The following is a 57,470-nucleotide window of genomic DNA, read 5'->3' on the forward strand; positions in this document are numbered from 1 at the left end:
GTGATGTGCCACCCACAAGAGAAAATCAGCCGTGCATCAGGCTCTGCCAGATCCAGAACCGCCTGAGCCGTACCGGAGGCATAATTGTCGACGCCCCAAGGTGCCAAAACGGTCAGAACGCCGTCACATCCCTTAATTGCCCGTCCCACAACGTCGCGATCATCGGTCCGCCCGGGCACGACCGTGATCCGGTCAGCGAGGTGATCGAGTTTCTTGACGCTTTGCGGTCGGCAGACCCCAACGACCTCGTATCCTTGCTTCAGTGCATGCTGGGTCATGTACTGACCCAACTTGCCTGAGATGCCGATGATGCAAACCCGGTTCATGCCGTTGCCCCTTTTGGCAATGCGGGCGCTTTGGGCGCGCGGATCAACAACCAGAGGGCAAAGCCCACTTCAGAAAGGGTCACGATCGCCAGCAGACCGACGCGCAACATCCCCAGCCACGCGGCCTCAGGGAAGGCAAAAGCATAGACCGAGTCCAAAACGTACCCCATCGCACCAATCATTAACCCATAGCCAAACAGCGCCGGAAAGCGGTTTGAATGCAGCACAAGATACCCCAAGAGCACCAAGTGGACCGTGAAGAACACCTGCCAAATCCAGACCCCTGCCCGGTGCATCTCCAAAAGCAAACCTGCCACGTCAGCCCTTTGATCGGCACTGAAATGCGTCATGACCTGATCGGAGTGAGCCAAGAGGTCTGCGCCTGCATGAAAGAACAACATCGCGGACATCACGCTGACCATGCTGAGCCGGGCCATTGCTGCGGCAAAGGACAAGGTTTTTGAGACATCGCGAAACAGGAAATACAGCATCGTTACGGCCATCAATTCAAAAATCATCACGATCAGATCGGCGGCGATGCCCGCATGATAGAGACCCGTTCGGCCGACGATATTGGCGACCGTCGCACCGCCATCATCTGCGACAACAATCTGACTGGGCACATAGGCGATTGAAAAGCCGCCCGCGATTGCGATGCCCAGATAGAAAAATCCAGTCCAGCGGGCGTATGAACTGGACAAAGGGTCAGAGAAACTTTGCATATCTTGTCCTTTCGAATGCGCGCATGTCTTCAGCGACGGCAAGAGCCGTCTTTGCATACGCTGATTGCTATGGCTGCTGTTGCGCCGTTTCAGTCCAGCGCTAGCTGTGTGATAGCGCATGCGCGATCTCAACAAAATTGACCTAGATCGCAATTCTGGTATGCGTTTTAGTATGGATTGGAGTGCCGCTTCTTTTGATTGGAATCGCGCCCGCGCGTTTCTTGTAACCGCTGAAGAAGGGTCACTTTCGGCCGCCGCGCGGGCATTGGGTCTGGCGCAACCAACACTTTCGCGTCAGGTCGATGCGTTGCAGCAGGAACTTGGCGTTGTTCTTTTCGAACGGTTCGGGCGCGGATTGGAACTCACCCCGGCGGGCGCCCAGCTGTTAGAGCACGTCCGTATCATGGGCCAAGGTGCAATCGCCCTTTCGATTGCCGCACAGGGGCAGAGTGACGAGATCGCAGGCCCGGTCACAATCTCGGCCTCTGATGCTTATGCCGGGTTATGGTTGCCGCCTATCCTGAAGAAACTTCGCGCGCAGGAACCGGCGCTGAGGATCCGTGTGCTGGCAGAAAATACGGCGTCTGACTTGATGCGGCGCGAGGCCGACATTGCGATCCGCAATTTTCGCCCAAAGGAACCCGAACTTGTCGCCCGACGGATCGCGGACACATCGGCGGCGTTCTATGCGACCGACGCCTATGTCGAAAAGCAGGGGCTGATCCGATCACAGCAAGATTGGGAAAACGCAAACCTGATCATTCCCGGAGATGCGGACATGTTCCTTAAAGCGTTGCAAGGTGCAGGTATCCCGGCCACGACGGCATCTATCGCATATGAATGTAGCAGCTATCTTGCAATGTGGGAGATGATGCGCGCGGGGCTCGGCGTGGCCGCACTCGATGTCAGACTTGGCGACAGAGAGCCCGGCATAACCCGTGCATCGACCGAACCGCTGCAATTGCGCTTTCCGATCTGGCTTGTGGCGCATCGTGACATTCTGACAAATGCGCGGCTGCGGATGGTTTTTGATTTTCTCGTAACAGAGCTGCGACAAGTTCCCTGACTAACCGCCCAGCGCATCTGTGGCCGCACAGGCATGGGTTGTCGCTGACACGCGGCACCGCAAAACCGGCCAAAACGACGACGTTTTCCAAATACGCGCGCTTAGGCTCGCCCCTTTCGCAGTCCATCTGCCATTCGTGACACTTTTCCCGACAAGGGAAAGAGGTAGGCCTGCAACGCATGATAAATGTCAGGTTTGCCGGTGAAGATCGAACTGGTCGGACGGCCATCGTCATCAATTGCGGGAAACCAGCCACCGTGGGCATGGTCGATGAATGTATCGCATGCAAAGTACCAAAGCTTGCGGTACCACCCTTCATCCGATGCGCGTTGATCCAGCATGATCAGCGTTGCCACGGCATTGATCGCCTCGGTCACTGGCCACCAGAACCTTGACGCATCGGCCACGCTGCCGTCGAAATTCAACGTATAGGCCAACCCGCCTTGGGGCAGCCAAGCGTCGTGGAGCGCCTGTTCGATAAGTTTGCGCGCCCTGTCCGGCGCACCCGTCGCGGGCCGCTCGACAAGATCCCAATGTTGCAACAACAGACGCGCCAATTCAAAGGAATGGCCCGGTGTTGTCCCCGCGGGTCGGAACATATGATTGCCGACATAGATGCGGTCAATGGACCAATCGCTGGAAAAATGTTCCGGCAATCGCCAGTTTTCTGCCGGTGCCATTTTCCCGGTAAAGAAATCAAGGATACGCCCGGCCCGGGTCAGATAGACATCGCGCCCTGTCGCCTCAAAGGCTGCTAACAGGGCCTCGACCCCATGCATATTTGCGTTCATGCCGCGATAGTTTGAAAACGGCGTCCACTCTCGGGTCCATTCATCGCAGAACAGCCCCGCCTCCTCTTCCCAGAAATGTTGATCGAGTACACGACTGATGTCAGCGATCAGGGCGTCGGCATCCGGATGGCCTACCAATTTGGCACTGGATGCGGCCAGCAAGACAAAAACATGCCCATAGGCCAGCTTTGTGCCATCGGCGACCATGTCACCGTTGACCGACCAAACGTAGCCATCGTGAAGCGGGTCTTTGTGATAAGCGTTCAGATAAGCCATGCCATGATCAACGATCAATTCTGCGCCCGCATGTCCCTGTAGGCAGCCCAGCGCATAGGAATGCACCATGCGGGTTGTTGTGTGCAGCTCTTGGATGTCTGTGGGCAACGGCTGACCATCATGACTGAGCAAGGCAAAACCGGCACCCTCTTGCTTGCTCGCCTCGAAGAATGACAAGAGTGTTTGGCTTTGTGTCTTCAACCAAGCCAAATGGGCAGCGTCATGTATCCAATGGCCCGTCGTATCCAGTGGACCGGGTCGTGTCGGTTGAGCGTTCATCGCTATCTCACTTTGTTCGTCGCGCAAAAAGACCGGACTTTCGACATGTCCATGACAACACGTCAGCGCATTGCCAAGCCATCCGCATCAAACGCGTGGGTGTCTTCTTTTGCAAAGGCCAGACCTGCCTTGTCGCCGGGTTTGAACGCGGCCGTTCCATTGACACGGACAGTGATTTGCCCCGCGTCACCGCATGACATGATAACAAAGGTGTCTGCACCCAGATATTCCAGCACGTCAACGGTTCCGTCGATCTGGCCTTGGCCGGTTTCGGTCAGCCTGATGTGTTCGGGTCGTATTCCGAATGAAACCGCATCGGACGGCACATCAACATTCGCGGCGGCGGCGGTTAGAACGACGTTCATGCGCGGAGAGCCGATGAACTGAGCAACAAACAGGTTGGCCGGCCGTTCATAGAGTTCGCGAGGCGATCCAACTTGTGCAATCTTGCCGAACTCTAAGACGACGATCCGATCGGCGAGGGTCATCGCCTCAACCTGATCGTGGGTCACATAGATCATCGTGGAATTGAGCGTCTGGTGAAGCTTTGCGATCTCGTATCGCATCTCGACCCGCAGGGCGGCGTCCAGGTTTGACAGCGGTTCATCGAACAAGAACGCAGTCGGGTCGCGCACGATGGAACGCCCGATCGCCACGCGCTGACGCTGCCCGCCAGACAGGTCTTTCGGGCGTCGATCAAGATAGTCATCAAGCTTCAGCACGCGCGATGCTTCTTCAACCTTTGCGTCGATTTCTTCTTTCGGCATACCCGCCGATTTTAGCGGAAATCCGACGTTGTCGCGCACCGACATATGCGGATAGAGCGCGTAGGATTGGAAAACCATCGCCAAACCACGCTTGCTGGGCGGCTCTGCCGTTGCATCCCGATCCCCAATGATGATCTGTCCGCGCGACGTCTCCTCTAGGCCTGCGATCATGCGCAGCAATGTCGATTTGCCACAGCCCGACGGGCCGACAAAAATGACGAATTCACCTTCGTTGATCTCGAGATCGACACCCTTGATGACCTGCACGGCGCCGAACCATTTTTCGACTGCCTTGAGTGTGATCGACGACATCAGGCTGCTCCCTTATGCGTTTCGGTGTGGTTGCCCGCCCAGCCCAGCCAAACCGCGGCGGTCCAGGTGAACGTGCCCCCCCGGCGGGGGTGCCGTCCTGTGGGTTGTAATATTCGGCAAAGCCGTTCTGCTCCATCAGGCGGGTGGTGTCGGATTTGATCCGCTCGGCAAGGTCATACTGTCCCTGCTCTTCCATGCCTGACCCCACAAGATAGTTCATGATTGGCCATGTCGGTCCCCGCCAATAGCGCAATGGTTCAAATCCGTCCGCTTCGGGGTCGTAGCTGGCCAGTCCGAAGTTGACCGCTGACAGCATTCGCTGGATCTGCGGGCGCGCGCGCGCGTCGTTGATCCCTGCATACCAGCAAAGTGCGGATGCGTTGGACAGTATTCCGTTAAACTGACCGGACCGGACGTTGCGGCTGTCATAGCCACCGATATCAGGGTTCCAAAGGGTTTCTGCGCCCGTTTCCAGCACGCTGATCCATGCCGCAATATCGCTGACGTCTTCGCCAAAGCGCTGGCCCATCTTATGGAGATCGCGTTGTGCGCGCAAAAGCGTGAAGGTCATGGTCGGATCGGCCACGCGGAACGGATTAAGCGCCAGCAATTGCGCTTGATCCCAATGAACCGACACGCCTAGTTGCACCAATTTGATATAGCGATCGTAGTCAAACTTCGTCGGGCGCATCGCCGGGTCCACGTGGGATGTATCCCGGCGTGTATATTCGCCAACGTCCGATGCATCGATACCCTTCATTGCCGCGTCCCAATCAGGGGCATTGTCGCGGCCTGCCTCCCACGGGTGCGTCACACAGACCGCACCCTCGTCCAACCGCCATTGCATGAACCAGGCGTGCCACGCCTTTAGTTTGGGCCACATCGCCCGTGCGCGCGGCTCACCGGATGGATCAATCTCGAGCATCTTTGCCATGAAAGACGCAGCAACGGGAGGTTGGCTGATGCCTGATGACGGGATCGGCCCACGCCCCTGCCAAACGTCCGGCCCGGGGTAATACCCGGGGTCGGGTCGGTGAAACAGGATATGCGGCACCATCCCGTCATCCCACTGGCCTGAAAGCAGTGTTTCCAGCTCAGTCCAACCGCGATCGGGGTCAAAGGTGACAAAGCCCCAGGCCGCAAACGCACTGTCCCAATTCCATTGATATGGATAGAGCCCGTGGGTCGGCAGAGTGTACCCTCCCTTGTCATTCTGTCGGAGCGTGTTGCGCGCTTGTTGGTGCAGATCCATGCCTATCCCTTCACTGACCCAGCGGTCAGCCCTTTCGTCATGAAGCGTTCAAGTCCAAGGAACAGTGCCATGATCGGCACGGTTGCAACCACCGAGCCTGCCATCAAATGCTGCCTTGGAATTTCAGATGAGTTAAGTGACGCGATGCCCCGTGTCAGCGTGAATTTTGACGGATCATCGAGTAGCATGAAGGCCAAAAGAAACTCGTTCCAGGCGATCATGAAGACATAAAGTGAAACAGATGCGAGAGCCGGCAAAGACAGCGGCAGCGTGATCTTCCGGATCACCGCCAAGCGGGACAAACCGTCCATCAGGCCGGCCTCCTCTACTTCAGCGGGCAGTCCCCGAAAATAGCCTTGCAGCATATAGAGTGCGACGGGAATGGTCGTGACCGGATAGATCATCACGATCCCCCAGAATGAATTGCGCAGGCCCGTCATCGAGAATGCGATGTAGATCGGCAGAGCCAGCACGATCATCGGCACCATGTAGATCAGCAGGATTGATCGTGAAAATGCCGCCTGACCGCGAAAGCGCAGGCGAGCAACCGCATAGGCCCCGGGGATCGCAAAGGCCAAGGTAATGAAGACCGTAACTACCGAAATGAAGAAGGAGTTAAACAGATAGGTGCCAAAGTTGAACTGGGTGAACAGCTCATCATAGCTGCGGAACAGATCAGCACCCTTGGAAAAGTCGATCGAGAAATCGAGAGGATTTTGCATCAACTCGCCCTGATTTTTCAGGCTTGTCATAACCATCACGTAGAAGGGGATCAGGACGATGGCTGTGAAGAAAATATAGCCAAAGCCGGTCAGAAACCCGATGATCGCCTCCTCGAACTCGTGTCGTGTCAAAGCGCCGGTAGGGAGTTCGGCGCAGATCCTCCAAAATGACCAGCAAAACGATCCGGCCAGCAAAAGTGCAGCAATTGCCAGCGTCGTGATGGGTGTCTGTGCCTCGATTTGCAAAGGTCCGAATTGCGCGGCCAAGACCAGACAAACCAAAACGAGTGTTGCTGCCATCCAGACGATCTGGCTGCGCAACACTAGTATCAGACCGCCGGTCACAGCCCCCCAAAGCAGCGACAGCCAAATAGCAGGTCGAATGGCGTCTCCGGTGGCAAAGCTCATTGCGACGGCCACTGTGACAGACAGTACAACCATCCAAAGCGCGCCCAAAACCGGAGCAGTGACATAGCCAAAACGCAGCATCTTCATAGCCCCTCCTCCCGGCTGATGTATTTGAGGAAGAACAGCGAGAAGGTCAGCAGGCATCCGAAAATGACAACAGCCACAGCCGCACCGGCACCAATGTTCGACACCGCGAAAGCCTGTTCATAAACATTCACCGTCAGCGTCCGCGTGCCGGCGTTGCCGCCCGTCAGCAGGAAGATGTCGTCGAACTTGTTGAAGGTCCAGATGAACCGCAACAGGAACAGCACGCTGAGAATACCAAGCAGTTGCGGCACGCTCAGATACCAAAACTGCTGAAAAGGTGACGCGCCGTCCATATCAGCCGCTTCATACATGTCGCTGTCGATCGACTGCATGCGCGCAAGGATGAAAAGGAAAGACAGGGGGAAGTAACGCCAAATCTCGAAGATCGTGACCATGATTAGGGCCAGCGGGCGCTCTCCGAAAAAGTTGATGGCTTCGGGCGTGACCCCCATCTGCACAAGCAGTGCGTTCGCCGAGCCCGAGAATGGGTCAAACAGGATCAGCCATGCAAAGGCCACCGCGATAATCGGTGCCACGTAAGGAAAGAGGTAAAGCCCCCGTAATATCCCTTGTCCGCGGAACGACTTGTTCAGCAAGAGCGCCGCAAAGAGCCCGACCAGCAACGCACCGATGGTGCCAAATACGGTGTAGAACAGCGTGACCCACAACACTTCGACGAACTCATCACCATTAAAAATGCGCGAAAAGTTTTCAAGCGTGAAGGTGCTGTTGGTCAAAACATTTGACGCGTCACCTGTCGTTTCGGCAGGTGTGTCTTGCGGACGCAATCCATTGTCCAGATAGGCCTGTTCAACAATGACCGGGATCGTCAGGGTTTCACGTGTTCCCGGCTCCCAGTCACCTAGGTCACAAAATAGTTTCTGTTCATCCAGCGCACATCGACCATCGAGCGATGTCACAGACAGACCCAAAGGGACCACGTCGGAAAACGTCACGCCGGCAATCGGCTGATCTTGCGAGGAATTTCGCAGACGGTAGCGGATCGTCGCCTCATTGCCGGCGACCCCTGCATCGCCGCGGATGTCTTCGCGCAGCACAACTTCGGGCGCGCGCAGGTCGCCCAATTCGACAGGTTTGAATGAAATCCAGAAAATTGCCAGCAAAGGCAGCAAGACGACTAACGCAACAGCCGTGATGGTGGGAAACAGCAACCCCCACGCCAATCGCGCCTCGCGCTTGGCAAGTGGCCCTGTTCCGGTTGGTGGACTGACATCAGACATTGGCTGTCTTTCTCTTGCCGATGTTTGGATTTCTGGAGGTGTTGTTGAAGGGCGCCCCAAAAGCGACGCCCCCCGGGAGGTTACTGAACTGCTGCAATTGCAGAGTTCAATTCGGCCACTGTTGCCGCTGCATCCCGCTCACCGTCGATATATTCGCGGACCAAACGGTTTATCACCTGACTGTTGATGATCGCAGAGGCTGCGGACAGCTGTCCTTCGGCAACACCCCAACGCTGTGCCACATCCAGACCGCCAACAATCTCTTCGATCATTGACGCATCATAAAGGTCACCAAGTGGTGCGCGACGATCAACACCAACATCCAATGTTGCCCAAAGATCGGCAAACGCGGTTGGGTTCTCGGCCGTGCCGCGACGGACCGGGAACTTGCCCTCTGGCGCAATCGCCAAGGTCGCACCATAGCCTTCGGACATAGAATACTGCACGAATTCCATGGCCGCATCCGTGGACGCATCAGAGGTGATACCAAAGTAGCGGACATCGCCCCACGCCGCACCATCAGGGTTTGACGGTCCCGAAAAGTTTGTGACCACACCTGTCGCGGCCGCAAGATCGCTGCTGGTCGGATCATCGTTGATCGTTGGCGGCGCGCTATCACGCAGGCCGGCAAGTTCATCAAGAATGAATGGCGACCAGATGATCATTGCCGCATTGCCACTGAAATATAGCGTCCGTGACTGATCCCAATAGAGATCACCCGGAGGCGATGCCTCTGCAATCGCTTTATAGAATTCAAGCACCTCGATCGTGGCTGCTTCGTCAAGTGCCTGAACCCCGTCGGGACCAACCGGGGACACACCGTTGGCAAGAAAAACATGCTCAAGCACCTGGCTCATGAAGTTTTCATCGATCTTTGTTGCCGCTACAAATCCGTACATCTCTGGCGGATTATGAAGTGCTTCAACCGCGGCCAATACGTTGGCATAAGAGTTCGGTGGCTCCAGCCCTTTCTCGGCAAACAAATCGGCACGATAGACCAGCATCTGCGTCCAGCCGTCGACCGGAACCGATGCAAAGCCGCCATCAATGGCGGCCATATTCAACGCGCCTGGCGCAAATGTGTTTTGGTCCAGCATTTCGACCACATCGGTCGCAGCATCAGTATCAAGAATACCGGCCTCGGCCCAAGGTGCTGCGTATTGCAGGGTATGATAAATCACGTCCGGCAGATCACCCGCGGCAAAAGCAGCCGTTGCGCGCGTGCCAAGGTCATTCTCTGACACCGGGATCACTTCGACAGTATGACCTGTTGCAGCCGCAAAATCAGCCGCCATTGCCTCTTGTCGCGCAAGGCGCTCTGGCTGTTCTTCCGTCGTCCAAAAACGCAGGTCTTCCGCCGAAACAGCGGTCGCTGCAAGCGCAAGAACCATCGCGGCCCCACCCTTCAAGATTGTTTTTGATGTAAACTTCATCGTCTTCCTCCCATTTAGACGTTTCATTGTAGTGCGGTGTTGCTCTTGGCCGGGCCGGTTGAGCCGCGATCAAGGAAAATTGCTTCTTCCGTTTCGCGAAGCCCCGCCGGAACCTCGCCCCGGATACGCCGGATTAAAAGTGTCGCAAGCCGCTGCCCAGCAGCGTTGCTATCAACGGCAAATGTCGTCAGCGGCGGCTGCTGTCGTCCACCTTCCACAATTCCATCATAACCGGTGATTGACAGATCCTGCCCGATCGTCAGACCGCGTGTCTGGGCCGCGCGATAGACCCCCAATGCAACCTGATCCACCGCACATACAATCGCGGTTGGTGGTGTCGGCAAATCAAGGAAACAGTCGGCAGCGGCCACGCCATCATCCAGTGTTACTGCATTCTCGGCCATCAATGATGCGTCACGGGTCAGGCCATTCTCTTGCATGCCCTGCTCAAACCCCTGACGGCGCAGATCAGCATAGGTATAAATCGCACCACCATTGATGAATGCGATACGTGTGTGTCCCAACGACGCAAGATGACAGACCGCCTTGCGCATTGCATCTTCGCCGCGGATGTCAAACCACGCACAACCCGCATCGTTTTTCTGTCGTCCGTACAAGACGAAGGGCACATGCATTGCACGCAGAAACGCCACGCGCGGATCATCAATCATGGCCCTTGGAAGGATAAAGCCATCTGCTTTTCCATCCTGTTTGAGTGCGCGAAAGCTCTCAATAACGGCGGCGTCGGTGTCGGCGGAGGCCAGCGTGAGTGTGTAGCCTTCGGTGCTGGCCCCCGCCGAAACGCCCGCAAGAAATTCGGCCAGAAACGGACGGTGCGCGTCGTGGTCAGCCAGTTGCAAGACCAGCCCCAATGACCGGGTTCGCCCGGTTTTGATTGCCTGCGCATGGCTGAGCGGCTGATAGTTCATCTGGCGGGCCATGCTCTTGACGCGAAGCTGCGTCGTTTCGGCAATATCGGGGTACCCATTCAGCGCGCGTGACACGGTGGACTTGGTGAGCCCAAGCGCCTCGGCCATATCGTTGATGGTCACGCGCACCGTGGAACGACCATCCGAAATTGGCTTTATTTGCGTCAACGGTACTCCCCCTGCGAATCATGCTCGCCTCCGAAACCGGTTTCGGCAAGCCAAAAAAATGAGGACACAGAACCTTTAATAAATCAGGATGGTTGTCGGTGCTGAAGATACGTCGATAGTCACATCGGTGCATCGCGCGACTCAATATTGAATTTGACCACGTTTGTGTGACACGACACACTGCCAACAAAGTAGATGGAATCACCGGCGTGGTTCATTGCTGAAAGGTCAGACAATCAGATGAGATATGTAAAGCCAGAGAGCTTTGACGCTGCCGTGGCGCTATTGCAGGACGAAACCGGCATATCGCGCATTCTGGCCGGCGGAACAGATGTTTTGGTTCAGTTGAAAGCAGAAATGGTCGAACCTGATTTGATGCTCGACCTCAAGCACCTGCCCGGTATGCGTGATATCGCGGCCGAGGATGGTGGCTTTCGCATTGGTGCCGCGGTTTCCGGGGCTGAAATGGGCGAGCATGCCGCGTTGAAGGCGATGTGGCCCGGTGTGGTTGAGGGGGTCGAGTTGATCGGCTCTTCACAGGTCCAAAGCCGCGCGACGATGGCGGGAAACCTATGCACTGGATCACCGGCGGGCGATAGCGTGCCTGCGATGGTCACTGCTGGGGCAGTGGCCCGTGTGCAAGGACCAGATGGCATGCGCGACGTCCCCGTTGTGGATATTCCGACCGGTCCGGGAAAAAACTCACTGGCGAAAGGCGAATTCATCACCTCGATCTTTCTGCCCGCGCGGCCCGACCATGCATCGGACGCTTACCTGCGCTTCATTCCACGAACCGAGATGGACATCGCGGTGTCTTCAGCTGCGGTCAGTGTGGAATTGGACGGCGCGGGCGTTGTGACGGCGGCGCATGTAGCGCTTGGTGCCGTGGCCCCCACAGTGTTGCTGGTCAAAGACGCGGGCGATGCGCTTGTGGGATCAAAGCTGGAAGACGCCGCAATCGCTGGTCTTGTTGCCGCGGCTGAGGCTGCGTGCAATCCCATCACAGACAAACGCGGCACGATAGAGTTCCGCACCAAGACAGCGGGCGTTCTAGCGAAACGCGCCACCCATATCGCATACGCACGCGCCGGAGGTCAGGCATGAAGACGATCCCAGTCGAGACAACGATCAATGGCGACAGCACGGAATTCCTGTGCCATGCGGATGAGAGCCTACTGGATGTGCTGCGCGACCGGCTAGGCATGACAGGTTCCAAGGAAGGTTGCGGGACGGGCGACTGCGGTGCCTGTAGTGTGATGCTGAACGGGCGCGTAGTTTGTTCATGCCTTGTGCTGGGTGTGGAAACGCAAGGCGCCGAGATCGAAACCATCGAAGGCATGGCGAAGGGCGAGGAACTGCACCCATTGCAACGCGTGTTTCTTGAAGAAGCCGCCCTGCAATGCGGTGTGTGCACGCCGGGCATTCTGGTGGCGGCGAAGGCTTTGCTTGAAAAGAACCCGAACCCGACCGATACCGAGGTCCGCTATTGGTTGGCGGGCAATCTGTGCCGTTGCACCGGCTATGATAAGATCATCAAAGCAGTCCAAACCGCCGCGGCTGAAATGAGGAGCGCGTAACATGGCATTTGACGCACAAACGCATCGCGATTTCAAAGTTGTCGGCACGCGGGTGACGCGCCCTGACGGGATCGACAAAGTCACCGGCAAAGCCACTTATGGCGCAGATATCGCGGCCCCCGGGATGTTGCATGGGCGCATTCTGCGCAGCCCGCATGCCCACGCACGGATCGTGTCGATTGATACGTCGGCGGCAGAGGCATTGGCCGGTGTGAAGGCCGTCGTCACTGGCGCAGACCTCGCACAGCCAGAGGACGAAGGCTTTGCCGACGTCGCGATCAATTGCCTTGCCCGTGATAAGGTCCTTTATGATGGGCATGCGGTTGCAGCAGTGGCGGCAACGAGCAAATCCATCGCAAAACAGGCGATCCGGCTGATCAAGGTGGACTACGAGGCTCTGCCGCATGTTACTGACGTTGATGAGGCGATGAAACCGGACGCACCTGTTGTGCAGGAAGGCCGCGCACTGGAAACCGTGCCTGCGGGTATGTCGCAAAACGTCACGACCCATTGCCAATTCGGGCATGGTGATCTGGACGCCGGGTTCGCCAAGGCGGACAAGATCATCGAACGCAGCTTTAAAACTGCCGCAACCCACCAAGGCTATATCGAACCACAGGCCTGCATGGCGAGCCTTGGCAGCGATGGCCGGGGCGAGGTCTGGTGCTGTACCCAAGGTCAATACATGGTGCGCGCAAATTGCGCCGCTGTGCTGGGCGTTGAGGAAAGCCAGTTGCGCATCACATCGTCTGAGATTGGTGGAGGGTTTGGCGGTAAGACCTCGACGTTCATCGAGCCAGTTGCATTGGCCTTGTCCCGCAAATCGGGCAAACCGGTGAAGATCGTGATGACGCGCGATGAGGTGCTGAAGGCAACGGGCCCCACAATCTCATCCTCAATGGATATCAAGATCGGCATGACCAAAGACGGGCGCATCACAGCCGCCCGTGGTGAGCTGCGCTATTCCGGCGGGGCCTATCCAAATGCGACCGTCGATATGGGCGCGCAGGCGGCATTTGCGGCCTATGACCTGCCCGCCGTCGAAACCGTCGGCTGGAACGCGATGACGAACCGGCCCAAGGAAATCCCCTACCGCGCACCAGGCGCACCAACCTCGATCTACGCGGTGGAAAGCGTGGTGGATGAGCTGTGTCAGGAACTTGGCCTTGATCCGCTGGATGTGCGCCTGTTGAATGCTGCGCGCAAAGGCACGCTGTCGTCATACGGACCGACCTTCAACGAAATCGGGCTGGTCGCTACGTTGGAGGCGGCGAAAGCGCACCCACATTACACCGCCCCCTAGGGCCAAACCAAGGGCGCGGGCTGTCCTGTGGGTTCTGGTTCAACTTTGGCGGCAACACCTGTGTTTCGCTGAACATCAATGACGATGGCACCGTAGGTGTTGTCGAAGGGAACCCCGATATCGGCGGCTCGCGCGCGTCGATCTCGATGATGGCGGCAGAAGAACTGGGCGTGCCTTATGACAAGGTGCGTACAGTCATTGCCGACACCTCATCGCTGGGGTTCAACGACATCACGGACGGTAGCCGCGTCACCTTTGCGGTCGGCCTTGCCACGATTGAGGCTGCGCGGGCGGCGATCAAGGAGATGTGCCGCCGCGTTGCGAAGATCTGGGGCATCGACGAAGAGGCGGTGATCTGGGAAGACGGCTGCGCGAAACCAGCAGGGCCGAATGCGGGGACCCATCCACCGATGACACTGGCCGAGATAGCCGCCATTGCAGGCAACACTGGCGGGCCGATTGCAGGCCACCATGAGGTGAACGCAGATGGCGCGGGCGTCAGCTTTGGCGTGCATCTGTGCGATACCGAAGTTGATCCCGAAACCGGGGCCACGAAGATCCTGCGCTACACCGTGTTCCAAGACGCAGGCAAAGCCGTGCACCCCGACTACGTCGAAGGGCAGATGCAAGGCGGGGCCGTGCAAGGCATCGGCTGGGCGCTGAACGAAGAATATATTTACGGCGAGGACGGGCGTTTGCAGAACGCGGGTTTCCTGGACTATCGGGTGCCTGTGGCGTCGGACCTGCCGGACATCGAAACCGTGATCCTGGAAATTCCCAACCCCGGCCACCCTTACGGCGTGCGCGGCGTGGGCGAAACGCCGATCGTACCGCCGTTGGCTGCGATATCGAACGCAGTGTCCCGGGCAGCGGGTGTGCGGATGACGGAGCTGCCGATGTCGCCGCCACGATTGCTGAAAGCGATGACCGGGTAGGGCATGGTCCGCGTCAAACTCTGGGGATCGCTGCGCGCGCTCGCGGATGGCGAGGAATGGGTGGAGGTCGAGGCGCGCAATTTCAAAGAACTGCTGGACGCCTTGGCCGAGAAACATCCCGGGCTGGCGCCACAGATCAAACGGGGGGTGTCCCTGGCACTGGACGGGGTGATCTACCGCGAGGCGTGGTTCACGAGGATCGGGCCAGAGAATGAGGTGATTTTGATGCCTTATATGGTGGGGGGTAGCGTTGTGAATGGGCGCTTTGGGCCCAAAGTACCGGATACTGCCGAGCCAACGAGTGTCGGCTTTACTCATCGCCCTCTTGATAGAGCCTGACTTTCTCTGGTGGTCCTAGCCATTGAGGGCGATTAGCCCAATAGAGGATAAAATCAGGCAGAGGAAAGCCAGGTTCGGCAAATGTGCCTGCAGTGATCGCCACCGTATTTGGGAAGGACGCTCCGTAGCGAAAGAACCTGCCCGTACCACACTCCGGGCAAAACCCTTGAAACCGATCAGGGTTCTCAGGCCCACGGTGATGGTGGATCGTGTATTTTCCCTCAATCTTCACAGATGCGTCGGGAAACCAGGCTGAATAGCTCATAACGCTGCCGGAAGAGCGCTGGCACTGTGTACACGTGCAGGCGTGAACATGAATCGGTTCACCTCGGACAGCAAAGCGAAGCTGGCCACAATCACAACGGGCGGTTCGAGTATTCACATCGGTGTTGTCCATCGGCGGTTCCAAAAGCAAATGATGTTCCATCAACGGTCTATACACGTTCGCAAACAGTTGCACGGCAAAGCCGACATGCGCGCAGCTAACGCGAAATGATGCTTTGTCCCGCCAAGCCGACGTTCAGCGTCCACGCATAAGTTGCGGCATCGGCCACTGCTTTGCCTAATCCCAAACCTCTCCCACAAAACAATCATTACACCTCAGGCCCCATCAGCACCTGTGTGCGCGCGCCTGACGCTTGGCATGTCAGAGCAAATCGCAACAAAAAAAAGCGCGCCACGGTTTCCCGTAGCGCGCCCTCTGCCAAACCCAAAAGGGCTTCTTACTTCATCGTAATGCGCCCATCCGTATACGGCTGATAAGGTGCGTTCGCTGCAATATACTCTGCCGTCACATCCGCCAGATCGGGGCCGAAGTCGTAGGCGTTCATCGCGTCTTCGAACATCGAATACCCATCACCGCCGTTGCGCACGAAGTTGTTGGACACCACACCGTAAGTCGCAGCAGGATCAATCGGTGCATCACCGACCATGATGTCGCTAATGCGTGATCCGGGCTCTTGGCTGAGATCCACGACAAAGCTCATACCGGCAACCTGCGGAAAACGACCCGAGCCATCCTCATGCTGGCTGGCCCCATTTTCAAGTGCTGCGATCATCGCCTCGCCCGTGATCTGGAAGGTCGACAATGTGTTTTGGAAAGGCAGCACGGTCAGTACTTCGCCCTTCGTCACTTCGCCTGCATCGATAGATGCACGGATGCCACCAGAATTCTGGAACGCGATCTGAATGCCCTGATCCTTGACCCGGTCAAGCATCGCGTCGGCGATCAGGTTCCCCATCGCGCACTCCATCGCACGGCAAACGGAACGGTCACCCTCAATCGCAGCGGCGGCTTCGGCAACAACCTGATTGCGGATTTCGTCCAGCGGAACGGCAAGTTCTGCCACGCGCGCAACTGTCGCCTCATCTTCGGCAACGCTGGCATCAATCAAGAGCGCTTCACCGGCAGCTTCGGTGATCACACCTTCATCGTCGAATGTGACATTCAATTCACCAAGGAATTTACCGTAGGCATAGGCCTGAACGATCGCCGTATCACCCACCATCGTTGGGTAAGGACCTGCGGCATCCTCGTCATCGCCAAGGAAGGTGTTGGTGTGGCCACCGACGATGACATCAACACCCGTTGTGTTCGCTGCGACGTCAAGATCAACGCCGTAGCCCGAGTGCGACAGCACGATAATCTTGTTCACGCCCATCTCGGTCAACTTGTCGACCTCGGCTTGTACAGCCGCAACCGGCGCAGAGAATGTGACGTTGGGGCCCGGACTTGCCAGTTCGTCCGTGTTTTCGGGTGTCAGGCCGATCATGCCAATCTGCTCACCGCCCCGTTCGATCACCGTGGACTTCATCAAAACGCCTGCCAAAAGCGGCTCATTCGAGACATCGGCGTTGGACATCAGCACCGGGAATTCAACTGAGTCCATGAACCCCTTCAGGACCTCTGGGCCGTCGTCAAACTCATGGTTGCCGACGGTCATGCCGTCGTAACCCAGCTTGTTCATAAATTCTGCGGCCATCGCACCTTTATAATAGGTGTAGAATAATGTGCCCTGAAACTGATCACCACCATCCACCAGAATGCTATTATTTGACCGCGTACGCGCATCCGCGATGGCTGTCACCAGACGTGCGGTCCCGCCAAAGCATTCGCCGGCAGCGTTGTCTTCGGCTGAACAGCCACTGTCGAACCGGCTGATCGGTTCAAAACGCGCATGAAAATCGTTGGTGTGCAAAATAGTTAGCGAATACTCGGCCGCTGCCATGCTCGCAGTCATGGCAAACGCACAGGTTGTGGTCATTATACGTGAAATCATTGGATCTAGTCCCCCAAGGTTGGAATACGCTCAGCTTGGCGAGGCGGTTTGCGAGAGTCAAATTGAATACGTCTTGTTGGGGACGGCCCTAACGTCAACGTACAGTCTTTGGGCGCTTGACCATCTTTCTTGTAGCGGCCATCACGCCCCTATGCTGATTTACAAGATTTTCCGGGCCGATGAATGGTCCACCTTGCAAGCCGATGGTGAAACCGTTGGAGCACCGATTGATGTGGCTGACGGCTATGTTCATTTTTCAACGGCAGAAACTGTCGCCGAAACGGCGGCGAAGTATTTTGCCGGTGTTGAAGACTTGATGCTGCTTGCTGTCGAAGCAGACGGGTTGGACGCGTTGAGATGGGAACCGGCGCGCAACAATGTCCTGTTCCCACATCTTTATCGCAAACTGTGCATCACCGATGTTGTCTGGAGCAAGCCACTTGCCCTACGCGACGGCATTCATGATTTTCCTGACCTGACATGAAAATGCTTGAACAGATCGGCCTGACAGCCTTGCGCCGGATGGACCCGGAAAAAGCACATGGTCTGGCGCTGAAGGCACTGAATGCGGGATTGGGGCCGCGATCTGGACCCGTGACCTCGCAACGGCTGCAAACAACGATTGCCGGGATCGCGCTCCCCAATCCTGTTGGCCTCGCAGCGGGTTTTGACAAAAATGCGACGGCACTCGGTGCGCTCTCCAAAACCGGTTTTGGCTTTCTTGAGGTTGGTGCCGCGACACCACGCCCCCAACCTGGCAATCCCAAACCCCGCCTGTTCCGATTGCCCGTCGATCAGGCCGCGATCAATCGTTTTGGATTTAACAATGACGGCATGGATGCGATTGCCGACAGGCTTTCAGCACGCCCTGACGGGACCGTCATCGGATTGAACCTGGGTGCCAACAAAGACAGCGATGACAAAGCCAAGGATTTCGCAACTGTGCTCCAGCGTTGCGGCCCGGTCATTGATTTCGCAACGGTGAATGTGTCCTCTCCCAACACCGAAAAGCTGCGCGACCTGCAGGGCAAGGACGCGTTAGCAGCCCTGCTATCTGGCGTGATGGCGGCACGTGCGGCACTGCCGCAGCCTATTCCGGTGTTCCTTAAGATTGCGCCCGATTTGACGCCGGATGAGCTTGCAGAAGTTGCTGAAGTTGCGAACACCTCTGGCATCGATGCAATCATTGCGACAAACACAACGCTTGATCGTGACGGTCTGCACGGACAACACAAGGCTGAGATGGGTGGCTTGTCGGGGCAGCCTTTGTTTGAAAAATCTACCCGCGTTCTTGCGCAGCTCTCCGGGTTGACCACGCTTCCAATCATCGGTGTTGGTGGCGTCGGCTCTGCCGCGCAGGCCTATCAGAAGATCCGCGCCGGTGCGTCGGCGGTGCAGCTTTATACGGCTCTGGTCTATCATGGGCTGTCGCTTGTCGATGAGATTGCAAGCGGCCTTGATGAACTACTCAGACGTGATGGATTTGCGCGTATGAGCGACGCGGTGGGATCAGGTCGCAGCGACTGGACGTAGTGGTCGGTCCGCCTCTGCCTCGAGCGCCGGGTATCGCCAAGCCAAAGTCACGCCGCGGACCACAAAATTCAGCAGTAACCCGATCCAAAGGCCATGATTTCCGAACGCCGCCATCAATGGAATGATCGTAGCAAAATAGATAATTGCTGAGATCAGCATCATGTTGCGCATGTCCTGCGTGCGGGTCGCGCCGATAAAGATCCCATCCAACATCCAAGCCGCCACACCAACCACGGGTGCCGCAACCATATAGGGTAGGTAGACGCGCGCGACCTCTCGTACCTCAGGCGCGGTTGTCATGATATCAATCACCATACCGCCAAAGACCGCAAAGCAAATCGCAAGAAGCGCGCAAACGATCCCGCCCCAAAGACTGCTCAGAGCGGCGCTCCGGCGCAATGCCGCACGTGCCCGCGCGCCCAAGGCCTGTCCCACCAATGCCTCTGCCGCAAAGGCAAAGCCATCCAGTGCGTAGGCCGTGACCTGCAGGAACTGCATCAGAATTTGATTTGCGGCCAGCTGGACGTCACCAAAGTCAGCCCCAAAGAAAAGGAAGCTGACAAAGATCGCCTGCAGCAGAACCGACCGGATCAGAATGTCCGAATTCACCAACGCCATATGCTTAAGCCGTGCCAGATCAAAGACACGCGCGGCGGACAGCCAAGAGGACCGCCCGAACACACCGCGACAAAACCACAGGCCCACAACCAATCCGCCCCATTCCGCAAAAAAGGTGGCCCATGCGACACCTTCGACGCCCCACCCAAGCTCAAGCCCCAAAAAGACGCTGAGCGCAATGTTCGCACCATTCATCCCAACCTGAATGACCAGGACGGCGCGCGTCCTTTCTTGTGCGATCAACCACCCGGTGATGCCGTAAAGCGCAATGGTCGCGGGTGCTGACCATATTCTGATGGTCATATAGTCACGTGCAAGCGTCTCGACCTCGGCACTCGCAGGTGAAATCCAGAACGCGCCTTGAAAGATGGCGACCTGAGCGACGATCATCAAAAGCCCCGCCGACATTCCGATCAAGAGGACCCGGGACAGTAAGGCATCAACTTCGGCCGCGTCCCCTGCCCCGTGCGCCTGTGATGTCAGACCCGTTGTACCCATCCTCAGAAAGCCGAAGATCCAATACACCGACGACAGGATAATCGCGCCGATGCCAACCGCACCAATCGGGGCCGCTTCGCCTAATTGTCCGACCACGCCGGTATCCACGACACCAAGGATCGGCACTGTCGCATTCGAGAGCACAATCGGCAGCGCGATCGCCAGTACCCGTTTGTGGGTCAGCGTCTCAGCCATCGCGTTGCGGCATCAGGAAATGCCCAGTGGCCTGCGCAAATAGTCGGCTACGATTGTCCTGCCATGCTTCGACATGCACAGATGCATAGCGCCTGCCAGACCGATTGACCCGCGCGCGGGCATAGGCATCACGCGGCAGTCCGGAGCGGAGGTAGTCCACCGTAAAATCAATCGTTTTAGGGAGTTTGATGCGCGGTGCATCCTCATCAACCCGCCCTGCTTCCATATCTTCCCAGATCATGGCCCAGCTCAGCTCGATAATTGCTGTGACTTCCAGAAAGGCCGCCGTCACCCCACCATGAATGGCCGGGAGCATCGGGTTGCCGATCAACTTGTCCGCATAGGGCAGAATTGCGGTCAGCTCATCACCCCGCCGGTCAATTTGAATTCCCAGAAACTGAATATAGGGCACGCCCGCAACCAACTTTTGCAAAGTCGCGTCGCGGCGCTGTTTGATGACCTGGACAGGCTCGGGCTTGCGAGTCATGATTTTGCCCTTTCGATCGTAAAGGCGCCGGTGGCCGTGGCCACCGGACGATTCACATCTGTATCCACGGCTGTCGCACGCACAAAAGCGACGGAACGGGTGACATGGTAGCACTCGGCGCTGGCCGTGATGCGCTGACCGGGAGTTGCTGGACGCATGTAGTCGATGCGTAAATCCAGTGTCGCCGTCGCGACGGCCGCTGCAGGGTGCGACATCACGGCCGCCCCGGCGCATGTGTCCATCAAGGCCGACACAGCGCCACCATGAATGACGCCGGTTTCGGGATCCCCGACAAGACGTGCGTCATACTCCATTGCGATAACAGCCTTACCATCCTCAATGTCGGTCAATTCCATTCCCAGCTCTCGGGCATGCGGAATTGCTTCGATAAACTGGCGGGCCAGCAGATCACGACGGGACTTTTGTGCGTCAGACATATGCGCTCCGATCCAATGTAATCTTTGGGTAGCTGTGTTTGGCACATTTGACCACCATCAACACTTTGTTGATCCACATCCTGTGGTTGCCCCAACTCATTGTTAAGGTTACGATTACATCTAAGGAGAAGAACATGTCGGATATCCGCCTGTCATTCAAAGAGATGTGCGCAAAATTCGACGTAACGCCACGTACGTTGCGCTACTACGAATATATTGAACTTTTGCATCCTGAAAAAGAAGGCCGGTCGCGGTTCTATGGTGCCAAAGAATTGGCACGTATGACCCTGATATTGCGCGGACGACGATTTGGGTTTTCACTCGAAGACATCAGGCAGTGGCTTTTGATCTACGAACAAGAAGGCACCGAAGCGCAGATGCGCGAATGGGTTGCGCTGGCCGACCGCCAACTCGAAGAACTTGCCGAGCAAAAGCAGCAACTGGAAGAAACGATCGACGAGTTGAAGAATCTCCGCGATACCACGGCAGAGACTTTGGGCTAAAAGCGGTATTGTTTCTGTAAGTCGCTCACATTTGCGTCAAAGCGGCCGTCGTTCTTTCCGACTAATCGAGCTCCAGATCACCCTTACCTGAGAATTGGGTCACAAAAAATTCCCGAAAAAACCAATTCAAAGCGCTTTGAGGGGAAAAAATGAAAATTTTCCCAGTTTTTTAATTACCCTTAACGCAGCGTCATCTTTGCTGACCTTTCGTCAACCTGCCCGTGACGCCACGTTACGTTTACGTGCACGTCAACTTTGCTTGTATGGTGAACTCATCCTTCGCAAGTGCGTGGCATTCGAAACACGCATGAAAGGAATGAGAAGATGACGACCGAAACACTTAACATCCGCCAGATGTGTGACGCATTTGATGTGACGCCACGCACGCTTCGCTTTTACGAAGCAAAGGAATTACTGTTTCCAATCCGTGAAGGGCAAAAACGCCTGTTCACCAAGCGCGACCGCGCGCGACTGAAGCTGATCCTGCGCGGCAAGCGCTTTGGCTTCTCACTGGAAGAAATCCGCCAGCTGCTCGACCTCTACCATATGGACGACGGTCAAGAAGCGCAGCTGTCAAAAACATATGTCTTCGCCGAACGCCATCTTGCCGACATGGAAGCCCAGAAAGCCGAGTTGGAAGAAGCCATCAGCGAATTGAAGGAACAAATGGCCTGGGGCGCTGAACGGCTGTCCGAGCTGGCCAAAGAGAAAACGGTCGCGGCCTGAAAGGGCCCGACCATGACACATACGACCTGAGGAGAACACCACATGCCAATCTACAACGCACCTACCAAAGACATTCAGTTTGTACTGCATGACTTGCTCAAGGTCAGCGAGCAGAACATTCCGGGGTTTGAGGATCTTGACCGCGACTTTACCAGTGCTGTTGTCGAAGAAGCAGGCAAGGTGGCCACAGAAGTACTGCACCCGCTGAACATCGTGGGTGACGCCGAAGGCTGTGTCATGGAAAACGGCGTGGTGCGCACGCCAGCCGGATTTAAAGATGCGTTCGCGCAGATGAAAGAAGGCGGCTGGACTGCCATGGATTGCGATCCTGAATATGGCGGCCAAGGTCTGCCATATGTCATGCACACGGCCGCGCAGGAGACATTTGTATCTGCCAACATGGCGTTCCAAATGTATCAGGGTCTGACCCATGGTGCTTACTCCGCGATCTACGCGCATGGTTCTGACGAGCAAAAGCAAAAGTTTCTGCCCAAAATGGTGTCTTGCGAATGGACCGGCACGATGAACCTGACAGAGCCGCATTGCGGAACGGATCTGGGCCTGATGCGCACGAAGGCTGTACCGCAGGACAATGGGTCTTACAAAATCTCTGGTCAGAAGATTTTCATCTCGGCTGGTGAGCACGACATGGCTGACAACATCATCCATCTTGTCTTGGCGAAAATCCAAGGCGGACCTGAGGGTATCAAAGGTGTTTCTTTGTTCATCGTGCCTAAGTTTCTTGTGAACGACGATGGCACTTTGGGTGCGCGCAATGGCGCCACTTGCGGTAAGATCGAAGAGAAAATGGGTATCCACGGCAACTCAACCTGCGTGATGAACTATGACGAGGCCGAAGGTTATTTGATTGGCGAAGAACACAAAGGCATGCGCGCTATGTTCACCATGATGAACGAAGCGCGTCTGGGTGTGGGCTTGCAGGGCTATGCCCAAGCCGAAAGCGCCTATCAGAATGCTGTGGCTTACGCCAACGACCGTCTGCAAGGGCGTGACGTGACGGGTGTCAAAAACCCTGATGGCCCTGCCGATCCGTTGATCGTGCATCCCGACATTCGCCGTAACCTGATGGATCAGAAATCCTTTGTCGAAGGCGCGCGTGCTTTCACATTCTGGGGCGCTTACCTGATCGACCGGGCACATAAGAACCAAGATGCCGAAGCAGACGGCCTGATTTCGCTGATGACACCTGTCATCAAAGGCTTCCTGACCGACAAGGGTTTTGAATATGCCACTGCTGCGCAGCAGGTCTATGGCGGTCACGGCTATATCGAAGAGTGGGGCATGTCCCAATATGCGCGCGATGCCCGTATCGCGATGATCTATGAAGGGGCCAATGGCGTGCAAGCGCTGGACCTTGTGGGGCGCAAGCTGGCCCAAGATGGCGGCAAGCATGTGATGGCCTTCTTTGAGATGGTCAAAAGCTTCATCAAGGAAAACAGCGACAATGAAGCACTCGCCAAGGACTTCCTTGAGCCGCTGAAAGCCGCAAGCAAGGACCTGCAAGCCGCTGGCATGTACTTTATGCAGAACGCGACAAAGCCGAACAACGCATTGTCCGGGTCTTACGACTTCATGCATATGATGGGCCACGTCTGCCTTGGCCTAATGTGGGCGCGCATGGCCAAGGCGTCGATGGAAGCGCTGGAGGACGGTGCATCTGACACCGAATTCTACGAGACCAAGATCGCGACAGGTCGCTACTATATGGCCCGCCAATTGCCCGCCACAGCGATGCACCTTACACGCATCAACACCGGCGGCGATACAATCATGGCGCTTGAGGCTGCAAACTTCTAAGCTCTTTGAGGGCGCGTTGATTTTGACGCGCCCTTATCGGATTTTCGGACCCCGAAAGTCCTCCGCTTGGGTTGGGAGGCCTGTAAGATGACCATGAAACTACATTGCTTTGGTGAAAGCGGAAACGCTTACAAAGCAGCCCTGACCCTGACGCTGGCTGATGCAGAATGGGAGCCGGTTTTCGTTGATTTCTTTAAAGGCGCAAGCCGCAGTCCCGAATTCCGCGCGCTCAACGTCATGGGCGAAGTGCCTGTGCTGGAAGACGGCGATTTGATCCTGACGCAGTCTGGCGTGATCCAAGATTACATCAGTTCTAAGACCGGCAAGCTGGGTGGTCGTTCCGCCGCTGAACGCCGCGAAGTCTTGCGTTGGATGTTCTTTGATAACCACAAAGTGTCTGGCGTTGCGGGGCCCCTGCGGTTCAACATGAACTTCCTGCCCGAAGACAAACGCAACGCTGATGTGAACAATTTTATGGCCATGCGCCTCGCCTCTGCTTTGAAAGTGATGGAAACTCATCTGGAAGGCCGCAACTGGCTTGCCGGTGACGACATCACTATCGCGGATATCGCGTGCGCCGGTTACCTGTTTTATGAGGAAGGTTTCACCTTCGACCGTGCCGATTACCCCAATATCAACCGCTGGCTGGACGCAATCGCAGCCCAGCCCGGTTGGAAACACCCTTATGACCTGATGCCGCGCGCCCTTGGCTAGCGCGGACCCAAATACCCGGAGGATCCTATGACCGAAGCTTATATCTACGACGCCGTCCGCACCCCGCGCGGCAAAGGCCGCAAAGACGGCAGTCTGCACGAGGTGACATCCGCGCGCCTGTCAGCAGGTGTTCTGAACAACCTCAAAGAACGCAACGGTCTTGAGGGCCACGCGGTCGAGGATGTGATCTGGGGTAATGTGACGCAAGTCGCCGAACAAGGCGGGTGTCTTGCGCGGACCGCAGTCCTTGCCTCTGATCTGGACCAATCCATTCCCGGTCTGGCAATCAACCGCTTCTGCGCCTCTGGCATGGAAGCGGTGAACCTCGCTGCGAACCAAGTCAAAGGCGGCGCAGGTCAGGCCTATATCGCCGGCGGGGTAGAGATGATGGGCCGGGTCGCCATGGGTTCCGACGGGGCTGCGATTGCGGTCGATCCCTCCATCGCGATGGACACGTATTTTGTACCCCAAGGTATCTCTGCCGATATCATCGCGACCGAATATGGCTTTAGCCGCGATGATGCCGATCAGTTGGCGATGGAAAGCCAGAAGCGCGCCAAGACTGCTTGGGACGAGAAGCGGTTTGAGAAATCTATCGTGCCCGTTAAAGACGTGAACGGCCTCGCTATTCTGGATCATGATGAATACATGCGCCCCGGCACCGACATGCAGTCGCTGGGCGGTCTGAACCCCGCGTTTCAGGCGATGGGTGAGGTGATGCCCGGCTTCGACAAGGTCGCGCTGATGAAGTACCCGCACCTTGAGAAGATCAACCACATTCACCATGCGGGTAACTCTTCAGGCATCGTCGATGGGGCAGCAGGTGTCTTGATCGGCTCCAAGGAATATGGCGAGGCGATGGGGATCAAGCCCCGCGCCGTGATCCGGGCCACAGCCAAGATCGGCACCGATCCGACCATCATGTTGACCGGTCCGGTTCCTGTAACTGAAAAGATCATGAAAGACTCTGGTATGTCGATCAGCGATATCGATCTGTTCGAAGTGAACGAGGCTTTCGCATCCGTTGTACTGCGTTTTATGCAGGCCTTCGACGTCGACGACAGCAAGGTCAACGTCAACGGCGGCTCTATCGCGATGGGTCACCCGCTGGGTGCAACTGGCGCGATCATCATCGGCACATTGCTGGATGAGCTGGAGCGGACCGGCAAAGGAACGGGCCTCGCCACGCTCTGCATCGCTTCCGGAATGGGAGCGGCAACAATCATAGAGCGGGTTTGATCCGATGGGCGCGGACCCTCAAATCGCAGCAAAGGATATCGCCGAAGCGATACTAGAGATCACAGGCAATGCCTTGATGTCCGGTGACTTCGACGCCTTCGCTGCCGTTTTCCATGTGCCCCAAACCATGGCCACCATGGCCGGACCGGTTTACATGGAAACGGTTGACGATATGCGGCGGGCTTTCGACAGCATGCATGAACATTTCATGGCAATTGGCGTGACAGAGATGTTTCGCACCTGCGTGGCGGCCGATTTCAAATCCCCGACCCGCATCGAATCCACCCATGTCAGTGAATTGCTACACGATGGAAAGCGCCTGAATGAACCCTATCCGGTGTTCTCGGTCATCGAAAAAATCGACGGCAACTGGAAAGTATCAGCTGGGGAATACGCGCTTGAGCCCTCAAACGGCCAAGCCCTTGCACTGACACGCGCGGACGTCTCGCACCGTCCGACAACACCGACCTAAATCCATTGGCCGGGTCGCCAATAACCGGTGCACCCAGAGCCCCTGACAACAGGAATGAAAGAAATGACTGACTTTACAATGAGCACGGACGCAGACGGCGTTGCAACAATCGTTTGGGATACCGTTGGCAAGTCCATGAATGTGATGAACCAGCAAGGGTTCCTTGATCTGGACGCATTGATTGATCAGGCCTTGGCCGATGACGCCATCAAGGGCGTGATCATCACGTCCGGCAAGGAAGGGTCCTTTGCTGGCGGGATGGACCTGAACATCATCGCCAAGATGAAGGAAAGCGCAGGCGATGATCCGGCGCGCGGGTTGTTCGAAGGTGTGATGGATATGCATGCCGTGCTGCGCAAGATCGAACGCGCGGGCATGGACCCCAAGACGAACAAAGGCGGCAAACCGATTGCTTGCGCCCTGCCCGGCACAGCGCTTGGCATCGGTTTGGAAATCCCACTGGCCTGTCACCGCATCTTTGCGGCTGACAACCCCAAAGCCAAAATCGGCCTGCCAGAGATCCTTGTCGGTATCTTCCCCGGTGCTGGCGGCACGACACGTCTGTCGCGCAAACTGGGTGCGATGGGTGCCTCCCCGCTGTTACTGGAAGGCAAGTTGAACGATCCCAAGAAGGCGAAAGCGGCTGGTGTTGTGGATGAGGTTGTGCCAGCGGATGAATTGCTGTCAGCAGCCAAAGCTTGGGTTCTGTCCGAGCCTGCAATCGTCAAACCATGGGACGAAAAAGGTTACAAAATGCCCGGCGGCGCGCCCTACCACCCTGCCGGTTTCATGACCTTCGTCGGAGCATCGGCTATGGTCAACGGCAAGACCCAAGGTGTTTATCCCGCCGCCAAGGCGCTGCTGTCGGCTGTCTATGAAGGTGCGTTGGTCCCCTTCGACACTGCGATCAAGATTGAGGCACGCTGGTTCACCAATGTTCTGATGAACCCGTCATCCTCTGCCATGATCCGCAGCTTGTTCATCAACAAGGAAGCCTTGGAAAAGGGGGCCAACCGCCCCGAGGCCCCCGACCAGAAGGTCAAAAAGGTCGGCGTCATCGGCGCAGGCATGATGGGCGCGGGTATCTCTCTGGTTTCTGCACTGGCCGGCATCGAGGTTGTCCTGATCGACAGCACGCAGGAAGCGGCTGACAAGGGTAAATCCTACACCACGGCGCATCTGGACAAGGGCATGGCCCGCAAGAAAGTCACGCAGGAAAAGAAAGACGCCGTCCTTGGTCTGATCAACGCGACCACGGATTATGACGCGCTGAAAGGCTGCGACCTGATCGTTGAGGCCGTGTTTGAGGATGTGGGTGTCAAGGCCGACGTCACCGCCAAGGTGCAGGCCGTCACCGGCCCCGACTGCATCTTTGCGACCAACACTTCGACCCTGCCGATCACGGAACTGGCGAAAGCTTCTGTCGATGCTGAGAAATTCATCGGCATCCACTTCTTCAGCCCTGTCGACAAGATGTTGCTGGTGGAAATCATCAAAGGCAAGGAAACCGGCGATGTGGCCGTGGCCAAAGCGCTCGACTACGTGCGCCAGATCAAGAAGACACCGATCGTCGTCAACGACGAACGCTTTTTCTACGCCAACCGCTGCATCATTCCCTACATTAACGAAGGCATTCGGATGGTGAAGGAAGGCGTGGAACCTGCGCTGATCGAAAACGCTGCGAAACTGGTCGGCATGCCACTGGGCCCACTGCAATTGGTTGATGAAACCTCGGTCGATCTGGGCGTGAAGATCGCCAAGGCGACCAAGGCTGCGATGGGCGACGCCTATCCTGATGGCGAGGTGGACGAGGTTCTGTTCTGGATGTTTGACCAAGAACGCCTTGGCCGCAAATCCAACGCGGGCTTCTACAGCTACGACGAAAAAGGTAAGCGCGGTGGTCTTTGGGATGGGCTCGCCGCCCAATACCCGGTGGCCGACGAACAGCCCGACCTGACAACCGTCCAACACCGTTTGCTGTTCGCACAAACGCTCGAAGCTGTCCGCGCGCTGGAAGAAGGCGTGCTGGAAGACATCCGCGAAGGCGATGTCGGTGCGATCCTTGGCTGGGGCTTTGCGCCTTGGTCAGGTGGCCCGTTCAGCTGGCTCGACATCATCGGCGCACCTTACGCGGCAGAACGCTGTGACCAGTTAACGGCAGAATTTGGCGAACGATTCAAAACGCCTGATCTGCTGCGCGAAATGGCAGACAAAGGTCAGGACTTTTACAAGCGTTTCGGTGCTGCCGCAAAAGCGGCCTAAACCATTCGGCGCATCCCCATGCGGGGGTGCGCCACACTACAGCGTTGTCTGATATCCGAAACGTGCGATATCATCAGCTGCTATTTTCTGCACAATTTCAAAGCTTTCTGCATCATAATATATGTGCCACTCCGCGTCGCGCTCGGATGTATTCACATGCGGAATACTTAGCTGAAAGCCTAAGTGTTTCCATAGTGGTTCTAGGTCTGCGGGATACTCTAACCGGGCAAACAAATCGCACCGCTCCCGCCCTGACCCATCGATCAGATATGATGTATAACTATGCTGGCGCAACGTCGCCTGCATCGACCGATCGCGCAAGAAACCTGCAAAGCTATGCGCCTTTGCGACCGTGACAGCAGGATGATCAAACGCTTGCACGCGCAGCCAATGGTAATAGCTGACGATCCGATCCCACGGGTTGCGCACGAGCGTAAAGATAAAGGCGTCCGCTGGGTAAAGGCCCGCCACATCAGCCAATGTGCTGTGCTTCCACAAACGGCCCGGCGCTTGCAGCGCCTTCTGGCGCTTGCGCCGCCGTTTGGCTTTGGGTGTGTCGCCGATCAGAATATCATCTGCCGCCGCACGCTCTTCTAACGCCAAGGCCATGCTGGTCCCACCCGTTTTTGGGATATGCACAAAAACAAAGGATCGTTTGTGGGAAATGATCATGGCGTTCCGCGCAGGGCGATGACCGCACCTGACGCCACGATCAAAGCCATGCCGAACAGCGCCAATGGGGTGATCGCCTGATCCCACAGGTACCACGCCCAGCCGCTTGCAAAGATCAGCAAAGAAAACTCAAACACCGCAACAGCACTTGCCTCGCCAATCTGATAGCCCCGGAACAAACACATGATCCCGATTAGCGTACCGATGGCCTGCAATGCGATCCAAAAGACAATACTGGCGCCCAGAGGCATCCAACCGCGGCTGGCAAACCCATCCGCACCGGCCCCGACACCGGGAAAGACCAGACAGCCGACCGCGCCCATCAATGCCAGCACGACAAAGAACCCAGCGGTCAGTGAAAGCGTGCCCTCGCCTTCACACCATGCCCGCGTGGCGACCGCACCAATGGCATAGCACAGGCCCGCGGCGATGGGCAGAAAGGCCACCAAATCCAGATTGGCAGGGTCGGGCCGGATGACGATAAGCGCCCCTGCGAACCCCAGAAGGATCGCAAAGGTATGCAACGGCGTGATCCGCTTGCCTTGGAACACGGCCGCAATCAAAGCCACGAAAAGCGGCGCGGTAAAGAACCCTGCCACAACCAGCCCCACTGGCAGAATGGCCAAACAGCCAAAATAGATCAGCATGGAGATCCCCTGAATGGCACTGCGCGCAGCGACAGCGCCGAACCGCTTAGGCCGGATCACCCCCAGCCCCAGCGCCGCAACCGCGCCAATGATCCCCAAGGCCACGATGCTATGCAGCAGGTGAAACTGCCAAAGCGAACTGGCGTCGGTGATGTAGAGGATAAAATTATCGCTTAAACCCAGCACGGCCATACCTGCCAAAATCGTCAGGGCAGCACGGGTGGGGGTAACGGTTTGGGTCATGGAAACATCCACCTTCTTAATTCTGACTTCCAAAAACGACCAACATGGCGCAATACTCAACCCTCAAAGCGACAGGTGCTGCGGGAGGGCGACATGGGTTGGATGCGTGATGAAACGGGACTGGGCAAAAGAGCGGCCAATTACGTGCCGCTCACGCCATTGTCCCACTTGCAACGGGCAGCCCTGATTTTTGCGGATCGCGAGGCCGTTGTCTATGGCAAAACCCGGCTCACTTATGCCAAATACTATCGACGCGTGTCGCGGCTGGCCTCTGCGCTGACCAAGGTTGGGATCAAACCGGGCGATGTGGTGGCGACGATCCTGCCAAACGTGCCCGCGCAGTCAGAGGCCGCCTTTGGCGTGCCCGCCTGTGGTGCGGTTCTGAACACCATCAACACACGGCTGGATGTCGATACGATTGCCTATATTTTTGATCATGGCGAGGCCAAGATCGCCTTGGTCGATAGCCAATTCCTGCCCATGGCCATGGCCGCCGTCGATTTGATGGAAGGCCCCGCCCCCCTGATCATCGAAGTGCCCGACGATCAGGCTGGCGTGCATGCGATGGCCGAACAGCAAAACTACGAAGATTTTTTGGCCACCGGCGATCCCGACTTCGCCTGGGTACTGCCAGAGGACGAATGGGAAAGCCTTGCGCTGAACTATACCTCTGGCACCACAGGGCGGCCCAAAGGCGTGGTCTACCACCACCGGGGCGCTTACCTGATGACGATGGGCACACCCATCAGCTGGGAACTGCCGCTGTTCATGCGGTATCTGCAAATCGTCCCGCTGTTCCACTGCAACGGCTGGAACCACACATGGATGATGCCGGCCTTGGGCGGGACTGTCATTTGCTGTCGCGACGTATCAGCCAAAGCGGTCTATGACGCGATTGGCGATGAAGAGGTCACGCATTTCGGCGGCGCACCCATCGTGTTAAACCTGATCGTGAACGCAAAAGAGGAAGAGCGGCGCGCCTTTGACCATACGGTCGAGGTGTTCACGGCAGGCGCACCCCCTGCCCCGGCGACACTGGCCGCCATTGGCAAGCTGGGGTTCAATATCAAACAGGTTTACGGGCTGACCGAAACCTATGGGCATGTGACCGAATGCATCTGGGATGACGCATGGGATGCGCTGCCCGAAGATGAACAGGCCGCCATCAAAGCCCACCAAGGCGTGGCCTTCCCGATGATGGAAGACGTCACTGTTGTGGATGACACCATGGGACAAGTGCCGCGCGACGGAGCGACGCAGGGCGAGATCGTTATGCGCGGCAATGCGGTGATGAAAGGCTACCTCAAGAACGCCGAGGCGACTGAGAAAGCCTTTGCAGGAGGGTATTTTCATTCCGAGGACTTGGCTATCCAGCACCCCGGCGGGGCGATCCAAATCTCGGACCGGGCCAAGGACATCATCATCTCTGGCGGCGAAAACATCAGTTCGGTCGAGGTGGAAGGCGCGTTGATGCACCATCCGGCAGTGAACCTTTGCGCGGTCGTGGCGAAACCGGACGACAAATGGGGCGAAGTGCCTTGCGCCTTTGTTGAGCTGAAGGACGGCGCCGGCGCGGATGAGGCCGAGATAATCGCCTTTACGCGCGAACGGCTCGCCGGTTTCAAATGCCCCAAGAAGATCGTGTTTCAGGAGTTGCCGAAGACATCGACCGGGAAGATCCAAAAGTTTGAACTCAGAACGCTGGCCAAAGCACTTTGAGCATAGGACAGGATGCCTCCGGCGGAAGTTTGATTGGACATAGAAAGATATGGGTGCGCGCTGGTGTGTTGCCCGCTACAGGCTGACCGGGTCAGGTCTGCACCAGCGCGACTTTCCACGTCACGGTCATCAACGCTTCCGCCTGTACCGCGCCTGAGACCGTACGAAGGCTTGGTTAATGAACTCTTGATTTTCTTCGTCCAATCAAACTTCCCCCGGAGGGTCAGGTCTTTCCATCAGCGCCACGGCCACATGTGCGTTTCCAACATGACATTCTGTCCCACCCACGTTACCCTTTGGCAAAAAGGGCAATGAGCAGATGACGGCACTTGACCGATACGTCCGGTTGGAAAGCGACGCGTTGTGGCGCGCAGCACCCGATGAGCAACGGCGCGACGTGACCATCTCTTTTGGCGATGCGACTCTGGTGATCGCCGATGCAACAGGGCGACCATTGGCGCATTGGTCACTGCCCGCCCTGATCCGCCAAAACCCCGAAGACACGCCCGCGATTTATGCCCCCGATGATGATGCCAGTGAAATCCTCGAGATCACCGACAACACAATGATCGAGGCGATTGAAGAAGTGCGCAAGGCGCTTGCCAAATCCCGTCCGCATCCGGGCAAACTGCGCCATTGGCTGACGGGTGGATTGATCGTTATCACTTTGGCACTTGCGGTTTTTTGGTTGCCCGGCGCGCTCACCCGGCAAACGCTTGCTGTCGTTCCGACCCCGAAACGCATGGAAATCGGGACCGAGATGCTGGCCTACATGCAAAGTGAAACGGGCGCGATGTGCCAATCAGAACGCGCCACTGGTGCCGCGACACGCTTTCTCCAGCGCCTTTTTGGGCCTGATACATCTGCACGCCTTGTCGTTGTTCCCAAGCTTCAACAAGCGGCTGTCGCTCTGCCGGGCGGGTTAATCCTGCTGGACTATGGTGTGCTCCAACTTTCGGATGATCCTGCCGTAGCGGCGGGCTTTGTTCTTGCCAGTCAGGCCGCGGTCGCCGATGCAGATCCACTGGAAAGCCTGCTGAAGCAGGAAGGGCTTGGCACCACGTTTCGCCTTTTGACAACCGGTGAAATTCCCAGCGATATCTTACGTCGCAACGCTATGGCCATGGTGCGGGGCGAACCTGCGGGACCAGATCCCGACCTGTTGCGCATGATCCTTGCCACCGCACAGATACCACAAGCCCCGTATCTTGCCGCCGTGGATGCCCGCACTGGCACCATGCCAGAACTGGACGCTGATCCACTTCTTGAGCGGAGCATTCCTTTGATTCTGACGGATAGCGACTGGGTCAGTCTTCAGAACATCTGCAATATTTGAGGTCTATTTCGTCCCGAACATCCGGTCACCGGCGTCGCCAAGACCCGGCACGATATAGCCTTTTTCATTCAGATGGCTGTCAATCGCGGCAGTCACGATTGGCACGTCGGGATGGGCCTGCTGCATGCGTGCGATACCTTCTGGTGCAGCGAGCAGACATAGAAACCTGATATTCGTGGCACCCGCCTCTTTCAGCAAATCTATGGCTGCAACAGAAGAGTTTCCCGTCGCCAACATCGGATCGACTGCGATGACCAAACGGTCTTCCAGTTCGGTTGGCACCTTGAAGTAATATTGGACGGGCTTGAGTGTTTCCTCATCGCGGTAAAGTCCGACAAACCCAACACGCGCTGATGGGATCAGTTCGAGCACACCGTCCAGCAGACCGTTGCCCGCACGCAGGATCGACACAAGCGCCAGCTTTTTGCCATCAATGACCGGCGCATCCATCGGCTCTAGCGGGGTATCAATCCGCTTGGTTGTCATGGGCAGGCCGCGCGTCACCTCATAGGCCAGCAGTTGACTGATCTCGCGCAGCAATTGCCGGAAGACAGCCGTCGATGTGTCCTGCTGACGCATGAGCGTCAGCTTGTGTTGCACAAGCGGATGCGTGACGTGGGTGACATGATCGGTCATTGGGCAGGCTCCAGTTTTTTGGCCACGCGGGCCTTCGTGTCATCATCACAAAAGGCCGCCGCGAGGGCGGTTTTGTTCAAGGCTCGAAAATCATCTGCGCCCCAGTCAAACGTGCGGTGAAGCATGTCATATTCGGCTGTCATTGTCGTATGGAAGAAAGGCGGATCATCAGTTGACACGGTCACTTTGACGCCCGCGTCCCGCAATTTGGCAATCGGGTGGTCGTGCCAGCCACTCACGGCCTTCAGCACGACGTTTGACCCCGGGCAGACCTCTAGTGTGATACCCCGGTCTGCGATCTCTTCGACAAGTGCCGGATCTTCGATGGCCCCAATTCCATGTCCGATCCGCGAGACCCGCAAATCGCGGATCGTCTCGGCGACCATTGATGCGCCGCCCCATTCGCCCGCATGGCAGGTCAGCGGCATTCCGGCCTCGCGGGCCATATCAAAACTGTAGGCATAGTCACCCGGGCGTCCCACCATTTCACCCCCGGCCATACCGTATCCGGTGATAAAATCCCCGAACGTCTCTGCCGCACACAAGGCTGCCGGTTTGCACGCCTCTGGTCCAAAATGGCGGATGCCCGTCACGATCCCTTTCAACGTGATGCCAAGCTTTTCTTCCGCCTCGGCAGCCGCGTCTTGCATCGCTGCCAGATAATCTTTCCATGCTGCCAAATCACCCCCGCCGCAAAAATCAGGTGACACGAATGTCTCCATATAAACCACACCATGCGCTGCGGTTTCTTCGAGCACGGCCATCGTCAAGCGGCGAAAATCTTCGGGGCTTTGCAAGGTTGTGCATGCCGCCTCATAAACCTGTAAGAAGTGGTCGAAATCACGGAATGCATAGCCGCCATCTGGCGCAAATATCCCGCTGATATCAATCTTCTTTTCAGCGGCAAGCCCTTTGATGAAAGCAGGCGGTGCGCAGCCTTCAAGATGGGTATGGAGTTCGACCTTTGGTATCGCTTGAAAGTTCATAGAAAACTCTTTCCTTCGCCCTCATAAGCCACATCCAAATGGGCGGCGATCGTGGCGGCAACATCGGTAAATGCCAGATGATCCAAGGACCGCGCGCCAACCCCATGCACCAGAACCGGGACCCGTTCGCGGGTGTGATCCGTGCCGGCCCATGTCGGGTCATTGCCATGATCAGCGGTGACGATCAACAGGTCGTCGTCGCGCAACTGCGCAAGCAAAGTGCGAAGTTCCCCGTCAAACCACATAAGATGCTGAGCATAGCCGACGGGATCGCGCCGATGCCCGTATTCACTGTCAAATTCGACCAGATTGGCAAAAACGAATGACCCAGCGGTGGCCTGCTCTGCCAGATCATGCACATGTTGCATCAAGGCGGCATCTCGTCCTTTGCGTAGGTCATCAATCCCCCGCATGGAAAAGATATCGCCAATTTTTCCCACCGCATGCACCGTGCGCCCGGCATCATGCACATAGTCACAGATCGTGGGTGCCGGCGGGGCGATGGCAAAGTCTTTGCGGTTGGCGGTCCGGTCGAAATTCCCCACCCTGCCCAAAAATGGCCGGGCGATGACCCGTCCGACCTTCATCTGATGCAGCGTGGGCGCAAGGTCTTTGCAAAGCTGCATCAACCGCTCAAGCCCAAACGCCTCTTCATGGGCCGCGATTTGCAGCACGCTGTCTGCTGAGGTGTAGCAGATCGGCCAGCCGGTCTTGAGATGTGCCGCGCCCTCTTGCTCGATCACCTGCGTCCCCGAGGCGTGACGGTTTCCCAAAATACCCGCCGCGCCCGCCTTTTCACAAATCAACGCGGTTAGATCGGCCGGAAAGGCGGGATCTGCATTCGGGAAAACGTGCCAGTCCCACGGCACAGGGACACCTGCAAGTTCCCAATGGCCTGAGGGGGTATCTTTGCCGCGCGACACTTCGGTGGCGGCACCCCACGCACCGGTCGGTTCGGCGTCCAGGCCGATGGCACGTTCACCAGATGCCAAATGCACTGCGGCACCAAGACCCAGGGCATCAAGGGTCGGCACGCGCAACGCTGTCTTGCGCGCGATATGTGCGACCGTGTTGGCACCGGTGTCGGGTAGGTCACCATTGAAGAACTGCCCCGCATCCGGCGCGCCGCCAATCCCAACGCTATCAATCACAATCAAAAAGGCGCGTGGCATCAGGTGATCCCTTCCAAAATGAGCGGCCCCGGCACGGCCGCATCACCGATCGTAATCGCCGCCTGCACCGCAATTGCCGCTGCGACCGCGTCATCCTCGGTGGCGGCATGCAAAACGCACAGTGGATCACCGCGGGTCACGGCATCACCCAGTCCCACCATCTCGGTCAGGCCGACACTGGGATCCACACGATCCGTTTCGACGCGACGTCCGCCACCCAGCCCCACGACGACAAGGCCCAGCGCTTCGCCATCAATGGCAGCAATATGGCCCGACCGAGGGGCTGTGACTTCGCCAACGATAGGGGCTTTGGGAAGATGTGTATGCCAATCATGCGCCATGTCGGGCGGCCCACCCAACGCGGCAATCATCTGGGCAAACCGTTCCATCGCGGCACCAGAGCTGATTGCAGTTGTCACACGATCAGTTGCCGACGCAGGCTCTTGCCCTTGCATGATCAAGAGTTGGGCGCACAAGGCGACGGTCAAGTCGTAAAGACGGGGTGCAGCGGCCTTGTTTCCTGCCAGCACCTCCATGCACACTGCAACTTCGACCGCATTTCCCAGCGCAGGGGCAAGCGGTTCATTCATATCGGTGATCAATGCAGCTGTTTTGCAGCCTGCGCCATTGGCGGCATCAACCAAGGCGCGCGCCAGCGCGCGGGCGTCTTCTTGGGTCTTCATAAATGCGCCCGACCCGCATTTGACGTCAAGGATCAGACTTTGCAGTCCCGCCGCCAGTTTTTTGGACAGGATCGACGCGGTGATCAAATCTATACTTTCGACGGTCGCGGTGACATCGCGTATTGCGTACAAACGACGGTCTGCAGGGGCGATCTGGCCGGTCGCACTGACAATTGCGCACCCGACCTCGCGGGTGATCAGACGAAACTGCTTTTCGGTCACGTTGATGTTCAGCCCGGGAATAGCCTCCAGCTTGTCCAACGTCCCGCCCGTATGCCCCAAGCCCCGTCCGGAAATCATCGGCACATAGGCACCACACGCAGCAAGAGTTGGCGCAAGCACAAGCGACACACAGTCGCCGATACCTCCTGTAGAATGCTTGTCCACCACCGGACCGGGCAAGTCCCAGGCCATCACATCGCCGCTGTCGCGCATGCCTTGGGTCAATGCGATACGGCCCTCATCACTTAAACCATTCAGCACAACCGCCATTGCAAAGGCTCCGGCCTGCGCATCGCTGACTTCGCCCGAGGCCAGACCTTGGGCAAACCACGTCAGCTGTTCTTGCGTTGGTGTTGTCTTGCCGCGAACGGCAGCAATGATCGCGCGGGCGTCCATCCGTTAGACGCGGCTCATATAGTCAGCATCAAAGCTGCCGGGCAAAAGCGCTGCGACCGTTGTTTCATGTATCACACCATCAGTGGTGGCGAGCGTGACTTTCACCTCACCTTGCGCAAATTCTGCGATTTTCTGACGGCAGCCACCACACGGGCTGACAGGTTTTGGACTGTCGGCAATGACCGCAATTTCGGCAATTGCGATATCCCCGGCGGCGACCATCGCCGCAATTGCGCCGGCCTCTGCACAGGTCCCTTCGGGATAGGCCACGTTTTCGACGTTGCACCCGACATAGACGGCCCCTGATGTCGCCTTCAGCGCGGCGCCCACTTTGAACTTCGAATAGGGTGCATGCGCGTTTTCACGCGCGATGCGCGCGCTTTCGATCAAAGACATGTTGGCCTCCAATTTCACTTCCGCTCAGAGTGTGACGGGAAGCAGGCGGATGCAAGAGCCTTAGGTGACCGTAAACCCGCCCGGCAAGGCGACTTCGAGCAATTCCAAATCATCGGAAGGGGCAAAATAACGGGTCTGCATACCCGGTGGAATGACGAAGGCATCACCGGGAGATAATGCAAACGGCTCTTTCCCCTCTCCCTCTAACGTCATTGTCCCTTCCATCACAAAGGTGAAGTGGATGTCTGCGTCATGGCTCGTCCAAACCGGTTCACCCTGCCCTTTGCGCAGCACATTCACGCCCGCGACACCGCTTGTATTTGCAGCAATGGTCGTATCGCGCGCTATGAAGCCCGGTAAATGTGCCGAGTGCCACTGCGCCTTATGCGCCTCGTTAAAGACAAACCGCTGCCCGTGCCATTCCCGGTCAGGACGCAGATGCGGGGTCGGCAATGTCATATCATGGTCAATTTCGGTGATATGTTCGGCGGGTACTCCGATTTCAATCACTTCGATCCCATCGGATGCTTGCAGCACCCGGTGCCGGATTTCCGGCGGCTGGATAAAGCAATCGCCAGCGGTCAGACGCATCGGCGGACCTTGGTCTTCGTACACCACGTCAACCCACCCACGGTAACAAAAGATCAACTGAAACCCGACTTTGTGAAAATGCACCATGTCGGGAACCGGGCCACCATCGGGGATGCGAATGTGACTGGCAATGACGGACCCACCAAGACGGCTTGGGATCAGGTCCCGGTATTGCATGCCCGCGCGGCCAATCACCCAAGGAGCCTGATCCGCCAGTCTGCGGACAACAAAGGCATGATCCGTTTGTGGCAATTCCAATGGTGGATTGAGCGGAAGAATCTTGACGACTGTGCCACCGGGCGAGATCAGGTCTTTTGCACCGTGTGCAAAATCGGGATTGTCCGTCAAAATTCGCAGTCCGGGGTTCACGCCGGCGCTTTGATCCAAACGTACCCGCAGGCCATGGCCAGAATACACAGCAACCGACGGATCATCCGCCGGATAGATCATATCCAGCCGCATCCCAAGCGTTTCGCCGAAAAACCCCAGATCCGCACGAAGATCAGTGGTGCTCAGGTTTACTTCGGCCTTTATGTCATGTTCATCGTTCATGCTCTGCACCCTGTCGCCGGGCCAAATTATTTGCAAGAGTAGCGCATCAAGATTGACCACAACCACGGCTTTCCCTAAGGAAAGGAAAATGGTTTAACGTTAAACCATATTGGAGGACGGAATGGCAGACGACGCAAAAGATGGTCTAAGGCAGGCAGCACTTGACTATCATCAGTTCCCCAAGCCCGGAAAACTGGAAATCCGCGCAACCAAACCAATGGCTAACGGGCGCGACCTTGCGCGCGCCTATTCACCCGGTGTGGCCGAGGCCTGCATTGAAATCAAAGCAGAGCCTGACGCGGCCCGAGACTATACATCGCGTGGTAATCTTGTAGCTGTTGTCACGAACGGATCGGCCGTTTTGGGCCTTGGGAATATCGGTGCGCTTGCATCCAAACCAGTCATGGAAGGCAAAGCGGTTCTCTTCAAGAAATTCGCAAACATCGACTGTTTCGACATTGAGTTGAATGAACCCGACCCGGAAAAACTCGCCGATATCGTCTGTGCGTTGGAGCCGACCTTCGGTGCAATCAACCTCGAAGATATCAAGGCGCCCGACTGCTTTATCGTTGAAAAGCTGTGCAACGAGCGGATGAACATTCCCGTCTTTCATGACGACCAACACGGCACGGCCATCGTCGTCGGGGCGGCGGCGACCAATGCGCTACGTATCGCGGGTAAGAAATTCGAAGATATCAAGATCGTTAGCACGGGCGGCGGTGCCGCTGGTATTGCTTGCCTCAACATGCTGCTGAAACTCGGGGTGAAACGCGAAAACGTTTATTTGTGCGACATAGAAGGCCTTGTTTATCAGGGCCGTGAAAAGGACATGACCCCTCAAAAGGCCGAGTATGCGCAAGGCACGATCCCTGCAACGCTGACTGATGTCATAAATGGCGCTGACCTCTTTTTGGGCCTTTCCGGCCCCGGTGTCCTGACGCCCGAGATGGTCAAGAAGATGGCTGATCGCCCGATCATCTTTGCGCTCGCCAACCCGAACCCAGAGATCAACCCCGATGATGCCCGCGCCGCCAACCCTGACGCAATCATCGCGACAGGGCGCAGCGATTTCCCCAATCAGGTCAACAACGTCCTGTGTTTTCCGTTCATCTTCCGCGGCGCGCTCGACGTGGGTGCCACCGAAATCAACGATGAGATGAAGATCGCCTGTGTGGAAGGTATTGCCGCCCTCGCCCGCGCGACAACCAGCGCCGAGGCTGCGGCCGCGTACAAGGGCGAACAACTTACTTTTGGCGCAGACTACCTGATCCCAAAGCCCTTTGATCCTCGTCTGATGGGCGTCGTTGCAAGCGCTGTTGCCGGTGCTGCAATCAAAACCGGGGTTGCCAAACGCCCAGTCGCGGATATGGACGCCTACAAAGCCGACCTCGACGGATCGGTGTTCAAATCCGCCATGATCATGCGCCCGGTGTTTGAGGCCGCGCGGACCGCTTCACGCCGTATCGTCTTTGCAGAAGGCGAAGATGAGCGTGTCTTGCGGGCCTCTCAGGCGATCATGGAAGAAACGACCGACACCCCAATCCTGATTGGCCGACCAGAGGTGATCGAGCGCCGGTGCGAGCGTGCCGGTCTGAAAATCCGGCCTGGCGTCGACTTCAGCATCGTGAACCCTGAAAGTGATCCGCGCTACCGCGACTATTGGGAAAGCTATCACGGTTTGATGGCACGCAAAGGGGTCACACCCGATCTTGCAAAGGCCATCATGCGCACCAACACCACGGCGATTGCTGCCGTCATGGTTCACCGTGAAGAAGCCGACAGCATGATCTGCGGCACATTCGGCCAATTCCTTTGGCACCTCAACTATGTCTGCCAAATTCTTGGGGACGCGTCTTATCACCCGATTGCGGGTCTGTCGTTGATGATCCTGGAAGATGGTCCACTCTTTGTCGCAGATACGCAGGTGCATCCAGAACCCACGCCACAGCAGATTTCCGAAACCGTCATCGGTGCCGCGCGCCATGTGCGCCGCTTCGGCGTCGAACCACGGATTGCGCTGTGTTCCCACAGCCAATTCGGCAATCTCGACAGTGATAGTGGACGCCGGATGCGGGCTGCGATGGAAATCCTTGATAGCGCCCCACGCGACTTTGCCTACGAGGGCGAGATGCATGTTGATGCTGCCTTGGATGTTGAACTGCGCAACCGGGTGTTCCCGGCAGCGCATCTGCCCGGTGCTGCCAACACGCTGGTTTTTGCCAATACGGATGCGGCCTCTGGCGTGCGCAATATCCTGAAGATGAAGGGTGGCGGGCTGGAGGTTGGCCCGATCCTGATGGGCATGGGCAACCGCTGTCATATCGTCACCCCGTCAATCACGGCACGCGGACTACTGAATATGTCCGCCGTGGCCGGTACACCTGTGGCCCATTACGGCTAGGCCACTGTCTTTCTATATCCAATCAAACTTCCGCCGGCGGCATTCCAAAACGCGCCCCGCATCCTGCGGCGCCCAAAAAGCTGCAGCGGCCAACGTACATCTGCTTGCCGCGCCAATGGCCTCGGCTTAACACTATTGCGAACCGCTTTGGGGAGGACGATATGGGCTACGCTGATGTTTATGGCGCTTGGAAGAATGATCCAGAAGGTTTCTGGATGGATCAAGCCAAGGCAATTGATTGGGTCACACCACCGACCAAGGCGCTCGATGATCGTAAGGCCCCCCTTTATCGCTGGTTCACCGATGCGCAGGTCAACACCTGCTACAATGCCGTTGATCGTCACGTGGAAAACGGACGCGGTGATCAGGCGGCGATCATCTATGACAGCCCCATCACCAACACCAAACGCAGCATTTCCTATGCAGAACTACAAAGCCGTGTCGCCTCACTCGCTGGTGCATTGCGGGCAAAGGGCGTCGAAAAAGGCGACCGCGTCATCATCTATATGCCAATGATTCCAGAAGCGCTTGAAGCGATGCTGGCCTGTGCCCGTCTGGGTGCCATCCACTCGGTTGTCTTTGGGGGCTTTGCCGCGAATGAACTGGCCGTGCGGATCGACGACGCGACCCCAAAAGCGATCATCGCGGGGTCCTGTGGTGTCGAACCTGGGCGGGTTGTGCAATATAAACCCTTACTCGACGGTGCAATTGAGCTGGCGACCCACAAACCGGACTTCACGGTGATATTTCAACGCGAACAAGACGTTGCAGAACTGATCGCAGGTCGTGACTACGATTGGAACGATTTTCAGGCAGGCGTTGACCCAGCTGAATGCGTCCCCGTCAGCGGCGACCACCCGGCTTATATCCTTTACACCTCTGGCACCACGGGCGCGCCCAAAGGCGTTGTGCGTCCCACCGCTGGGCACCTCGTCGCCCTTAACTGGACGATGAAGTCTATCTACAACGTCGACCCCGGTGATGTGTTCTGGGCAGCGTCGGATGTCGGCTGGGTCGTGGGCCATTCCTACATCTGCTATGCGCCCCTGATCCACGGCAACACCACCGTTGTCTTCGAAGGCAAGCCCATCGGCACCCCCGATGCTGGCACCTTCTGGCGGGTGATAGAGGAACATAACGTCAAATCCTTCTTCACTGCCCCTACCGCATTCCGTGCGATCAAGCGCGAAGACCCGAAGGGCGAGATGATCAAGAACTACGATATTTCGGGTTTGCGTGCTCTTTATCTGGCAGGTGAACGCGCCGACCCTGACACAATCGAATGGGCCCAGCGCGTTATGGGCGTGCCGGTCTATGACCACTGGTGGCAGACCGAAACGGGCTACACCATCGCAGGCAATCCTGCCGGGATCGAAGCGCTACCGGTCAAGATCGGCTCGCCTACTGTTGCGATGCCCGGCTATGACGTGCAAATTCTGGATGATGGCGGGCATCCGTTGCCAGCGGGCGAATTGGGCGCGATTGCGGTCAAGCTCCCCCTGCCTCCCGGCACCCTGCCGACGCTGTGGAATGCCGAGGACCGCTTTATCAAATCCTACCTCAACACCTTCCCCGGTTACTATGAGACCGGGGATGCAGGGATGATTGATGAGGACGGCTATCTCTACATCATGGCGCGCACGGACGATGTGATTAACGTGGCCGGGCACCGGCTGTCGACTGGGGCGATGGAAGAAGTGTTAGCAGGCCACCCAGATGTGGGCGAATGCGCTGTGATCGGGGTGACGGACGAACTCAAGGGACAATTGCCCATGGGTTTCGTCTGCCTGAACAAAGGCTGCGACCGCCCGCATGACGAGATCGAAAAAGAGGTTGTGAAATCCGTGCGCGATACGATTGGGCCGGTGGCCGCCTTCAAACTGGTTGTGGTGGTGGACCGGCTACCGAAGACACGTTCCGGGAAAATTTTGCGTGGTACGATGGTGAAGATCGCGGATGGCGCAGAGTTCAAAATGCCCGCGACGATTGATGACCCCGCGATCTTGGATGAGATTAGAGACGCGTTGAAGCCGTTGGGGTATGCGAGGGGCTATAAGCACACCTGACGCGTCCGCTGAGATGGTGCTGCCGTGGCCCGCTCTGAGGCCAACCCGTGGATTGGACACCTTGCATCGAATGGCAAAACAGCGAGACTCTGCTCCGCAATATTTTCACGTCTGTTCGCATACTCCAACAATCTCTAACTCTACCAAGGTGCGGTTGTTATTAGACAACCCTCTCGCTCCCTCGATCAGCATTTTGCCGGGTCCCGCAACCGTAGCGCGATAGCTGCATCCCTCGTGTAGACGATCGAAGAACGACTCGCGCGATTGCTGAAAGAATACAAAGCGACGAGAATCTGGAAGTACAAAATGTCCGTGGTCAGTCAGCACGGTTCCACAATAGACAAGGCTTTTCTCTGGACGACTGGAGCGGCTTTTTTCACCATGGATGCGGCTGCGTGTCGAACGGCATTCGCGCGCTGCATCAATATCTGTAACTGTTAGGACTACTGTTTGCCTGTTTATTATCCATGGTACCGCCATTATGGCCGACATCGAAACTAGCGGGACAGCGGCAAATAAAAAAACTCTCCCGAGTGAGCGGGATTTATCTTCCGTCGAATTCAAGCAAACTGCTCCCTGATCAGCCGCTCCTCCAACCCATGCCCAGGATCAAACAATATCCGGTGCGCGATGGATGGCTCGGAATGGATTTCTACACTCACCACATCCCGTACCGATTTCCCGTCGGCATCCGCCATCACAGGCCGCTTGCCCGGATCAATCACATCAAAGCGCACGACCGCCTTTTTGGGCAACAATGCCCCGCGCCAGCGCCGAGGTCGGAAGGCAGCCATCGCGGTCAAAGCCAGCACATCAGAGCCAATCGGCAGGATCGGACCGTGCGCGGAATAGTTATAGGCCGTTGACCCCGCAGGTGTCGCCACCAGTGCCCCATCGCAAACCAATTCGTTCATCCGTAGCTTGCCATCTACCGTGATCCGCAGTTTGGCCGCCTGGGGCCCGGCGCGCAGCAGGCTGACTTCGTTGATCGCAAGCGCCTCATGCATGGTGCCATCGACAGTCAGGGCGGTCATCGTCAGCGGGTTGATCACCTCTTCCTCGGCCTCATCCAGACGTTGCTGTAGATCTGCTTCATGAAATTCGTTCATCAAGAACCCGACGGTGCCCCGGTTCATGCCGTAGACAGGCACATCGAGCCCTTGGGTGCCGTGCAGCGTCTGCAACATGAAACCATCGCCGCCCAAAGCCACGATCACATCCGCTTCGGCCGGGGGCACGTCACCATGCGCCTGCGACAACTCGCGCAAAGCTGTTTGCGCGATTGGTACCGGGCTGGCGACAAATGCGATCTTGGGGCGGGGCATCGGTTAAAAGCCTTTCATTTCCGATAAGTTGTGCGGTGATCGGCCCCGAAACGCAAGACGCCGATACGAAACGCGTCTGACCTACTCATAAAGATCATGGTCGTTTTGATGCTTTAGAACGCTGCATGCTTGAGGTATGAGGACGCAACAGCGCAATTCTGGCACCATTTTTAGGGGGATGCACCCATGAACGTCACCGTCCGCGACAACGGCTTTTTCACCGAAACTCTTGATACCCGCGACCCGGAAATCCACGCAGCGATGCAGGCCGAACTCAAGCGCCAGCGCAAAGAGATTGAGCTGATCGCGTCAGAGAACATCGTCTCAGCCGCGGTGATGGAAGCGCAGGGTGGCGTCATGACAAACAAATACGCCGAAGGTTACCCCGGTCGTCGCTACTATGGCGGATGCGAGCACGTCGATGTGGCCGAAAACCTTGCCATTGAACGCGCCAAGCAGCTGTTTGATTGCGGCTTTGCCAACGTCCAACCCAACTCTGGTTCGCAGGCCAACCAAGGTGTGTTTCAGGCGCTGCTCCAGCCCGGCGATACCATTTTGGGCATGTCGCTTGATGCGGGCGGCCACCTGACCCACGGTGCCAAGCCCAACCAATCGGGCAAATGGTTCAACGCGGTGCAATATGGCGTGCGCAAGCAAGACAGCCTGCTGGACTATGATGAGGTCCAGCGCCTTGCCACAGAACATCAGCCCAAGATGATCATCGCGGGTGGTTCTGCCATTCCGCGCATCATCGATTTTGCCAAAATGCGCGAAATTGCCGATAGCGTTGGTGCATACCTTTTGGTCGATATGGCGCACTTTGCTGGCCTCGTGGCCGCTGGCCTCTATCCGTCCCCGTTCCCGCATGCCCATGTGGCGACAACGACGACGCATAAAACACTGCGCGGTCCGCGTGGCGGCATGATCGTGACCAATGACGAAACGATTGCCAAGAAATGCAACTCTGCCATTTTCCCCGGTATTCAGGGTGGCCCGCTCATGCATGTGATCGCTGGCAAGGCTGTGGCTTTTGGCGAAGCACTGCGCCCCGAGTTCAAGACCTACCAAGAACAGGTTGTGAAGAACGCCCAAGCGCTGGCCAATCAACTGATGAAAGGTGGCCTTGATATCGTCACGGGCGGTACAGACAGCCACGTGATGCTGGTTGATTTGCGTCCCAAGGGTGTGAAGGGCAACGCCACGGAAAAGGCTTTGGGCCGCGCCCATATCACCTGCAACAAAAACGGCATTCCGTTTGACCCCGAAAAGCCGATGGTCACATCAGGCATCCGCCTCGGGTCTCCCGCAGGCACCACTCGCGGCTTTGGCGAACCAGAGTTCCGCCAGATCGCCGATTGGATCGTGGAAGTGACCGAAGGGCTCGCCGCCAATGGCGAGGACGGCAACGGTGCCGTCGAAGCCAAGGTTCGGGCCGAAGTAGAAGCCCTTTGCGATCAGTTCCCAATCTACCCGACGCTCTGATCAGATATATCTCTGCGAAATCAACAGTTTGCCCGGCGGAACCCGGGCAGACGGTAGCCTATCAGATAAAGCCGCGCGCCCACAAAACAAACAGTAGCAACACGCCAGTTGTCAGCAATGCAAAAGCAATCGAGGCGACAAGGTTCAGTGCGGCCTCGCGCCGTTGCGCTGCATAATCTGTACTTTCCAGATGCGCCAGAATGCTGCGATGGGCTTGCACCGCTTTGCGCATATCAACCCGGTGTATCAGCTTGGGATTTTCGGCGAATCTGACAGCCTGTGCCAAATAGGCGGCGTCGCGACGTACGGCGCGCGGCAACAACCGACCCGCCTTGCGCAACTGCATTTCCAGCGAGGGCCCGCGCACGCGCAGCTTCTCCGCCAGCGCCTCGCGGACCTCATCCACCATTTGCTGTAAACTCATCCCCATGGCGACCGGGTAAATGGTCCGCATGATATGCTCAATCCCTCTGGTCCTGGACGCTGCGTAACGCTACCAACAGATGCATGTTGAACACGGTACGATATGAGGGACCGCCCGGCACACCGCTGCTGATCGCACATGGGCTGTTTGGGTCGGCGCGCAACTGGGGGGTCATTGCCAAGCGACTGTCCGCAGTAAGGCCCGTGATTGCGGTTGATATGCGCAATCACGCAAACAGTGATTGGAGCGACAGCCATAGCTATCATGATCTGGCGACTGATCTGGTATCGGTGATTGATGGCCCGGCGGATGTGTTGGGGCATTCGATGGGGGGAAGGCTGCGATGGTGCTGGCGCTGCAACATCCTGAAAAGGTGCGCAAATTAATCGTCGCTGATATCGCGCCAGTGACCTATGCACACACACAGATGGGGCCGATTGAGGCCATGCGCCAGGTTGATCTGGCGACCGTGACCAGCCGCGCAGATGCGAAGGCGCAATTGGCAGGATTGGAGCCGGGCGTTGATGACTTTCTGCTGCAAAGCCTTGATATAAAAGAAAAACGCTGGCGGCTTAATCTGGATGTACTGAGTGCTGAAATGGATAAGATCATCGGTTTCCCGAACGTTTCAGGGCGCTTCGACGGACCGACGCTGTTTCTGTCAGGAGCAAATTCAGACTATGTGCAGCGGGACGCACGGCCCCGTATCAAAGACCTGTTCCCAGCAGCAAAATTCGCCAAAATCCCCGGCGCCGGGCATTGGCTGCATGCGGAAAAACCGCGTGAGTTTGAAGCGGCGGTCAGCGCATTTCTAGCGTAAATCCTGCGTACATATGCCGTACAGAAGCTGTACGTACAGCCTTCAGCCGTCTTGCCCCGACCAAGGCGGCCCGTTAGTGTTTGCCAAAGCTTCTAATTTGGTGACCAACATGATCCGTATCGCCCTTATCCTAACCGTACTTGGCCTGTCAGCTTGTGAAACTGTACAAGGTGTCGGCAGAGACATTACGAATGCAGGCGCTGCGGTGGAAAACGCGCTTTAAGGCGCGTTCACAAAGCTTAGAGCGACTGGTCCAAGGCCAATCTATACATCTCAAAACGTGGATCTGTTTCGCTGATCTCGCAGTCGTCCATTGTGATCCGATGATCCTTTGGAATGGCCCGCTTGAGACGTAAGTCATCGCAAATCAACTGCGGCAGACCGACGCCGCCCAGCGCGGCAGCCTTGTCGAGGTCTTCGATAAACCCGTACGTCTGGAAACCACCCATACCGTCCAGCACCTCGCCAGCCCGTAGGTCAGTTTTTGCGTAGGCCACGACATTGGTTTTAAGTCCCGCGCGGGGTGCCAATCGCGCCGTCCCAAAAAGCACGGCCTCTGCGACGCAGCGCAAGGCTTCGATATGGCCAAGGTGGTACGGTCGGTAAAAAAGATAAAACGGACCGGGGCCCATATCGGGCGGGTACCAAGACAGAGTGAATTGCTGGAACGCGGCATCTGTGTGTCCAATCACAAACACGCCGCCCACAGGTTTTGCCCCAAGCACATAATCGACAATCGGTGCGTCACCCGGCTGCCAGAGTGATGCGAAATCAAAGTGCCCAAAGATATCATGCACAGACTCCATACGCGGCCCAACCATGCCGGGTTGGATAACCCGCCCGCCCAGCGCATTGGCGACTGCGGCCATTTCAACACCCAGTTTGGACCCGTCTGTATAAGACGCGCACATCTTGTGATCGAGGTTTCGCTTATCCGCCTCAGGGGCAATCTTTTTGGGGTTTGTATAGAGATCATGAAAGCCTTTCATGTTGCCCAACATGACCGGCTCGAACCCCCAAAACGTGATTTCATCAACAAGCGTCTTGATCACCGTGGGCTGATCGCCGTCAGCACAAGTGTAGACGACGTCAGCCTTTTGGGCGCATGCCAAAAGATGCGGGCCATACATCAGCTCTGACTCGTAATTCATCATCACAACGTGATTGCCCGCCGCAATGGCCGCCAGCGCATGCTGCGCACCCCCCAGAACCGCACTTGATGCTTCTACGAAGACATCCGCCTGTTTGGTCCCTGCCGCCAGAACGCCACTTTCACACACCGCAAGTCTGTCGTTTGCGATCGTTGCCTCTAATTGCGCGGGCGTGGTCACGACGTCATAGGGTCGCCCAAGGAATTCAGCGCAAGCCGTCGCTTTGTCCAAATGGATGTCCGCAATCGCGACCAGCGAAAACCCCTCTGTCGTATTGCATTGAAAGGCCAACCCCTTGCCGATTGAACCGATGCCAACAACGACACAGGCAATGGGCGTCTCGCGTGCTCGCAGCGCTTGATTGAGGTGATCCATTCGGCTTTTGTCCTTGTTACGTGGCATATGCAGCCGCGATATTTCAGCTTGATGGCACGGCGCGTGCCTTCCATAAGGTCCAACAGTTAAAGAGTGACTTGTGAGGAAGGGGTGCGGGCCCGTGGCAAAAGTTGGTATTCTCGTCGTCTATGTGTTTGACGACATGATGAAACCGCTGTTCGACATCCATCTTGATCGCATCCGGCGGCACACATCGTCTGATTTTCGGATCTATGCAGCAGGTCACAAATTAACCAACGAAAAGTTCGACTATGTCGACAAAAGGACAGGTATTTCCCTCAACCACTTTGACGTCGACCCCAATTTTGGCGTGCGCGAGGAACATACCTTTTGCCTACGCAAACTTGCAGATGTCGCCTTTGCGGATGGGTGCGATGTTGTTGTCTGCATGCATCTGGATTCGTTTCCCATTTCGGACGATTGGCAAGATGCCTTTGTCGACCCGATCACCAATGGCACCGCAGATGTCGTCAGCATTGTGCCCAATGGATACAGCGCGGGTCTGGCTTGGGGGAAAGCCTTTGAAGAGGCCTATGCCCCCGCAATGTTGGTCAGCGATCGCGACAGCCCGGCGTTTGCACAGTTCATGCAAACGTTCCCCGACTTCGATCACATCGAAACCGGGCTGGGCGTCATTTTTACCGCATGGCAGAACAACCGAACATGGCTCCGCGTGGGGACCGATGCGGACAAGAAGATCTATGGCGGTGTGCTGTTTCATGTTGTGGGGGCCACATGGCGCACATGGATTGATAGTGCCCGGATCAAAGACACGCTTTGGGCGCGCACGACATGGCCTATCGCGCGCCGCATCCTCAAACGTTTGCCGTTGAAGGTGCGCGAGGTTTTGCACCGGGCCTATGTTGATACCAAAGACGTCAGCCGCGAAGGCACGTTCGACAGCAAAATGGCTGAAAGCAAAGCGCTAATGGATGACTCCGACGGCTATGTCGGCCAGTGGTTGGCGCGGTATGAGGCTTCAGAGGACATTTATCGTTAGGTCGTGATACACGACGCTCTCATCGGGCGGCACGGATTTGCTAGAGATGACGATGCGCATTGTGATCGGTTGGGAAGCCTTAAGACGACGGTTAGCTGATACATGCAAATATCAACTGTCCATTTTCAACACCCAGATGAATATCTCCTGTGGCAGATCAGCTTGATTGAGTTGTTTTATCTCTTTCTTTCTGACCTTCTGCTTCTACAGCGGCCCGTGTTTCGGAGTGCTTGCCCCCTACCCCTTCTCGCACAGAAAAATCACATGCTCCCGGTCGATCCCGTGCTTCACCGCCTCATGCCCCGTCACCGGGATGACCGTCAGATTGAATCCGGCGGCCTTGATCCGCGTTGTCGCGTCCCAACCGAAGAACCGCACGTGGTCGCTTTGGCCGAAGTGCCGGTGCCGCTCGGCATCCGTTTTTACGTCCGCATTCTCATAGCTTTCGGGCCATGAGGCGATCATCGGGAATGTCAGGATCGCCTGCCCGCCGGGCCGCAGGATGCGGTAGAGTTCTGGCAGCGCTTTGCTGTCGTCCACATGCTCCATCACGTGGTTGCACATGATCGTGTCATAGGACGCATCGGGCTGGTCAATCGCTTCGATATTCAGCGCAAGATCGGCGACGCCTTCGTGTAGCTCGGCCGTGGTGTAGGTGGCCCCCAACCCTTGCAGCAGCTGGCGCATCTGCCGTTCGGGCGCGAAGTGCAGGATATCGCCCCATGTGCGGTCCGCGTTCTGGCTGAACCACAGCCCGATGTGCCGGTGCCGTTCGAGCCCGCCGCATTTGGCGCAGGCCGCATCAAGCCGGATGGCGATGGTGCCGTAGCGTGCCTTGTATTCACCCTCATAGCCGCAGAGTGGGCATTGGTATTCCTGCCGATCCGATGGCTCCCGCCCCAGTTTGGCTAATTTCAACGACAGCTTGCGAAGGCGTTTGCGGATCTTGGGCGGGGGGTTCATGGTCATGGTCTAGCTATCCATTTTGAGGGCGGAAATGAACGCTTCCTGTGGGATGTCGACCTTGCCGAACTGCCGCATCTTTTTCTTGCCGGCCTTTTGCTTATCCAGCAGTTTGCGTTTCCGTGTCGCATCCCCGCCATAGCATTTGGCCGTCACGTCTTTGCGCAGGGCTGATAGCGTCTCGCGCGCGATCACCTTGCCCCCGATCGCGGCCTGGATCGGAATTTTGAACATGTGGCGGGGTATCAGGTCTTTGAGTTTTTCCACCATCGCCCGTCCCCGCATTTCCGCGCGATCCCGGTGCACCATCATGGACAGTGCATCGACGGGTTCGTCGTTCACCAGCACCGACATTTTCACCAGATTGTCGGTTTGGTACCCCGTCATCTGATAGTCAAAAGACGCATAACCCTTGGTCACCGATTTCAGACGGTCGTAGAAGTCAAAAACCACCTCGTTCAGCGGCAAGTCGTAGACGACCATCGCGCGGGAGCCTGCATAGGTCAGATCCTGCTGCACGCCGCGCCTGTCCTGGCACAACTTCAGCACGTCGCCGAGGTAGTCATCCGGCACGAGGATCGTGGCCTTGATCCGTGGTTCCTCCAAGTGGTCCACATGGGTCATGTCAGGCATATCGGCGGGGTTGTGCAACTCGATCATCTCGCCGTCGCGCATATAGACGTGGTAGACCACAGACGGTGCTGTCGTGATCAGTTCGATATTGTATTCGCGCTCAATCCGGTCGCGGATGACTTCAAGGTGCAACAATCCAAGGAAACCGCAACGGAAGCCGAAGCCCAGCGCGGCTGACGTTTCCATCTCATTGCTGAAGGACGCATCGTTGAGCGCGAGTTTTTCAATCGCATCGCGCAGGTCTTCGAATTCGGAACTGTCTACCGGGAAGAGCCCGCAGAAGACCACCGGTTGCGCGGGCTTAAAGCCGTCCAGCGCCACTTCGGTGCCTTTGCGTTCCGATGTGATCGTGTCGCCGACCCGCGTGTCGCGCACTTGTTTGATCGAAGCCGTGATAAACCCGATCTCGCCCGGTCCCAATTCGGTCACGTCCTGCATCTGTGGCCGGAACACGCCGATCTTGTCGATCCCGTGGATCGTGCCGTTGGACATGAATTTGACCTTGTCGTTCTTCTTCATCACCCCGTCGATGACGCGCACCAGAACGATGACACCAAGGTAGCTGTCGTACCAACTGTCCACCAGCATCGCCTTGAGCGGCGCGTCCCGGTCGCCCTTGGGCGCGGGCAGCAGGTTGACGATCGCCTCAAGCGTTTCCTTGATCCCGACCCCGGTTTTGGCGCTGACTTGGATGGCGCCCGACGCGTCGATCCCAATCACGTCTTCGATCTGTTCGGCAACCCGGTCGCACTCCGCCGCTGGCAGGTCGATCTTGTTCAGCACGGGGACAATTTCATGATCGGCATCAATGGCTTGGTACACATTGGCCAGCGTCTGCGCCTCGACCCCTTGCGTGCTGTCCACGACCAACAGCGAGCCTTCGACGGCCCGCATGGAGCGCGACACCTCATAGGCGAAATCGACGTGTCCCGGGGTGTCGATCAGGTTGAGCACGTAGTCCTCCCCATTGTCGGCTTTGTAGTCAATGCGGACGGTGTTGGCCTTGATGGTGATCCCCCGCTCGCGCTCGATATCCATACTGTCGAGAAGCTGCGCTTTCATATCCCGATCCGCCACCGTGTTGGTGGACTGGATCAAGCGATCAGCCAGCGTGGATTTCCCGTGGTCAATATGCGCCACGATCGAGAAGTTACGGATATGCGAAAGGTCTGTCATAGCAGGGATATGAGGGGGATTGCCGAGGCGGTCAAGTGGGATGGTGTCGCGGCATGTAGGTTCCATGATCTAATCGGAATTAAGCCAATACACCGGTACAGAGAACGCGAAGATTTGTAGGGAGATACGGCACAAAATGAATAACAAAGTTAAGTCCAGTATGATTGCGTTTGGTTTTTCTGATGATCTGTAGGGACGCAATCGACATGGCTTCTGATAGCGCAACTCGATCGCTGGTCGTGTGAACCAAGCGCACCAAGAAAGCCATAAGACAGATCCGATGGCTGACATGACAGCGAACCCGCAAAACGCCTATGTCTTGCTCGCCCGCATCAGGGATCAATTCAACACCGAAGGTGTGACGAATTTTCGGATTTCGAACTTTATCCTGTCATTCAGCGGTGCGATGAAAGAGCCCCTATTTACGCCGCATGTGTGGCGCAACATAGCGCACTTCCGTCGTTCATTTGCGAAGCATCCAAACGCAACGGACACGCTCGTTTCGCTGAGTGAATGCCTTTTCGCTTGCAACATCTCATGGCGCATCATTCAATTGCTGCATGAGAATTCTAATCATCGAAGACTCCAAAATTCTACGAACCAACATTGTGATGGGTCTTCGAAAACTTGGTCATGTGGTAGATGAAGCCGCTGACGGCGAAGATGGCTTATGGCGTGCAGAGGCCGGCACTCACGATGTACTGGTGCTTGATTTGGGTTTGCCAAAGGTGGATGGCATGGCGGTGCTGGAAAAACTAAGACATCAAGAAAATACCACCCCGGTTTTGATCCTGACAGCGCGCGATGGTGTGGATGACCGGGTCGCTGGACTACGGGCGGGCGCGGATGACTACTTAATCAAACCCTTTGCCTTTGACGAACTTGTGGCCAGGATCGAAGCTTTGATGCGCAGATCGCATGGCGTCGCGTCGAATATCTTGCGTGTTGATGATTTGGAACTTGATACAAATGCCCGCTGCGCAATGCTGGGTGGTGTCGCGCTTCCTTTGGCGCGTCGTGAATTCGCGTTGCTCGAAATTCTCATGCGCAATGCTGGTGCTGTTGTCTCCAGAGCAGATATTGAGGCCCGCATCTATGATGACTATGTCGAACCCAACAGTAATGTCGTGGATGCCGCAATTTCAATTCTTCGCAAAGCCCTGAACGCACCCGGCACACCCTCGCGGATAGAGACACGCCGCGGCGAGGGCTATCGGTTGATTACAAGATGACCTCAATTCGATCGACCATCGCCCGCAACACCAGCGTTGTCGTCTTCGTTGTTGTTGCGGTCCTTTGCGTTTTAGGATTTTTCTTCCTACGCAACCTTCAGGTTCAAGCCTTTGAAGATGCCATTGAGAACGACCTGCGAGTTGTGGCCAACGGTGTGAAGGTCTGGACCAACGGCGATATTTACACCGAGCTTAATCCAACGCTGCTCACGAAATTTGCCGCTGGAGGCAGCAATGGGTTCGTCGTTCGTGATGCAACGGGTGACACAATCATTGATAGATCTGTCAGCCTTGTCGCCTCAAGTCGGGATTTACGCCTGGGCGAGGTCGTCGCCTTAGATCAAACGGTTTGGTCCGAAGATGTCGGGCCTAATGGGTCCGCGGCGCTTGCGGCAACGGCATTGTTTTCCGCCCAGTGGGGGTGGGACTTGGATGATACCTCAATCGAAGTTCCCGATGATATCCGGCAAACCAAAGTCCAGATTACCGTATCTCATGATCGCACCCCGCTTGACAAAACGCTGCGAAACTTTGCTTTGCTGGCGGTCGCCATGACCGTCGTCGCAGCGGCGGCTGCCGGTTCAGCTGTGTGGGTCAGTACAGGACGTGCATTGCGGCCTTTGACTGTTTTGGCAGATCGGACAAAGCAAATTGATCAACCAACAAATACGGCCCCCTTTGACGGGGTTGGACCAAAGGAGTTGGTCCCGATTGCGGAACGCTTGAACAATCTGCTGGCCCGTCTGCATAAGGCGTCGCAGGCCGAACGTCGCTTTACCGCAGACGCGGCCCACGAGCTGCGCACCCCAATCGCTGAATTGCGCACGTTGACGGATGTAGCATTGGCTTTCCCGGATGATCCTGACCGGCTTAAAAATGTTGTGCGTACCTCAAACGAACTTGCCATCCGATTGACATCACTTGTTGACGCGCTTCTGGGTATTGCCCGACAAGAGCCGGTCAGGGGAACGCTGCGGGTAGAGCCGGTCGATATTCCCGCCCTTTTGCACCGCATAATCAGTGATAACAAATCGGCCATCGCACAGCGGACGCTCGATGTCAGATATCACGGTCCAGATGCGCATCTCGTCGATACTGACGCAGCGCTGTTGACGTCCGTCTTGACCAATCTAATCGGCAATGCGGTTGACTACGCGCCAGATCAGGCGCCGATCCAAATCCGATACACTGGCGGGACAAATGGGTTTCGCATTGATCTAACAAACCCGGCACCAAATCTGACGCAAACTGACCGCGACATGATGTTTGAGCCATTCTGGCGCAAGCAAGGGTCAGATACTGATCGTTCACACTCTGGTCTTGGTCTGACTTTATCGCAGAATTTTGCGCGCCTTCTGGACATGACACTTGAAGCGCACCTGTTGGCATCTGGTGATATTCAGCTCACTCTTGCCAAACAGAAAACGACGTAATGTTCGCGTAATGTAGCAAGCCTTAGCTGTGATCTCAGCAATCACACCAAAGGACTCGTTCGATGATCATGCCACTTCTTTACCAACTGCAAAACGCCGACTACGCGTCACTTTCCAGCACGGATTTTCGTGTTGCCGTCGTTGATCCTGATGATAGCGCTCTCAGTGCAGAACAAGTGGCAACGCTGCAAACCACGCAAGATAAATTGCTTTATGCCTATACCAGCATCGGTGAGGCCGAAAGCTATCGCGACTACTGGCAGGACAGCTGGACAACGCAGCCCCCCAACTATGTGCTGGGTGAGAACGCACAGTGGGAAGGGAACTTTCGTGTCGAGTTTTGGGACACTGATTGGCAACAGATCATATTCCAGCGCGTCGATGATGTGCTGGCAAAGGGATATGATGGGATCTATTTGGATATCGTTGACGGTTATACCGTTGATGAAGTGATCGCAGCCTATCCCGGCACCGACGAAGAATTGCGCCAGGAGATGATCGACTTTGTAATTGGTATCTCCGAATACGCAAAGTCGCAGAACCCTGATTTCGCCATCATTCCGCAAAACGCTGTTGGCCTACTAGGTGTCACCGAAGACGGCCCCGACAGCGGGCCAAACACACCCTATCTTGAGGCCATTGACGGGCTGGGCGTAGAGGACCTTTGGTTCAATGACGATCAGATCTCTGACTGGACGCAGGGCGACCTAGACTACATTGCCTTGGCGCAAGACGCAGGCAAGTTCGTACTGGCCACATCCTACCCCACGGCGCAGGCCAACCAAGACGCATTTCTTGCGGATGCCATCGCAAATGGCTTGATCCCTTTTGTCGCGGACCGCGATCTGACGGGTGTCATTGACGCAGACAACGCGGGGATCGAGGCTGCGATGGAAGGCGGCACATTCAATGCGCCTTGGGCCGAAGGTGCGGCAGTTGATCCGGTCGAACCGGTGGAACCTCCGGTCGCGCCAATGGATCCCGAAAATCCTGCGATGCCATCTGACTTGGTTGTGGATCAATTTGCCGTTCAATACTCAAACCTGAACGCCACCGATATTGCCGCATCTCCTTATGATTTGCTGATCGTCGAAGGCAAGCCCGGTGACACCGCAACCGCCGAGTTGTCACAAAGCGACGTGGCGGGCCTTGTGGCTGCGGGCAAGACAATGGTGGCCTATGTGTCTGTCGGGCAAAGTGACGACGCGCGGCCCTATTGGGATACGGCTTGGACAAACGATGGCACCGACACAGGTGCGCCTACGGACGCTGCGCCAAGCTGGCTTGCCGAACAAGCAGACAGTTTTGACGCAGCCATTGTCGAATTCTGGAACCCCGAATGGCAGGCATTGGTGATCGACCAGGTCACTGAACTTGCCGCGTTTGGCTACAACGGTATCTTTCTTGATAACATGCTGTCCTACTTTGAGGTCGCGGCCATCAGAGGCGAGCTTGGGACCGCACAATCGCAATTTTATGCGCAGGAAATGATGTCCTTTGTGGAGAAGATCGCAGCGGCGGGCGCGGCTGTGAACCCGGACTTTATCGTCATTCCAAACGGTGCCCCTTACATCGTCGGCGACGCAGGCTATGCATCTGACAGCCCCGAGGCATTATCCTACTATGAAGCCGTCGACGCAGTCATGGCCGAAAGCTTCTTTGGGCTTGCGACAGGCATTTACGATCAGGCAGCACTTGATGCGTTCCAAACGGTATTTGCAGCCCAAGACATCGACGTTCTGGCCTTGGAGTATTCCACAGACCCCGTTGCAATGGCGGCGTTTGCAGAAGAGGCTGCCGCGCGTGGCTTCGCGGCCAGCGTGTCTGCCGATATGGCCTTGAACACATTGCCCGCTCCGCTGGAAGAGGCGCCAGAGCCGATTATCCTTACAGGATCTGCCGCGGCAGACGAGCTTTATGGCGGTGAAGGTAACGATGATCTGTCTGGTCAAGGCGGTCGGGATGTCCTTGTTGGCGCTGCTGGTGATGATGTCATGGCGGGT

50 protein-coding genes and 2 pseudogenes (2 of these 52 only partly in view) are annotated in these 57,470 nt (G+C 56.8%); 25 read left to right on the forward strand and 27 right to left on the reverse strand.

Annotation, left to right across the window (positions count from 1 at the left end):
• Together ACZ1G5_RS03445 and ACZ1G5_RS03450 are read right to left on the reverse strand one after the other, a co-directional pair.
• Positions 1–326, reverse strand: partial view of an NAD(P)-dependent oxidoreductase gene (locus tag ACZ1G5_RS03445; RefSeq protein WP_472731521.1) — the 5' end (the start) only. It extends 373 nt beyond the left edge of the window; the window shows 326 of its 699 coding nt (coding positions 1–326); its start codon is at positions 324–326; its stop codon lies beyond the left edge, outside the window.
• Positions 323–1,048 (reverse strand): DUF4386 domain-containing protein, encoded by a 726-nt coding sequence (locus ACZ1G5_RS03450; protein ID WP_472731522.1) that lies wholly within the window; start codon positions 1,046–1,048, stop codon positions 323–325. The genes ACZ1G5_RS03445 and ACZ1G5_RS03450 overlap by 4 nt, the downstream gene beginning before the upstream one ends.
• A 172-nt stretch (positions 1,049–1,220) precedes the next feature.
• Between ACZ1G5_RS03450 and ACZ1G5_RS03455 the strand changes: the two genes are divergently transcribed.
• Positions 1,221–2,114 (forward strand): LysR family transcriptional regulator, encoded by an 894-nt coding sequence (locus tag ACZ1G5_RS03455; RefSeq protein WP_472731523.1) that lies wholly within the window; start codon positions 1,221–1,223, stop codon positions 2,112–2,114.
• Between the two features lie 101 nt (positions 2,115–2,215).
• Here the strand turns inward: ACZ1G5_RS03455 and ACZ1G5_RS03460 are convergent, their stop codons facing one another.
• The 7 genes from ACZ1G5_RS03460 to ACZ1G5_RS03490 form a co-directional block, all read right to left on the reverse strand.
• Positions 2,216–3,460 (reverse strand): AGE family epimerase/isomerase, encoded by a 1,245-nt coding sequence (locus ACZ1G5_RS03460; protein WP_472731524.1) that lies wholly within the window; start codon positions 3,458–3,460, stop codon positions 2,216–2,218.
• 62 nt (positions 3,461–3,522) lie between these two features.
• Positions 3,523–4,539 (reverse strand): ABC transporter ATP-binding protein, encoded by a 1,017-nt coding sequence (locus tag ACZ1G5_RS03465; protein ID WP_472731525.1) that lies wholly within the window; start codon positions 4,537–4,539, stop codon positions 3,523–3,525.
• Positions 4,451–5,791, reverse strand: coding sequence for an MGH1-like glycoside hydrolase domain-containing protein (locus ACZ1G5_RS03470; RefSeq protein WP_472731526.1), 1,341 nt, complete (start codon positions 5,789–5,791; stop codon positions 4,451–4,453). Before ACZ1G5_RS03470 ends, ACZ1G5_RS03465 begins: the two co-directional genes overlap by 89 nt.
• A gap of 2 nt (positions 5,792–5,793) precedes the next feature.
• Positions 5,794–7,008 carry a carbohydrate ABC transporter permease gene (locus tag ACZ1G5_RS03475; protein ID WP_472731527.1) on the reverse strand — a complete coding sequence of 405 codons (1,215 nt, stop codon included), beginning with the start codon at positions 7,006–7,008 and terminating at the stop codon, positions 5,794–5,796.
• Positions 7,005–8,249: a carbohydrate ABC transporter permease gene (locus ACZ1G5_RS03480; RefSeq protein ID WP_472731528.1), complete on the reverse strand. Its 1,245-nt coding sequence runs from the start codon at positions 8,247–8,249 to the stop codon at positions 7,005–7,007. The genes ACZ1G5_RS03475 and ACZ1G5_RS03480 overlap by 4 nt, the downstream gene beginning before the upstream one ends.
• An 80-nt stretch (positions 8,250–8,329) precedes the next feature.
• Entirely contained in the window at positions 8,330–9,682 is a 1,353-nt protein-coding gene (locus tag ACZ1G5_RS03485; RefSeq protein WP_472731529.1) for an ABC transporter substrate-binding protein, read from the reverse strand.
• A 23-nt stretch (positions 9,683–9,705) separates the two neighbouring features.
• Positions 9,706–10,779: a LacI family DNA-binding transcriptional regulator gene (locus ACZ1G5_RS03490; protein WP_472731530.1), complete on the reverse strand. Its 1,074-nt coding sequence runs from the start codon at positions 10,777–10,779 to the stop codon at positions 9,706–9,708.
• Between the two features lie 240 nt (positions 10,780–11,019).
• On the opposite strand from ACZ1G5_RS03490, the gene ACZ1G5_RS03495 reads away from it, so the two are divergent.
• The 4 genes and pseudogenes from ACZ1G5_RS03495 (at position 11,020) to ACZ1G5_RS03510 (ending at position 14,933) form a co-directional block, all read left to right on the forward strand.
• A complete protein-coding gene (locus ACZ1G5_RS03495; protein ID WP_472731531.1) occupies positions 11,020–11,883 on the forward strand; it encodes an FAD binding domain-containing protein in 864 nt (287 codons plus the stop codon).
• Complete coding sequence (locus tag ACZ1G5_RS03500) at positions 11,880–12,356, forward strand: (2Fe-2S)-binding protein (protein WP_472731532.1); 477 nt, start codon at positions 11,880–11,882, stop codon at positions 12,354–12,356. The genes ACZ1G5_RS03495 and ACZ1G5_RS03500 overlap by 4 nt, the downstream gene beginning before the upstream one ends.
• Before the next feature lies 1 nt (position 12,357).
• Positions 12,358–14,594 (forward strand): annotated as a pseudogene (locus ACZ1G5_RS03505) (xanthine dehydrogenase family protein molybdopterin-binding subunit).
• 3 nt (positions 14,595–14,597) lie between these two features.
• Positions 14,598–14,933, forward strand: a complete 336-nt coding sequence (locus ACZ1G5_RS03510) for a MoaD/ThiS family protein (protein WP_472731533.1) — start codon at positions 14,598–14,600, stop codon at positions 14,931–14,933.
• Here ACZ1G5_RS03510 and ACZ1G5_RS03515 read toward each other — a convergent pair.
• Positions 14,905–15,360, reverse strand: a complete 456-nt coding sequence (locus ACZ1G5_RS03515) for a GFA family protein (RefSeq protein ID WP_472731534.1) — start codon at positions 15,358–15,360, stop codon at positions 14,905–14,907. The genes ACZ1G5_RS03510 and ACZ1G5_RS03515 overlap by 29 nt on opposite strands.
• A gap of 295 nt (positions 15,361–15,655) precedes the next feature.
• Positions 15,656–17,212: a bifunctional metallophosphatase/5'-nucleotidase gene (locus ACZ1G5_RS03520; protein ID WP_472731535.1), complete on the reverse strand. Its 1,557-nt coding sequence runs from the start codon at positions 17,210–17,212 to the stop codon at positions 15,656–15,658.
• Between the two features lie 151 nt (positions 17,213–17,363).
• On the opposite strand from ACZ1G5_RS03520, the gene ACZ1G5_RS03525 reads away from it, so the two are divergent.
• Both ACZ1G5_RS03525 and ACZ1G5_RS03530 read left to right on the forward strand, forming a co-directional pair.
• A complete protein-coding gene (locus tag ACZ1G5_RS03525; protein ID WP_472731536.1) occupies positions 17,364–17,696 on the forward strand; it encodes a DUF952 domain-containing protein in 333 nt (110 codons plus the stop codon).
• Positions 17,693–18,745 (forward strand): quinone-dependent dihydroorotate dehydrogenase, encoded by a 1,053-nt coding sequence (locus ACZ1G5_RS03530; protein ID WP_472731537.1) that lies wholly within the window; start codon positions 17,693–17,695, stop codon positions 18,743–18,745. Before ACZ1G5_RS03525 ends, ACZ1G5_RS03530 begins: the two co-directional genes overlap by 4 nt.
• Here the strand turns inward: ACZ1G5_RS03530 and ACZ1G5_RS03535 are convergent.
• The 3 genes from ACZ1G5_RS03535 to ACZ1G5_RS03545 are packed head-to-tail and all read right to left on the reverse strand — an operon-like array spanning position 18,722 to position 20,980.
• On the reverse strand, positions 18,722–20,056 hold the full coding sequence (locus ACZ1G5_RS03535) for an MATE family efflux transporter (protein WP_472731538.1): 1,335 nt from the start codon (positions 20,054–20,056) through the stop codon (positions 18,722–18,724). The two genes, ACZ1G5_RS03530 and ACZ1G5_RS03535, sit on opposite strands and share 24 nt — an antisense overlap.
• The gene (locus ACZ1G5_RS03540) at positions 20,049–20,543 is read right to left on the reverse strand and encodes a PaaI family thioesterase (protein WP_472731539.1); all 495 of its coding nucleotides are present in this window, start codon (positions 20,541–20,543) and stop codon (positions 20,049–20,051) included. The genes ACZ1G5_RS03535 and ACZ1G5_RS03540 overlap by 8 nt, the downstream gene beginning before the upstream one ends.
• Complete coding sequence (locus ACZ1G5_RS03545; RefSeq protein WP_472731540.1) at positions 20,540–20,980, reverse strand: PaaI family thioesterase; 441 nt, start codon at positions 20,978–20,980, stop codon at positions 20,540–20,542. Before ACZ1G5_RS03545 ends, ACZ1G5_RS03540 begins: the two co-directional genes overlap by 4 nt.
• A gap of 134 nt (positions 20,981–21,114) precedes the next feature.
• Here ACZ1G5_RS03545 and ACZ1G5_RS03550 point away from each other — a divergent pair, with 134 nt between their 5' ends.
• The 7 genes from ACZ1G5_RS03550 to ACZ1G5_RS03580 all read left to right on the forward strand — a co-directional run bounded on the left by ACZ1G5_RS03550 (position 21,115) and on the right by ACZ1G5_RS03580 (position 28,714).
• Positions 21,115–21,483, forward strand: a complete 369-nt coding sequence (locus ACZ1G5_RS03550; protein ID WP_472731541.1) for a MerR family transcriptional regulator — start codon at positions 21,115–21,117, stop codon at positions 21,481–21,483.
• Positions 21,484–21,807: 324 nt separating this feature from the next.
• Entirely contained in the window at positions 21,808–22,209 is a 402-nt protein-coding gene (locus ACZ1G5_RS03555) for a MerR family transcriptional regulator (RefSeq protein ID WP_472731542.1), read from the forward strand.
• A gap of 42 nt (positions 22,210–22,251) precedes the next feature.
• Positions 22,252–24,027, forward strand: a complete 1,776-nt coding sequence (locus ACZ1G5_RS03560) for an acyl-CoA dehydrogenase C-terminal domain-containing protein (protein ID WP_472731543.1) — start codon at positions 22,252–22,254, stop codon at positions 24,025–24,027.
• A gap of 87 nt (positions 24,028–24,114) precedes the next feature.
• Positions 24,115–24,741, forward strand: coding sequence for a glutathione S-transferase family protein (locus ACZ1G5_RS03565; protein ID WP_472731544.1), 627 nt, complete (start codon positions 24,115–24,117; stop codon positions 24,739–24,741).
• A gap of 27 nt (positions 24,742–24,768) precedes the next feature.
• The gene (locus tag ACZ1G5_RS03570) at positions 24,769–25,980 is read left to right on the forward strand and encodes an acetyl-CoA C-acetyltransferase (RefSeq protein ID WP_472731545.1); all 1,212 of its coding nucleotides are present in this window, start codon (positions 24,769–24,771) and stop codon (positions 25,978–25,980) included.
• A 4-nt stretch (positions 25,981–25,984) separates the two neighbouring features.
• Positions 25,985–26,452 (forward strand): hypothetical protein, encoded by a 468-nt coding sequence (locus ACZ1G5_RS03575; protein ID WP_472731546.1) that lies wholly within the window; start codon positions 25,985–25,987, stop codon positions 26,450–26,452.
• Between the two features lie 63 nt (positions 26,453–26,515).
• Positions 26,516–28,714, forward strand: coding sequence for a 3-hydroxyacyl-CoA dehydrogenase NAD-binding domain-containing protein (locus tag ACZ1G5_RS03580; RefSeq protein ID WP_472731547.1), 2,199 nt, complete (start codon positions 26,516–26,518; stop codon positions 28,712–28,714).
• A gap of 36 nt (positions 28,715–28,750) precedes the next feature.
• Here the strand turns inward: ACZ1G5_RS03580 and ACZ1G5_RS03585 are convergent, their stop codons facing one another.
• Both ACZ1G5_RS03585 and ACZ1G5_RS03590 read right to left on the reverse strand, forming a co-directional pair.
• Positions 28,751–29,386 carry a sulfotransferase family 2 domain-containing protein gene (locus ACZ1G5_RS03585; protein WP_472731548.1) on the reverse strand — a complete coding sequence of 212 codons (636 nt, stop codon included), beginning with the start codon at positions 29,384–29,386 and terminating at the stop codon, positions 28,751–28,753.
• Positions 29,383–30,276: a DMT family transporter gene (locus ACZ1G5_RS03590; protein ID WP_472731549.1), complete on the reverse strand. Its 894-nt coding sequence runs from the start codon at positions 30,274–30,276 to the stop codon at positions 29,383–29,385. The genes ACZ1G5_RS03585 and ACZ1G5_RS03590 overlap by 4 nt, the downstream gene beginning before the upstream one ends.
• 93 nt (positions 30,277–30,369) lie before the next feature.
• Here ACZ1G5_RS03590 and ACZ1G5_RS03595 point away from each other — a divergent pair, with 93 nt between their 5' ends.
• On the forward strand, positions 30,370–31,995 hold the full coding sequence (locus ACZ1G5_RS03595; protein WP_472731550.1) for an AMP-binding protein: 1,626 nt from the start codon (positions 30,370–30,372) through the stop codon (positions 31,993–31,995).
• A gap of 319 nt (positions 31,996–32,314) precedes the next feature.
• A complete protein-coding gene (locus ACZ1G5_RS03600; protein WP_472731551.1) occupies positions 32,315–33,331 on the forward strand; it encodes a hypothetical protein in 1,017 nt (338 codons plus the stop codon).
• 3 nt (positions 33,332–33,334) lie between these two features.
• On the opposite strand, the gene upp is transcribed toward ACZ1G5_RS03600, so the two are convergent.
• The 6 genes from upp to ACZ1G5_RS03630 are packed head-to-tail and all read right to left on the reverse strand — an operon-like array spanning position 33,335 to position 38,965.
• The gene (upp, locus tag ACZ1G5_RS03605; RefSeq protein WP_472731552.1) at positions 33,335–33,967 is read right to left on the reverse strand and encodes a uracil phosphoribosyltransferase; all 633 of its coding nucleotides are present in this window, start codon (positions 33,965–33,967) and stop codon (positions 33,335–33,337) included.
• Positions 33,964–34,953, reverse strand: a complete 990-nt coding sequence (locus tag ACZ1G5_RS03610) for an adenosine deaminase (protein WP_472731553.1) — start codon at positions 34,951–34,953, stop codon at positions 33,964–33,966. Before ACZ1G5_RS03610 ends, upp begins: the two co-directional genes overlap by 4 nt.
• Positions 34,950–36,125: a phosphopentomutase gene (locus tag ACZ1G5_RS03615; protein ID WP_472731554.1), complete on the reverse strand. Its 1,176-nt coding sequence runs from the start codon at positions 36,123–36,125 to the stop codon at positions 34,950–34,952. The genes ACZ1G5_RS03610 and ACZ1G5_RS03615 overlap by 4 nt, the downstream gene beginning before the upstream one ends.
• Positions 36,125–37,426, reverse strand: a complete 1,302-nt coding sequence (locus ACZ1G5_RS03620) for a thymidine phosphorylase (RefSeq protein ID WP_472731555.1) — start codon at positions 37,424–37,426, stop codon at positions 36,125–36,127. The genes ACZ1G5_RS03615 and ACZ1G5_RS03620 overlap by 1 nt, the downstream gene beginning before the upstream one ends.
• A gap of 3 nt (positions 37,427–37,429) precedes the next feature.
• Entirely contained in the window at positions 37,430–37,822 is a 393-nt protein-coding gene (locus tag ACZ1G5_RS03625; protein ID WP_472731556.1) for a cytidine deaminase, read from the reverse strand.
• Between the two features lie 60 nt (positions 37,823–37,882).
• The gene (locus tag ACZ1G5_RS03630; RefSeq protein ID WP_472731557.1) at positions 37,883–38,965 is read right to left on the reverse strand and encodes a cupin domain-containing protein; all 1,083 of its coding nucleotides are present in this window, start codon (positions 38,963–38,965) and stop codon (positions 37,883–37,885) included.
• A gap of 121 nt (positions 38,966–39,086) precedes the next feature.
• On the opposite strand from ACZ1G5_RS03630, the gene ACZ1G5_RS03635 reads away from it, so the two are divergent.
• Together ACZ1G5_RS03635 and prpE are read left to right on the forward strand one after the other, a co-directional pair.
• Positions 39,087–41,366 (forward strand): NADP-dependent malic enzyme, encoded by a 2,280-nt coding sequence (locus ACZ1G5_RS03635; protein WP_472731558.1) that lies wholly within the window; start codon positions 39,087–39,089, stop codon positions 41,364–41,366.
• A gap of 161 nt (positions 41,367–41,527) precedes the next feature.
• Entirely contained in the window at positions 41,528–43,432 is a 1,905-nt protein-coding gene (gene prpE / locus ACZ1G5_RS03640) for a propionate-CoA ligase PrpE (RefSeq protein WP_472731559.1), read from the forward strand.
• 560 nt (positions 43,433–43,992) lie between these two features.
• On the opposite strand, the gene ACZ1G5_RS03645 is transcribed toward prpE, so the two are convergent.
• Positions 43,993–44,757, reverse strand: a complete 765-nt coding sequence (locus ACZ1G5_RS03645; protein ID WP_472731560.1) for an NAD kinase — start codon at positions 44,755–44,757, stop codon at positions 43,993–43,995.
• Positions 44,758–44,943: 186 nt separating this feature from the next.
• Here ACZ1G5_RS03645 and glyA point away from each other — a divergent pair, with 186 nt between their 5' ends.
• Positions 44,944–46,239: a serine hydroxymethyltransferase gene (glyA, locus tag ACZ1G5_RS03650; RefSeq protein ID WP_472731561.1), complete on the forward strand. Its 1,296-nt coding sequence runs from the start codon at positions 44,944–44,946 to the stop codon at positions 46,237–46,239.
• Positions 46,240–46,300: 61 nt separating this feature from the next.
• Here glyA and ACZ1G5_RS03655 read toward each other — a convergent pair whose 3' ends face one another.
• Positions 46,301–46,693, reverse strand: a complete 393-nt coding sequence (locus ACZ1G5_RS03655; RefSeq protein WP_472731562.1) for a hypothetical protein — start codon at positions 46,691–46,693, stop codon at positions 46,301–46,303.
• Between the two features lie 53 nt (positions 46,694–46,746).
• Here ACZ1G5_RS03655 and ACZ1G5_RS03660 point away from each other — a divergent pair.
• A pseudogene (locus ACZ1G5_RS03660) lies at positions 46,747–47,483 on the forward strand (alpha/beta fold hydrolase).
• A 109-nt stretch (positions 47,484–47,592) separates the two neighbouring features.
• Positions 47,593–47,706, forward strand: coding sequence for an entericidin A/B family lipoprotein (locus ACZ1G5_RS03665; RefSeq protein ID WP_472731563.1), 114 nt, complete (start codon positions 47,593–47,595; stop codon positions 47,704–47,706).
• Between the two features lie 16 nt (positions 47,707–47,722).
• Here the strand turns inward: ACZ1G5_RS03665 and ACZ1G5_RS03670 are convergent, their stop codons facing one another.
• Positions 47,723–49,009 (reverse strand): hypothetical protein, encoded by a 1,287-nt coding sequence (locus ACZ1G5_RS03670; RefSeq protein WP_472731564.1) that lies wholly within the window; start codon positions 49,007–49,009, stop codon positions 47,723–47,725.
• Between the two features lie 121 nt (positions 49,010–49,130).
• On the opposite strand from ACZ1G5_RS03670, the gene ACZ1G5_RS03675 reads away from it, so the two are divergent.
• A complete protein-coding gene (locus ACZ1G5_RS03675; RefSeq protein WP_472731565.1) occupies positions 49,131–50,030 on the forward strand; it encodes a hypothetical protein in 900 nt (299 codons plus the stop codon).
• Positions 50,031–50,267: 237 nt separating this feature from the next.
• Here ACZ1G5_RS03675 and ACZ1G5_RS03680 read toward each other — a convergent pair whose 3' ends face one another.
• Complete coding sequence (locus ACZ1G5_RS03680) at positions 50,268–50,999, reverse strand: class I SAM-dependent methyltransferase (RefSeq protein ID WP_472731566.1); 732 nt, start codon at positions 50,997–50,999, stop codon at positions 50,268–50,270.
• Between the two features lie 3 nt (positions 51,000–51,002).
• Positions 51,003–52,802: a translation elongation factor 4 gene (gene lepA / locus ACZ1G5_RS03685; protein ID WP_472731567.1), complete on the reverse strand. Its 1,800-nt coding sequence runs from the start codon at positions 52,800–52,802 to the stop codon at positions 51,003–51,005.
• A gap of 560 nt (positions 52,803–53,362) precedes the next feature.
• On the opposite strand from lepA, the gene ACZ1G5_RS03690 reads away from it, so the two are divergent.
• The 3 genes from ACZ1G5_RS03690 to ACZ1G5_RS03700 form a co-directional block, all read left to right on the forward strand.
• The gene (locus tag ACZ1G5_RS03690; protein WP_472731568.1) at positions 53,363–54,034 is read left to right on the forward strand and encodes a response regulator transcription factor; all 672 of its coding nucleotides are present in this window, start codon (positions 53,363–53,365) and stop codon (positions 54,032–54,034) included.
• A complete protein-coding gene (locus ACZ1G5_RS03695) occupies positions 54,031–55,467 on the forward strand; it encodes a sensor histidine kinase (RefSeq protein ID WP_472731569.1) in 1,437 nt (478 codons plus the stop codon). Before ACZ1G5_RS03690 ends, ACZ1G5_RS03695 begins: the two co-directional genes overlap by 4 nt.
• 62 nt (positions 55,468–55,529) lie before the next feature.
• Positions 55,530–57,470, forward strand: the 5' portion of a protein-coding gene (locus ACZ1G5_RS03700) for an MJ1477/TM1410 family putative glycoside hydrolase (RefSeq protein ID WP_472731570.1). It continues 519 nt past the right edge of the window; the window shows 1,941 of its 2,460 coding nt (coding positions 1–1,941); it begins with the start codon at positions 55,530–55,532; its stop codon lies beyond the right edge, outside the window.

The organism is Yoonia sp. JB2-21, assembly GCF_055693545.1.

What these genes read in the sequence shown, in the direction of transcription:
- lepA (WP_472731567.1), bottom strand. Translation starts at nt 52,802, where the DNA reads ATGACAGACCTTTCGCATATCCGTAACTTCTCGATCGTGGCGCATATT.
- upp (WP_472731552.1), bottom strand. Translation starts at nt 33,967, where the DNA reads ATGACCGATCATGTCACCCACGTCACGCATCCGCTTGTGCAACACAAG.
- ACZ1G5_RS03680 (WP_472731566.1), bottom strand. Translation starts at nt 50,999, where the DNA reads ATGACCATGAACCCCCCGCCCAAGATCCGCAAACGCCTTCGCAAGCTG.
- ACZ1G5_RS03600 (WP_472731551.1), top strand. Translation starts at nt 32,315, where the DNA reads ATGACGGCACTTGACCGATACGTCCGGTTGGAAAGCGACGCGTTGTGG.
- ACZ1G5_RS03510 (WP_472731533.1), top strand. Translation starts at nt 14,598, where the DNA reads ATGGTCCGCGTCAAACTCTGGGGATCGCTGCGCGCGCTCGCGGATGGC.
- glyA (WP_472731561.1), top strand. Translation starts at nt 44,944, where the DNA reads ATGAACGTCACCGTCCGCGACAACGGCTTTTTCACCGAAACTCTTGAT.
- ACZ1G5_RS03485 (WP_472731529.1), bottom strand. Translation starts at nt 9,682, where the DNA reads ATGAAGTTTACATCAAAAACAATCTTGAAGGGTGGGGCCGCGATGGTT.
- ACZ1G5_RS03555 (WP_472731542.1), top strand. Translation starts at nt 21,808, where the DNA reads ATGACGACCGAAACACTTAACATCCGCCAGATGTGTGACGCATTTGAT.
- ACZ1G5_RS03665 (WP_472731563.1), top strand. Translation starts at nt 47,593, where the DNA reads ATGATCCGTATCGCCCTTATCCTAACCGTACTTGGCCTGTCAGCTTGT.
- ACZ1G5_RS03620 (WP_472731555.1), bottom strand. Translation starts at nt 37,426, where the DNA reads ATGGACGCCCGCGCGATCATTGCTGCCGTTCGCGGCAAGACAACACCA.
- ACZ1G5_RS03525 (WP_472731536.1), top strand. Translation starts at nt 17,364, where the DNA reads ATGCTGATTTACAAGATTTTCCGGGCCGATGAATGGTCCACCTTGCAA.
- ACZ1G5_RS03540 (WP_472731539.1), bottom strand. Translation starts at nt 20,543, where the DNA reads ATGACTCGCAAGCCCGAGCCTGTCCAGGTCATCAAACAGCGCCGCGAC.
- ACZ1G5_RS03690 (WP_472731568.1), top strand. Translation starts at nt 53,363, where the DNA reads ATGAGAATTCTAATCATCGAAGACTCCAAAATTCTACGAACCAACATT.
- ACZ1G5_RS03590 (WP_472731549.1), bottom strand. Translation starts at nt 30,276, where the DNA reads ATGACCCAAACCGTTACCCCCACCCGTGCTGCCCTGACGATTTTGGCA.
- ACZ1G5_RS03565 (WP_472731544.1), top strand. Translation starts at nt 24,115, where the DNA reads ATGACCATGAAACTACATTGCTTTGGTGAAAGCGGAAACGCTTACAAA.
- ACZ1G5_RS03500 (WP_472731532.1), top strand. Translation starts at nt 11,880, where the DNA reads ATGAAGACGATCCCAGTCGAGACAACGATCAATGGCGACAGCACGGAA.
- ACZ1G5_RS03695 (WP_472731569.1), top strand. Translation starts at nt 54,031, where the DNA reads ATGACCTCAATTCGATCGACCATCGCCCGCAACACCAGCGTTGTCGTC.
- ACZ1G5_RS03625 (WP_472731556.1), bottom strand. Translation starts at nt 37,822, where the DNA reads ATGTCTTTGATCGAAAGCGCGCGCATCGCGCGTGAAAACGCGCATGCA.
- ACZ1G5_RS03535 (WP_472731538.1), bottom strand. Translation starts at nt 20,056, where the DNA reads ATGGCTGAGACGCTGACCCACAAACGGGTACTGGCGATCGCGCTGCCG.
- ACZ1G5_RS03495 (WP_472731531.1), top strand. Translation starts at nt 11,020, where the DNA reads ATGAGATATGTAAAGCCAGAGAGCTTTGACGCTGCCGTGGCGCTATTG.
- ACZ1G5_RS03460 (WP_472731524.1), bottom strand. Translation starts at nt 3,460, where the DNA reads ATGAACGCTCAACCGACACGACCCGGTCCACTGGATACGACGGGCCAT.
- ACZ1G5_RS03450 (WP_472731522.1), bottom strand. Translation starts at nt 1,048, where the DNA reads ATGCAAAGTTTCTCTGACCCTTTGTCCAGTTCATACGCCCGCTGGACT.
- ACZ1G5_RS03585 (WP_472731548.1), bottom strand. Translation starts at nt 29,386, where the DNA reads ATGATCATTTCCCACAAACGATCCTTTGTTTTTGTGCATATCCCAAAA.
- ACZ1G5_RS03475 (WP_472731527.1), bottom strand. Translation starts at nt 7,008, where the DNA reads ATGAAGATGCTGCGTTTTGGCTATGTCACTGCTCCGGTTTTGGGCGCG.
- ACZ1G5_RS03635 (WP_472731558.1), top strand. Translation starts at nt 39,087, where the DNA reads ATGGCAGACGACGCAAAAGATGGTCTAAGGCAGGCAGCACTTGACTAT.
- ACZ1G5_RS03550 (WP_472731541.1), top strand. Translation starts at nt 21,115, where the DNA reads ATGTCGGATATCCGCCTGTCATTCAAAGAGATGTGCGCAAAATTCGAC.
- ACZ1G5_RS03645 (WP_472731560.1), bottom strand. Translation starts at nt 44,757, where the DNA reads ATGCCCCGCCCCAAGATCGCATTTGTCGCCAGCCCGGTACCAATCGCG.
- ACZ1G5_RS03465 (WP_472731525.1), bottom strand. Translation starts at nt 4,539, where the DNA reads ATGTCGTCGATCACACTCAAGGCAGTCGAAAAATGGTTCGGCGCCGTG.
- ACZ1G5_RS03480 (WP_472731528.1), bottom strand. Translation starts at nt 8,249, where the DNA reads ATGTCTGATGTCAGTCCACCAACCGGAACAGGGCCACTTGCCAAGCGC.
- ACZ1G5_RS03545 (WP_472731540.1), bottom strand. Translation starts at nt 20,980, where the DNA reads ATGTCTGACGCACAAAAGTCCCGTCGTGATCTGCTGGCCCGCCAGTTT.
- ACZ1G5_RS03595 (WP_472731550.1), top strand. Translation starts at nt 30,370, where the DNA reads ATGGGTTGGATGCGTGATGAAACGGGACTGGGCAAAAGAGCGGCCAAT.
- ACZ1G5_RS03530 (WP_472731537.1), top strand. Translation starts at nt 17,693, where the DNA reads ATGAAAATGCTTGAACAGATCGGCCTGACAGCCTTGCGCCGGATGGAC.
- ACZ1G5_RS03570 (WP_472731545.1), top strand. Translation starts at nt 24,769, where the DNA reads ATGACCGAAGCTTATATCTACGACGCCGTCCGCACCCCGCGCGGCAAA.
- ACZ1G5_RS03630 (WP_472731557.1), bottom strand. Translation starts at nt 38,965, where the DNA reads ATGAACGATGAACATGACATAAAGGCCGAAGTAAACCTGAGCACCACT.
- ACZ1G5_RS03610 (WP_472731553.1), bottom strand. Translation starts at nt 34,953, where the DNA reads ATGAACTTTCAAGCGATACCAAAGGTCGAACTCCATACCCATCTTGAA.
- ACZ1G5_RS03470 (WP_472731526.1), bottom strand. Translation starts at nt 5,791, where the DNA reads ATGGATCTGCACCAACAAGCGCGCAACACGCTCCGACAGAATGACAAG.
- ACZ1G5_RS03655 (WP_472731562.1), bottom strand. Translation starts at nt 46,693, where the DNA reads ATGCGGACCATTTACCCGGTCGCCATGGGGATGAGTTTACAGCAAATG.
- ACZ1G5_RS03580 (WP_472731547.1), top strand. Translation starts at nt 26,516, where the DNA reads ATGACTGACTTTACAATGAGCACGGACGCAGACGGCGTTGCAACAATC.
- ACZ1G5_RS03615 (WP_472731554.1), bottom strand. Translation starts at nt 36,125, where the DNA reads ATGCCACGCGCCTTTTTGATTGTGATTGATAGCGTTGGGATTGGCGGC.
- ACZ1G5_RS03670 (WP_472731564.1), bottom strand. Translation starts at nt 49,009, where the DNA reads ATGGATCACCTCAATCAAGCGCTGCGAGCACGCGAGACGCCCATTGCC.
- prpE (WP_472731559.1), top strand. Translation starts at nt 41,528, where the DNA reads ATGGGCTACGCTGATGTTTATGGCGCTTGGAAGAATGATCCAGAAGGT.
- ACZ1G5_RS03455 (WP_472731523.1), top strand. Translation starts at nt 1,221, where the DNA reads ATGGATTGGAGTGCCGCTTCTTTTGATTGGAATCGCGCCCGCGCGTTT.
- ACZ1G5_RS03575 (WP_472731546.1), top strand. Translation starts at nt 25,985, where the DNA reads ATGGGCGCGGACCCTCAAATCGCAGCAAAGGATATCGCCGAAGCGATA.
- ACZ1G5_RS03515 (WP_472731534.1), bottom strand. Translation starts at nt 15,360, where the DNA reads ATGGAACATCATTTGCTTTTGGAACCGCCGATGGACAACACCGATGTG.
- ACZ1G5_RS03520 (WP_472731535.1), bottom strand. Translation starts at nt 17,212, where the DNA reads ATGATTTCACGTATAATGACCACAACCTGTGCGTTTGCCATGACTGCG.
- ACZ1G5_RS03560 (WP_472731543.1), top strand. Translation starts at nt 22,252, where the DNA reads ATGCCAATCTACAACGCACCTACCAAAGACATTCAGTTTGTACTGCAT.